Annotated in this window: 41 protein-coding genes, 2 pseudogenes and 3 riboswitches; of the genes and pseudogenes, 33 read left to right on the forward strand and 10 right to left on the reverse strand. The window is 30.4% G+C overall.

Translation table 11 applies throughout. The annotated features are described in order from the left end of the window. Positions 1-184: 184 nt before the first annotated feature. Positions 185-841, reverse strand: a complete 657-nt coding sequence (locus tag KPL37_RS11220; protein WP_216149356.1) for a superoxide dismutase — start codon at positions 839-841, stop codon at positions 185-187. A 150-nt stretch (positions 842-991) separates the two neighbouring features. Between KPL37_RS11220 and cwlD the strand changes: the two genes are divergently transcribed. The 4 genes from cwlD (at position 992) to KPL37_RS11240 (ending at position 5191) form a co-directional block, all read left to right on the forward strand. After that, positions 992-1708 carry an N-acetylmuramoyl-L-alanine amidase CwlD gene (cwlD, locus tag KPL37_RS11225; protein WP_216149358.1) on the forward strand — a complete coding sequence of 239 codons (717 nt, stop codon included), beginning with the start codon at positions 992-994 and terminating at the stop codon, positions 1706-1708. 582 nt (positions 1709-2290) lie between these two features. Next, on the forward strand, positions 2291-3541 hold the full coding sequence (locus tag KPL37_RS11230; RefSeq protein WP_216149360.1) for a tetratricopeptide repeat protein: 1251 nt from the start codon (positions 2291-2293) through the stop codon (positions 3539-3541). 235 nt (positions 3542-3776) lie between these two features. After that, positions 3777-4094, forward strand: a complete 318-nt coding sequence (gene trxA / locus KPL37_RS11235; protein ID WP_216149362.1) for a thioredoxin — start codon at positions 3777-3779, stop codon at positions 4092-4094. A gap of 227 nt (positions 4095-4321) precedes the next feature. After that, entirely contained in the window at positions 4322-5191 is an 870-nt protein-coding gene (locus KPL37_RS11240; protein ID WP_216149364.1) for an NAD(P)/FAD-dependent oxidoreductase, read from the forward strand. Positions 5192-5298: 107 nt separating this feature from the next. On the opposite strand, the gene KPL37_RS11245 is transcribed toward KPL37_RS11240, so the two are convergent. Together KPL37_RS11245 and KPL37_RS11250 are read right to left on the reverse strand one after the other, a co-directional pair. After that, positions 5299-5856, reverse strand: coding sequence for a cell wall hydrolase (locus tag KPL37_RS11245; RefSeq protein WP_216149366.1), 558 nt, complete (start codon positions 5854-5856; stop codon positions 5299-5301). Between the two features lies 1 nt (position 5857). Then, a riboswitch (cyclic di-AMP (ydaO/yuaA leader) is annotated at positions 5858-5980 on the reverse strand. A gap of 74 nt (positions 5981-6054) precedes the next feature. Then, positions 6055-7080, reverse strand: a complete 1026-nt coding sequence (locus KPL37_RS11250) for a hypothetical protein (RefSeq protein WP_216149368.1) — start codon at positions 7078-7080, stop codon at positions 6055-6057. Between the two features lie 231 nt (positions 7081-7311). Here KPL37_RS11250 and cdaA point away from each other — a divergent pair, with 231 nt between their 5' ends. The 7 genes from cdaA (at position 7312) to glmS (ending at position 17309) form a co-directional block, all read left to right on the forward strand. Beyond that, positions 7312-8157, forward strand: a complete 846-nt coding sequence (gene cdaA, locus KPL37_RS11255; protein ID WP_216149370.1) for a diadenylate cyclase CdaA — start codon at positions 7312-7314, stop codon at positions 8155-8157. Next, on the forward strand, positions 8130-9422 hold the full coding sequence (locus KPL37_RS11260) for a CdaR family protein (RefSeq protein ID WP_216149372.1): 1293 nt from the start codon (positions 8130-8132) through the stop codon (positions 9420-9422). The genes cdaA and KPL37_RS11260 overlap by 28 nt, the downstream gene beginning before the upstream one ends. Further along, positions 9406-11001: an NAD(P)/FAD-dependent oxidoreductase gene (locus KPL37_RS11265; RefSeq protein WP_216149374.1), complete on the forward strand. Its 1596-nt coding sequence runs from the start codon at positions 9406-9408 to the stop codon at positions 10999-11001. Before KPL37_RS11260 ends, KPL37_RS11265 begins: the two co-directional genes overlap by 17 nt. Positions 11002-11162: 161 nt before the next feature. Beyond that, positions 11163-12071 (forward strand): phosphate butyryltransferase, encoded by a 909-nt coding sequence (gene ptb, locus KPL37_RS11270; RefSeq protein WP_216149376.1) that lies wholly within the window; start codon positions 11163-11165, stop codon positions 12069-12071. 89 nt (positions 12072-12160) lie between these two features. After that, the gene (buk, locus tag KPL37_RS11275) at positions 12161-13231 is read left to right on the forward strand and encodes a butyrate kinase (protein WP_216149378.1); all 1071 of its coding nucleotides are present in this window, start codon (positions 12161-12163) and stop codon (positions 13229-13231) included. Positions 13232-13551: 320 nt separating this feature from the next. Beyond that, positions 13552-14901: a phosphoglucosamine mutase gene (gene glmM / locus KPL37_RS11280; protein WP_216149380.1), complete on the forward strand. Its 1350-nt coding sequence runs from the start codon at positions 13552-13554 to the stop codon at positions 14899-14901. Between the two features lie 581 nt (positions 14902-15482). Further along, positions 15483-17309 carry a glutamine--fructose-6-phosphate transaminase (isomerizing) gene (glmS, locus tag KPL37_RS11285; protein ID WP_216149382.1) on the forward strand — a complete coding sequence of 609 codons (1827 nt, stop codon included), beginning with the start codon at positions 15483-15485 and terminating at the stop codon, positions 17307-17309. Between the two features lie 299 nt (positions 17310-17608). Here glmS and KPL37_RS11290 read toward each other — a convergent pair whose 3' ends face one another. Continuing rightward, positions 17609-18169, reverse strand: a complete 561-nt coding sequence (locus KPL37_RS11290) for a hemerythrin domain-containing protein (protein WP_216149384.1) — start codon at positions 18167-18169, stop codon at positions 17609-17611. Between the two features lie 194 nt (positions 18170-18363). Then, positions 18364-19074 (reverse strand): Crp/Fnr family transcriptional regulator, encoded by a 711-nt coding sequence (locus KPL37_RS11295; protein WP_216149386.1) that lies wholly within the window; start codon positions 19072-19074, stop codon positions 18364-18366. 219 nt (positions 19075-19293) lie between these two features. Here KPL37_RS11295 and KPL37_RS11300 point away from each other — a divergent pair. From KPL37_RS11300 to cbiM, 4 genes and pseudogenes are all read left to right on the forward strand, one after another. Further along, positions 19294-20525: pseudogene (locus KPL37_RS11300) on the forward strand (FprA family A-type flavoprotein). A 448-nt stretch (positions 20526-20973) separates the two neighbouring features. Further along, on the forward strand, positions 20974-21927 hold the full coding sequence (gene cbiQ / locus KPL37_RS11305; RefSeq protein ID WP_216149388.1) for a cobalt ECF transporter T component CbiQ: 954 nt from the start codon (positions 20974-20976) through the stop codon (positions 21925-21927). After that, positions 21920-22735, forward strand: coding sequence for an energy-coupling factor ABC transporter ATP-binding protein (locus KPL37_RS11310; protein ID WP_246578239.1), 816 nt, complete (start codon positions 21920-21922; stop codon positions 22733-22735). The genes cbiQ and KPL37_RS11310 overlap by 8 nt, the downstream gene beginning before the upstream one ends. A gap of 18 nt (positions 22736-22753) precedes the next feature. Next, positions 22754-23794 carry a cobalt transporter CbiM gene (gene cbiM, locus KPL37_RS11315; protein ID WP_216149390.1) on the forward strand — a complete coding sequence of 347 codons (1041 nt, stop codon included), beginning with the start codon at positions 22754-22756 and terminating at the stop codon, positions 23792-23794. A gap of 100 nt (positions 23795-23894) precedes the next feature. Here the strand turns inward: cbiM and KPL37_RS11320 are convergent, their stop codons facing one another. Beyond that, positions 23895-26321 (reverse strand): transglycosylase domain-containing protein, encoded by a 2427-nt coding sequence (locus KPL37_RS11320; protein WP_216149392.1) that lies wholly within the window; start codon positions 26319-26321, stop codon positions 23895-23897. A gap of 931 nt (positions 26322-27252) precedes the next feature. Between KPL37_RS11320 and rd the strand changes: the two genes are divergently transcribed. From rd to rbr, 7 genes are all read left to right on the forward strand, one after another. Continuing rightward, on the forward strand, positions 27253-27414 hold the full coding sequence (gene rd / locus KPL37_RS11325; RefSeq protein WP_216149421.1) for a rubredoxin: 162 nt from the start codon (positions 27253-27255) through the stop codon (positions 27412-27414). A gap of 247 nt (positions 27415-27661) precedes the next feature. Continuing rightward, on the forward strand, positions 27662-27997 hold the full coding sequence (locus KPL37_RS11330) for a YnfA family protein (RefSeq protein ID WP_216149394.1): 336 nt from the start codon (positions 27662-27664) through the stop codon (positions 27995-27997). A gap of 100 nt (positions 27998-28097) precedes the next feature. After that, positions 28098-28218: riboswitch (SAM riboswitch) on the forward strand. A gap of 82 nt (positions 28219-28300) precedes the next feature. Further along, positions 28301-28401, forward strand: a riboswitch (SAM riboswitch). Between the two features lie 119 nt (positions 28402-28520). Beyond that, on the forward strand, positions 28521-29516 hold the full coding sequence (locus tag KPL37_RS11335) for a methionine ABC transporter ATP-binding protein (RefSeq protein WP_216149396.1): 996 nt from the start codon (positions 28521-28523) through the stop codon (positions 29514-29516). Next, the gene (locus KPL37_RS11340; RefSeq protein ID WP_246578240.1) at positions 29517-30173 is read left to right on the forward strand and encodes a methionine ABC transporter permease; all 657 of its coding nucleotides are present in this window, start codon (positions 29517-29519) and stop codon (positions 30171-30173) included. It abuts the gene before it with no gap. 81 nt (positions 30174-30254) lie between these two features. Beyond that, a complete protein-coding gene (locus KPL37_RS11345; RefSeq protein ID WP_216149398.1) occupies positions 30255-31055 on the forward strand; it encodes a MetQ/NlpA family ABC transporter substrate-binding protein in 801 nt (266 codons plus the stop codon). A 116-nt stretch (positions 31056-31171) separates the two neighbouring features. Further along, complete coding sequence (locus KPL37_RS11350; RefSeq protein WP_216149400.1) at positions 31172-32356, forward strand: MalY/PatB family protein; 1185 nt, start codon at positions 31172-31174, stop codon at positions 32354-32356. 95 nt (positions 32357-32451) lie between these two features. Continuing rightward, a complete protein-coding gene (gene rbr / locus KPL37_RS11355) occupies positions 32452-33036 on the forward strand; it encodes a rubrerythrin (RefSeq protein ID WP_216149402.1) in 585 nt (194 codons plus the stop codon). A 79-nt stretch (positions 33037-33115) separates the two neighbouring features. Here rbr and KPL37_RS11360 read toward each other — a convergent pair whose 3' ends face one another. Then, entirely contained in the window at positions 33116-33835 is a 720-nt protein-coding gene (locus KPL37_RS11360; protein WP_216149403.1) for an EcsC family protein, read from the reverse strand. Positions 33836-34126: 291 nt separating this feature from the next. Between KPL37_RS11360 and KPL37_RS11365 the strand changes: the two genes are divergently transcribed. From KPL37_RS11365 to KPL37_RS19770, 10 genes are all read left to right on the forward strand, one after another. After that, on the forward strand, positions 34127-34819 hold the full coding sequence (locus KPL37_RS11365) for an iron-sulfur cluster assembly scaffold protein (RefSeq protein ID WP_216149405.1): 693 nt from the start codon (positions 34127-34129) through the stop codon (positions 34817-34819). A gap of 22 nt (positions 34820-34841) precedes the next feature. After that, positions 34842-35843 (forward strand): GGGtGRT protein, encoded by a 1002-nt coding sequence (locus tag KPL37_RS11370; protein WP_216149407.1) that lies wholly within the window; start codon positions 34842-34844, stop codon positions 35841-35843. Between the two features lie 292 nt (positions 35844-36135). Next, the gene (locus KPL37_RS11375) at positions 36136-37512 is read left to right on the forward strand and encodes a hypothetical protein (RefSeq protein WP_216149409.1); all 1377 of its coding nucleotides are present in this window, start codon (positions 36136-36138) and stop codon (positions 37510-37512) included. Further along, positions 37505-37984, forward strand: a complete 480-nt coding sequence (locus KPL37_RS11380; protein ID WP_216149411.1) for a sortase — start codon at positions 37505-37507, stop codon at positions 37982-37984. Before KPL37_RS11375 ends, KPL37_RS11380 begins: the two co-directional genes overlap by 8 nt. A 213-nt stretch (positions 37985-38197) precedes the next feature. After that, positions 38198-38461, forward strand: a complete 264-nt coding sequence (locus KPL37_RS11385; RefSeq protein ID WP_216149413.1) for a hypothetical protein — start codon at positions 38198-38200, stop codon at positions 38459-38461. A gap of 916 nt (positions 38462-39377) precedes the next feature. Beyond that, the gene (locus KPL37_RS11390) at positions 39378-41060 is read left to right on the forward strand and encodes a ribonuclease J (RefSeq protein WP_425514036.1); all 1683 of its coding nucleotides are present in this window, start codon (positions 39378-39380) and stop codon (positions 41058-41060) included. 276 nt (positions 41061-41336) lie between these two features. Continuing rightward, positions 41337-42266, forward strand: coding sequence for a metal ABC transporter substrate-binding protein (locus KPL37_RS11395; RefSeq protein WP_343216255.1), 930 nt, complete (start codon positions 41337-41339; stop codon positions 42264-42266). Positions 42267-42478: 212 nt separating this feature from the next. After that, positions 42479-42805 carry a YuxH family protein gene (locus KPL37_RS19760; RefSeq protein ID WP_246578241.1) on the forward strand — a complete coding sequence of 109 codons (327 nt, stop codon included), beginning with the start codon at positions 42479-42481 and terminating at the stop codon, positions 42803-42805. Positions 42806-42820: 15 nt separating this feature from the next. Next, positions 42821-43213, forward strand: coding sequence for a YuxH family protein (locus KPL37_RS19765; protein WP_246578242.1), 393 nt, complete (start codon positions 42821-42823; stop codon positions 43211-43213). Continuing rightward, entirely contained in the window at positions 43200-43574 is a 375-nt protein-coding gene (locus KPL37_RS19770; protein WP_246578243.1) for a YuxH family protein, read from the forward strand. The genes KPL37_RS19765 and KPL37_RS19770 overlap by 14 nt, the downstream gene beginning before the upstream one ends. Positions 43575-43727: 153 nt before the next feature. Here KPL37_RS19770 and KPL37_RS11405 read toward each other — a convergent pair whose 3' ends face one another. The 3 genes and pseudogenes from KPL37_RS11405 to KPL37_RS11415 all read right to left on the reverse strand — a co-directional run bounded on the left by KPL37_RS11405 (position 43728) and on the right by KPL37_RS11415 (position 47469). Then, the gene (locus KPL37_RS11405; protein WP_216149415.1) at positions 43728-43991 is read right to left on the reverse strand and encodes an HPr family phosphocarrier protein; all 264 of its coding nucleotides are present in this window, start codon (positions 43989-43991) and stop codon (positions 43728-43730) included. Positions 43992-44332: 341 nt separating this feature from the next. Next, complete coding sequence (locus tag KPL37_RS11410) at positions 44333-45172, reverse strand: [formate-C-acetyltransferase]-activating enzyme (protein WP_343216256.1); 840 nt, start codon at positions 45170-45172, stop codon at positions 44333-44335. Next, a pseudogene (locus tag KPL37_RS11415) lies at positions 45169-47469 on the reverse strand (formate C-acetyltransferase). The gene KPL37_RS11410 and the pseudogene KPL37_RS11415 overlap by 4 nt, the downstream one beginning before the upstream one ends. A 461-nt stretch (positions 47470-47930) precedes the next feature. Here KPL37_RS11415 and KPL37_RS11420 point away from each other — a divergent pair. After that, the gene (locus tag KPL37_RS11420) at positions 47931-48692 is read left to right on the forward strand and encodes a DeoR/GlpR family DNA-binding transcription regulator (protein WP_216149417.1); all 762 of its coding nucleotides are present in this window, start codon (positions 47931-47933) and stop codon (positions 48690-48692) included. The last annotated feature ends 281 nt before the right edge of the window (positions 48693-48973 follow it).

Raw genomic sequence — 48973 nt, forward strand, 5'->3', positions numbered from 1 at the left:
GAAACATATTTATTAAAACATTAATTTCTATTGAACCGCCGTGTACCGAACGGTACGCACGGTGGTGTGAGAGGTCGCTAAATAAACTAATTATTTAGCTCCTACTCGATTTTGTTAAAAATACATAAAAAATATAAAGCAAAAGTATAACTAAAAAATAATTAGTATATATTTGGATATTTTTTTAGTAAGGATAATGATAATATCTGCTTCTGTTAATAGTCTTAGATGCCATATCCATAGACTTAAGGGGAGAAATGTATTTCTCGAACCTTTCATTTAAAATATTCCAATTTATATTATCAATAAATGTGGAAATATATTTTTTTCTATTTATTCCAAAATCCATAAAGTATGCATGCTCGTAAATATCCATTATTAGTATCGGACAAGAAAGCCATACTGAGCCATTATCATGTGAATCGCTTCCTATTATGTGTAAACTGTTATCAAGTAGATCAAGGGTAAGTACAGCCCAACCTCTCATTGATAAGCCGACATTTGTAAGGTAAGATATAAAATTATCATAGGTAAAAAACTGATTTATTATAGCATTAAATATTGGACCATAAGGGATATTATTACCTCCAGTAATGTTTTCAAAATAAAGGTTATGGAGTTTTATGCCGTTCAAGGAGTATGTTTCACCAAGTTTTAAAGAACGCATTTTAGAATAAGTGGGGTTGCTATCGGTATAATCATCAGGTGTGTATGGAGTATTCCAAATTTCATTTAATTTGCTTACATAACCTGTATACAATTTGTAATGTTCATCTAGTTGTTTTTTAGAAATCCCTTGTACTGATTCAAAATTAAATATTTTAGGTTTTAAATTATACATTAAATCACCTCTAAAAATAAAATAATATATTATATAATATGCAATAAAACTCGCGTGGTGTATTTATTATTTTTAGAATATTTAAATAATAATAAATCATTGATAAGTTGAATAAAATTACACATAGCAATAAATAAAAGGATGGGTGAATTGAAGTACAGAAATAATAAGCTGATAGCTATTGTCATGGTAATTGCTATAGGAATAGTAAGTCTTATAGGTATAAATTTAGGCATTGCAAAGGAGACTATGAATTCTAATCAAGCGGGTAATAAAAAAATACTTATTGACTCTGGGCATGGTGGAATGGATGGTGGAGCTAGTTCGAAGAACGGGACTGTAGAAAAAAACATTAATTTAATTATAGCAACAAAACTTAAAGTTAGTTTGCAAAAGGCAGGATATGAGGTATTTATGACAAGAGAAGATGATACAGGGCTTTATTCAAATAAGGGTACTATAAGACAGAAGTATCGTGAAGATTTAAGAAGGCGGTGTGATTTAAAAGAATCTAGCAGTTGTGATATGTTTGTTAGTATTCATTTGAATTACTTTACCGAGAGTAAATATTATGGAGCACAAGTATGGTACTCAAATTATAAAGATAGTTCTATACTAGCGAGTGCAATACAGAGAAACTTTAAGATGGATTTAGATCCTAATAATAAAAGAGTACCTAAAGCGGCTAAAAGTTCTTATAAAATATTAAGGGAGAATGATACTATGCCTAGTGTCATAGTGGAATGTGGATTTTTATCAAATTATGAGGAAGAACAAAAATTAAAATCTGATGAGTATCAAGGAAAAATTGTAGGATCTATAAGTAAATCAATAGGGGAGTTTTATAAAAGTAATTTGCAGGAGTGAATAATTATAATGAGGCACGTTTAGATTGATATTAAATGAAAACTAAAAAATATGTATTTTTAGTTTTCGTTTTTTAGAATATTATTAGGTATGAATTAATTATTAATGGCTTTAATGAATCAGGATTTGAAGTTTCATCATATGAATATTTTGTTATGGTAATTTGATATAACAAATATGAGTAATAATTACATATATAAATATTGAAAGAATTAATACAAGAATAGCACTTAAAAGATATATATAAAGAGAAAATTTTTGTTTGATCATGTGCGCCTCCTAGTATCTATATATAATATTTTAATAATATTAGTGTTGAATTATAACCAAAAAGTTGAAAAATTATTGGTAATAAAATTAAAATTTATTTAGATAATAAGATGTAATTGCAACAAATAGTAGAAGTACTAATAAAATAATTATTGTTGCAGATTCATCCTCATGGTATCATAATAATTAATTAAAGAAATAAATGTGGCTAAAATAACGAAGACTATAAAAGATTATGAATAGATGCTAAAGACTATCTTTCCTATGATATAATTGGAGTAATTATAAATATATAGAATAAAAGGTGAATACATGGATAAATCAGGGAAAATATATGTAAAAGCAATGAATAAGTACAATGATGGATATATAGACAAGGCATTAGATCTTTGTGAAAAAAGTATTTCTTTAAAAAGTACGAATGCTGCTGCATTGAATTTAAAAGGTATTTTATATTATCTAAAAGGTGATTTAGAGAATGCTAAGAAAATGTGGGACATAAATTATAAAAGAAATAATGATAAAGTATCAAAAAAGTACCTAACCGATAGTATCAGGGATAAGAAAAGATTACAATTGTATGTAAGTGCGTTGGAGCTAATAAAGCAATTAAATATATGTGAGGCTTTAAAGATTTTAGAGCGGTGCCAAGACAGTGACTTTAATTTTATAAATGTGAATAACAATATAAGTCTTTGTTATATAAAGCAAGGTGAATATGATAAAGCGATACAATATATAAATAAGGTTATAAAAGTAGATAAAAAGAATGCTCAAGCAATTATTAATAAAAAAACATTAATAAAATATGGAAGCCTAAAGAGAACAATAAATTTTAAGGAAATTGCTGCAGTTACTGTTAGCACATTTTTAATTATAATAGTGATTTTCATAGGTTATAAAAATATTTATAATATAAAACATATTTCAATACTAGGTGCTCAAAAATTACAAAATGATAAGTTAGTAGAAAACAATAAGAGTACTAAGGTGGATAAAACAGGCGCAAGTGCAGGCAAAGCAGTAGTAAACAAAGCACAAGAAATTAATGGATTTCCACGTGAACAATTTAAGGTAAGTATAAAGGAAAATAATATGGAGCAAATAATTACATATGTGAATAGATGGAAAAATACTGATTTAGAGATGAATGATAAGTTACTTATGGTAAAAGGTGAAGAAATTATTAAAAGCAAGGGAGTACTTTATTTTTATGATAAAGGTGTAAGTAGTATACGTGATAAAGAATACAATAAGGCTCAAAAGTGTTTTTTATACGCATTACCATATTCGCAAGGGAATTATTTACAAGAACATATTATTTATATGTTAGCAGTAAGTTATAAATCGAGTTCTGACTTTCAAAATGCTGTTAAATACTATGAGCTTATTATAAAACAATTTCCCAGGGGAAGTTATACCGAGGAAGTCTTATATAATTTAATTTTAATAAATAAAGATATAGATTCAAATAAAGCAAAGATTTATGCAGAAAAACTAGTGAAACAATTTCCAAATTCGTTATATAAGAACTCGATAGTAAAGAAAATATTAGGTACATAAAATAAATAATATAGCAAAGGTGTAATAGACATTTTAAAGTTTTTATTTGGGTATACTAATTACAAAAGGTGTAGCAGAAATTCTTAAATTATGTTACACATTAAAATAGCAATATAGAAAAAGTCGGTATGTTGTATTATTGACTAGTAATATTATTGACTAGTAATATTATAAGGTATACAATAATAGCAATATATACATACCCTTATGGGGTATAATAAACGGAGGTAATAATATGATTAAAGAAGTTAATGATATAAATTTTAATGAAGAAATAGCGAATTCAGATAATATAGTTGTAGTTGATTTTTGGGCACCTTGGTGTGGACCTTGTAAAATGTTAAGTCCAGTAATTGAAGAGTTAGCAAATGAAATGGGTAAGAACGTTAAATTTGCGAAAATAAATGTGGATGAAAGTCCTATAATAGCATCGACATATAAAATTTCAAGTATTCCAACAGTTATGGTATTTAATAAGGATTCTGTTAAAGAGACTTTAGTAGGATTTAGACCTAAAGCAGAGCTTAAGAAAGTAATAGAGAAAAATTTATAAAATTTTAAGTAACATTAAAGTTATAAAAGCACTTACAAAATGAATGAAAAAATAAAATAACATAAGAGTTAATAAAATGTTTTGGAGATAGATTATTTGAATTTTTATAATTTAAATAGATATCTCCATTTTTAAAGTGATATAACATTTCGTAAATTTAAAATAAACCATTATAAATAAAAATGTTAATTTTTGTTCATACAATAAGAATATGAGGAGGAAAAATTATGAATGCAAGGTACGATATAGCTATAATTGGAACAGGACCAGCAGGATTAGAGGCAGCAATTAATGCTAAAATCAGAAATAAAAATATAATAATTTTTGGAAGTGAGGATTTAAGTTCGAAAATATCAAAAGCGGCAAAGGTAAATAATTTTTTAGGACTATATAACATTACAGGTATCCAACTTAAAAATAGTTTTGCAGAACATATTGCGGCAATGGGTATAGGCATTGTAAATGAGAAAATAAACAATGTTTATGCTATGGGAGATTATTTTGCTCTGATGGTAAATGAAAAGAGCTATGAGGCTAAAGCCATAATCTTAGCTACAGGGATAGAATATACTAAGCCATTAATAGGAGAAGAAGAATTTTTAGGCAAGGGAGTAGGCTATTGTGCTACATGTGATGCTCCGTTATATAAGGGGAAAACAGTTGTTATAGTTGGCTATAATAAAAAAAGCGTAGAGGAAACTAATTATGTAAGTGAGTTAAGCGAGAAAACATATTTTATTCCTATGTATAAAGGTGAATATAATTTAAATCAAAATGTAGAAATTGTAAATCACAAGCCTTTAAAAATAGTTGGTAATGATGTAGTTACTAAGATAATATTAGATCAAGGTGAAATAGTGACAGATGGTGTTTTCATGTTAAGAGACAGCGTATCACCGAGTCAGTTAGTGCCAGGTATTGAGATAGAGAATGGGCATATAAAAGTCAATAGAGATATGAAAACAAATATAGAAGGCTGTTATGCAGCAGGAGATTGTACAGGTACACCATATCAGTATATGAAATCTGCAGGGGAAGGGCTAGTAGCAGCATTATCTGCGGTTTCTTATGTGGATAAGTTGCATGATAATAAATAGAACCATAAATCCATTTTTAATTATTTTAATTTATCTAATATAATTAATAAAACCAGGTAGTTAACGAAAGTTAACTGTCTGGTTTTAAGTTTAGAGACAATACTTTTTTATTTAACTACAAAGAAAACATGATTTCCTATTGTCTTTATATTAGTTTTGTTGATACTTTTCATCCATCCTGAAGTAGCTATTTCAGGATTATAATAGAAAACAGCATTATAAGTGGGATCGTTACCCTTCAATGCAGCGAGTACTGCGTTGTAACAGGCTGAATTAGGGATAACATTTGATTTGCCATTGTGAATTACCTTTCCATTTTTAACACATGAGAAAGCGTTCTTTTGATTAATAACACCAGAAATAGACTTTGGGAAATGACCATCGCTAGCACGATTTAATATAACAGATGCTACTGCAAGTTTGCCGTTATCAGACTCACCACAACTCTCAGCATATACAACTTGAGACATTAAATAAATATCATTATTGGTAATATAAATTGAATTATTAGACTGATTAAATACTGCTACTGCCTCTACTTGCTCATTATATAAATCTTTACTCTCTGATCCAAATGAATACAAATGTTCACCACTTACGTTTAAACTAGGAAATACTAAAAACAATATTAGCACCATACATGATAAAAAAGTAAGTTTTTTCATATTTTTCTCTCCTTTTGCCTACGGAGTTAGCTGACGGGTTCGGGAAAGGTTTAACCTACACAATAGTGATTCACCCCAGATGCTTGGTTCCTCCGCGTATTTTTTACTTCGGCTAATATAGTGTGACCTAGAGTTTGAAAATAATACATTAATATTTTACTATATATCATAAAGTAGTGTAAATAGTATAATATACACTTATTTATTCTTTAGCTTAGCACAAGTTTTAATATAATTAGCATATGAAATTTCTATGTCATTAAATAGTGTATCGGATGAAGTATATAAAGCATTCAATACTTTTGGAGTCATCGATGTATTTGAAGTTTTAGAATGTTCACTTGTCATTGCAAGTTTGAAATCACTTAAGTAACTTTCATATTTATCTAATACAATTTTAAAGGATTCATAAGTGGGAATTGCAGACGTAGGCACTGTTATAATTTCAAAGGTACTTTGAAGATTATTTAGTTTTGAGAAATTATCATCAACTAGTTTTGAGAGAGTATCATAGGATATCTCTTTTTTTCTCACTTTTATTACATTTGAGTAAAGATTAGTTTTAGTATTTAAGAAATCGGTGGATAGGCCATCAATATCACTAATAAATTCCTGATTTTGACGTGACTTAATATCAGTTTCCTTTTTTATCATTACAGCGGTATCACTGAAATCAAGCACATTATCAATGAAAGTTAAAGATATTTTTGGTAGTGATATTGAAGTATTATGAATATCTATTAATGAATAAAAATTTATGCAGTCATTTCTAAAAGTTTTAAGATTATCCATAGATGTTTCTACATCATTTCCAGAAGGATTATTTAAAATTGCTAAAGTTTGCCTATATATTAATAAATTTTTATCTAGGCCAGACTTTAAATTATCGCTATCTTTTTTGTATTTACTAGTAGGTTCTGAATTTAATAAATTATCTCTATAAATGGATAGATTGTTAATAATTTTAGGCAATTGTTTTTTTGCATAGTCAATATCTATTGTTTGATTGCTATTAAATTGTGATACATTTTTATTAGCATCATTGATACCATTAATGTTGGTTATTAATGTAGTTTTATAGGAATTATATACCTTAGTTATAGATGAATAGTAACTAATTAAGAAAACACCTGTGGAGAGCATAACAATCGATAAAAAAAGTATTAATTTAAAGTTTTTTCTTTCATTGCCATTATATATATTATTTTTATTCGCACCCAACATAATTCACTCCCTCATTAATTTTATTATATTCGTATATTAATATGATACATATATTATTCTAGTTAAATTACAGAATTATACCATTTTAAATTAAAAGTAACATATGTTTAATAGAATGATTTTTAGCATAAGCTTAATTGTTATAATAAAAATAACTTATAATATATACTAATAAACCAAAGCATAGTGTATAATTGGAAGTAGGAGTTTTAGTAGAGGGGTGTGAGCTTTATGGAAGTATATAAGTTGATTATGAATACAATCAAGAATATAAGTATATCTTCAATTCTAGATATACTAGTGGTAGCTTTTATATTTTACAAAAGTTATATGCTAATGAGAGAAACAAGAGCTATACAGTTATTAAAAGGAATTATTTTTATTTTTGTACTTATTCCAATAAGTCAGTTACTTAATTTAACAGTCTTAAACTGGATATTAAACAAAACAATAACAATAGGTGTTTTGACAATTGTTATAATCTTTCAACCAGAGATAAGAAGAGCCTTAGAGCATATTGGAAGAACGGCTTTTGCTGATAAGCACATATTTGAAGATGAAGAGGTAATGGAGAAGGTTATAATTGAAATTGTTAATGCTGTTGAGATATTATCAAAAAGTAAAACAGGAGCATTAATAGTAATAGAACAAAGAACAGGAATTGGAGAAATAATTAAAACTGGAAATACTTTAGATGCTGTAATATCTGCTGCTTTGTTAGAGAATATATTTGTAGTTAACACCCCCCTTCATGATGGAGCTACGGTAATTAGAAATGATAGAATAATTGCTGCAGGATGTTTTTTGCCTTTAACAAATAATGACAAAATAAGCAAAAAACTAGGAACAAGACATAGAGCGGCCATTGGGATAACAGAAACATCAGATGCTCTAACAATAATAGTATCAGAAGAAACAGGAGTTATATCTCTTGCAATGAATGGGAGATTAATGAGAAACTATGACAAGGATAAACTTAAAAATGTACTTGTTCAAATAATAAAGAGAAGACAAACTAAAAAAGTAACATTAAAGGAGAGAGTAAAGGCATGGATAAAGAACGGAAAGAACAATTAATAATTAAAATTTGCTGCGTAATAGCTGCCTTTGCGTTATGGCTTTTCATAACAGGAACAGAAAACCCATTGACTGCTTATAAAATTAGAAATATTCCTGTGAAGATTTTAAATACAGAGGTATTAACTAAGTCGAATCTTGTTTTAGCTCCAGGACAAGATTTAACAACATCACTAAACATTAAAGGAGCTAATACTAGTTTACTCCTAAATAAGAAAGCGTCAGATTTCACAGTTGTGGCGGACTTAGGCCCGTATGCACTTAAAAGTGGGGAATATAAGATACCTATTGAAATAAAAAAAAGTCCAGATAATATAAATGTGGTAAATAGTGATAGTCTTTTTATAACAATACAGCTAGATGAACTTACTAAGAAGAAGTTGCCTATAAATGTAAACATAAGCGGAAAACCTAAAGAGGGTTATTACGCATCAACTCCAGCATTATCTTCGGATTATGCTACGGTATCAGGAGCTTCAAAGTTAATAAATACAGTTAAAAAAATAGTGATAAACGAAAATATACAAGGCTTGGAAGCGGATATATCAAGAAAATATAAGCTTAAAGCGGTAGATGAATCGGGAAAAGAAATAAAAAATGTAGTTGTAAGTCCAGCGTATATTAATGTTAAGATTCCTGTTAAAAAGACAAAATCTGTAGGGATTACTGTGAAAACCACAGGAAGTTTAGATTCTAAGTATACACTAGAAAGTATAAAAGCTGTACCTGAGGCGTTGGATATAACAGGAAGCTTAACTGAACTTAATAATCTGAAATATTTAAATACAGAAGCAGTTGATTTAAGTAAAATAAATAAGAGCACAACAATAAATACAAAGATTATAGTACCAAATGGTTTAAATTTGGCTGGTGGTAGTAATGTGGTTAAGGTCCAAGTTAATTTGAATAATCAAAATGTGGCAAATGGTGCAGATAAGGCAGAAAAGGTAGATAAGACAGTCCAAAAGGATTTAAGCTTAGATATCAAGGCCAATAATTTGAATGCAAACTATGAAGCGACGTTAGATAACAATAAGACATCATTATCGGTTTCCGGAGTAGAATCAGTTATTAATTATTTAGATTTAAATAAGGTTTCGGCACAAGTGGATTTAGCAGGTTTAACAGAGGGTAAGAACAGTGTAAAGGTAATTGTGTCTGTGCCAAAAGGGGTAACCTTGATATCGCATAACCCAGATAAAGTAGGGGTAACTATTACGAAAAAACAAACGGAGGTACCAACAACTAATGATAAGAGTAAATAATATAACTTTGAATATAGATGAACCAATAGATGATTTAAAGACAAAAGTTGCAAAGATAATGAGAGTTTCGGGTACCGAAATAAAAGAGTTTAGAATAGCTAAAGAATCTATAGACGCTAGGAAAAAAAACAATATTAAGTTTAATTATGCAGTTGATATTACAATGGATAACGAAATGAAGGTAGTATCGAGAGCGAATAATAAAGATGTTAAACTTGAAGAAGACAGATATAAGGCTGAATTTGAATTTGGAACTAAAAAAATGAATCATAGACCAGTAATAGTAGGAATGGGACCAGCAGGTATGTTTGCAGGTATTCTTATGGCACAAAAAGGATACAATCCTTTAATTATCGAAAGAGGAGAAAAGGTAGAAAATAGAACAAAAACAATAAATAAATTTTGGACAAGAGCAGTATTAAATACAGAATCTAATGTGCAATTTGGCGAAGGTGGAGCAGGAACTTTTTCAGATGGAAAGCTAACCACAAGAATAAAGGACACTCGATGTGATTACATATTAGAAGAATTTGTAAAGGCTGGTGCGCCAGAAGAAATAGTATATACTGGAAAGCCTCATATAGGTACAGATGTATTAAAAGATGTTGTGAAAAATATTCGTGAGACTATTATTAATTTAGGTGGAGAAGTAAAATTTAATAGTAAACTTGAAGATATTAGGATTAAAGATGGAAAATTGCAGAGTATAATAGTAAATGGAGAAGAAATACCTTGTGATAATTTAATTTTAGCACCAGGTCATAGTTCTAGGGATACTTATGAGATGTTATACAAAAATGGTGTATCTATGTCTAGTAAACCGTTTGCAGTAGGGGTTCGAATAGAGCATCCACAAGATATGATTAATGAGAACCAATATGGGAAATATGCGTGTCACCCCAGACTAAAAGCTGCAGATTACAAGCTTACTTATAAAAGCAACAAGTTGGATAGAGCAGTATACAGTTTTTGTATGTGTCCAGGAGGGGAAGTAGTGTCCGCAGCATCGGAAAAAGGAAAACTTGTAATAAATGGTATGAGCGAGTATAGTAGAGATAAAAAAAATTCAAACTCGGCAATAGTGGTATCTGTAGGACCTAAGGACTTCGCCTCAGATAATCCGCTTGTTGGTATTGAGTTTCAAAGGTATTATGAGGAACTAGCTTATAAGATAGGGGGAGAGAACTATAATGCACCAGTGCAATTAGTTGGTGATTTCCTTAAAGGCAATGTTAGTGATAAAATAGGCAGTATAAAACCAAGTTATACACCAGGCTATAAATTTGCCAATCTTACTAACTGTTTACCTAGCTATGTAACAGATGCAATAAAAGAAGCTTTACCTAAGTTTGAACATAAAATAAATGGTTTTGCAAGAAATGATGCAATACTTACAGGTATAGAAACAAGAACATCAGCACCAGTAAGAATTGATAGAAATGAACAATTTCAAAGTATATCTTTAGAAGGGCTATATCCAGCAGGAGAAGGAGCTGGATATGCAGGTGGGATAATTTCTGCAGCAGTTGATGGACTTAAAATTGCCGAAAGTGTAATGAAAAGTTGGAAGGCTATATAATAATTTTTATAAACTATTGATTTTTCTTTATAAAGTTTGTTAAAATGGTACAGAAGATAAAAAACATAAAACAGAAAACAGAATGATAAATATATATCAGGTAAGGATCAAAATTAATACAAAAGTATAAACAAAATATAAAATTTAAGGAGTGTAATTGAATGAGTAAAACTTTTGATAAAATTTTAGACACAGCAAAAGCACAAGGAATGAAAACTGTAGTAGTAGCTGTAGCACAGGATGAACCAGTGCTTGAGGCAGTGCGTGATGCTAAGAAAAATGGTATAGCAAATGCAATATTAGTAGGAGATAAAGAAAAAATATTGTTTATTGCTAAAAACATAGGTATGGATGTTAGTGAATTTGAAATTATAGACGAAAAAAGTGTTTCTAAAGCATCATTAACTGCAGTTCAGATTGTATCTTCAGGAAAAGCGGATATGCTTATGAAAGGGTTAGTAGATACGGCCACATTCTTAAGAGCTGTTTTAAATAAAGAAGTGGGGTTAAGAACCGGCAAACAAATGTCCCATGTAGCAGTATTTGAAATACCAGGTTATGATAGGTTAATATTTATAACAGATGTTGCATTTAATATGTATCCAGAATTAAAAGAAAAAATCGCTATAATAAAAAACTCAGTAGCAGTAGCAAGAGCTTGTGGTGTAGAGCTTCCTAAAGTTGCAGTAGTTTGTGCAGTAGAGGTAGTAAATCCAGGAATGCCTGCAACACTTGATGCAGCAATGCTTTCAAAAATGGGAGATAGAGGTCAAATAAAGGACTGTATTATTGATGGACCTTTAGCATTAGATATAGCAATATCAGAAGGGGCTACAAAACATAAAAAGATACAAAGTCCAGTAGCAGGGAAAGCAGATATTCTTTTGATGCCTAATATTGAGGCAGGAAACATTATGTACAAAACTTTGACTTATGGTACTCCTTCTAAGAACGGTGGATTACTAGTAGGTACTTCTGCTCCAGTTATATTAACTTCTAGAGCTGATTCTCCAGAGACAAAATTACATTCTATAGCTCTTGCGGCATTAGTTGCAGAATATAACAAATAAAAGTACTGATTATTTAGAAATTAGAAAACATATTAGTATATATATTTGAAATTTATTTAGTGAACTGTATAGCATAAAGGAGGAACAATATGTCATATAAATTATTAATCATCAATCCAGGTTCAACTTCTACTAAAATAGGTGTATATGAGGATGAAAAGGAGATATTAGAAGAAACCTTAAGACATTCATCAAAAGAAATAGATGCCTTTAATAGTATATTTGAACAGTTAGAATTTAGAAAAAGCGTTATATTAAACGTTCTTAAGGAAAAGAATTTTGATATTAATACGTTAGATGCTATTGTAGGTAGAGGCGGTTTCTTAAAATCGATTGAAGGTGGTACTTATGCAGTAAATGAAGCTATGCTTCGTGATTTGAAAATTGGAGTTCAAGGTCAACATGCTGCGAACTTAGGTGGAATAATTGCAAATGAAATAGGGGAATCATTAAATATACCATCATTTATTGTAGATCCAGTAGTAGTAGATGAAATGAAAGATGTTGCTAGATTATCAGGAATACCAGATATAGATAGAAAAAGTATTTTCCATGCATTAAATCAAAAAGCAGTAGCTAAAAGGTATGCAAAAGAAAATGGTAAGAAATATGAAGAAGTTAATTTAATAGTTGCACATATGGGTGGAGGAGTTACGGTAGGAGCTCATCAGAATGGAAAAGTTATAGATGTTAATAACGGACTTGATGGAGATGGCCCATTTTCACCAGAAAGATCTGGAGGATTACCATCAGGTGATTTGGCTAAATTGTGCTTTAGCGGAAAATACACTTTAGCTGAAATACAAAAAAAGATAAACGGAAAAGGTGGCTTTGTCGCTTATCTTAATACCAATGATGTACGTGATGCACTTAAAATGTCACAAGCTGGTGACAAAAAGGCTAAATTAATAATTCAAGCTATGGGATATCAAGTAGCTAAGGAAATCGGAAGTTGCGCAGCTGTTTTATCAGGAAAAGTTGATGCTATAATTTTAACTGGTGGAATTGCTTACGGAGAAGCTGTATGTAATTATATAACTTCAAGAGTTAAATTTATAGCTGATGTGGTTATTTACCCAGGTGAAGATGAATTATTAGCACTAGCACAAGGCGGTATAGGAGTTTTAAGTGGTAAAGAGCAGGCAAAAGTTTATAAATAAATAATAAACATGTATATGAATAACATGACAAAAGTATGTATTACTAAAGGCTGTTTAAAACAGGTTAAGTAATATGTACTTTTTTTATTAACATATTGTAAGAGGATAGGATGTTTTTACAAATATCTGGTATTGTAGTATAATGCAAATTATGATATACATATTATAAAGTGTTTTTGTTGAATTATGAAATTAAATTAATATTTATAAAAGAATGACAAAGTTGGGCTTTGGGAATAAAATACTAACATATTGATTAGTGTTTTTGTTTAAGATGCCCTATAGTAAACCTATAGAATATTTGGAAAGAGGTAGAAAATATGAGTAGAATGTTTGGAACAGATGGAGTAAGAGGTATAGCAAATACAGAATTAACAGGAGAGGTTGCATATAAGTTAGGAAGAGCAGGAGCTTTTGTTCTAACAGACGGAGCACACAAACCTAAAATTATAGTTGGAATGGACACAAGGGTTTCAGGAGACATGTTAGAATCTGCCTTAGTTGCAGGAATTTTATCAGTAGGAGCAGAGGCTATATGCCTTGGAGTGGTACCAACGCCAGCAGTAGCGTATTTAACAAGAAAATATGGAGCAGATGCAGGAATTGTTATTTCGGCTTCTCACAACCCGGTAGAATATAATGGAATAAAGTTCTTTGATAAAAATGGATTCAAATTATCTGATGAATTAGAGGATACAATACAAGCAGTTATAGAAAGTGATTTTAAAGAAGTGCCATCACCAATAGCGGGAGATTTAGGCAAGAAAACAGTTAATGATAATGCAGTGGTGGATTATATGGAATTTGCTAAGTCTACTATCTCAGGGGATTTAAAAGGACTTAAAATAGCATTAGATTGTGCAAATGGTGCTTCATACATCACATCAGTAAAGGCTATTAGATCACTTGGAGCAGAGGTTTTAGTTATTAACAATGATCCAGATGGCATAAATATAAACAAAGACTGTGGATCAACTCATCCTGAGCACTTAATGGCATTTGTTAAAGAAAATCATTGTGATTTGGGATTAGCTTTTGATGGCGATGCAGATAGATGTTTGGCAGTTGATCAAAAGGGAAATCTTATAAATGGAGATTTTATTATTGCTATTTGTGCAAAACATCTAAAAAGTATTGGGAAATTAACTAAAGATACAGTAGTAGTAACAGTTATGAGTAATTTAGGGCTTGATATTGCAATGAAGCAGGAAAACATAGCTACAGTTAAAACAAAAGTAGGAGATAGGTACGTTCTTGAGTTAATGCAGCAGGAAGGTTATAGCCTTGGTGGAGAGCAATCAGGACATGTGATTTTCCTCGATTTTAATACTACAGGAGATGGACTTGTATCAGGTCTTCAACTAGCAACTGTAATTAAAGAAACAGGGAAACCATTATCAGAACTTGCATCAATGATGGTAGAACTTCCACAAGTGTTAGTTAATGCAACAGTACCTAATGATAAAAAAAACATTCATGAAACTGATAGTGAAATAATAGAAGAAATAAAGAAAATGGAAGAAAAATTAGATGGTTGTGGTAGAGTACTTATAAGGCCATCAGGCACAGAGCCATTAGTAAGAGTAATGCTCGAGGGCAAAGTTCAAAGTGAATTAGATAAAATGGCACATTCTCTTGCAAAGCTTATTGAACAAAAAGCGAACGTTTAGAATTAATTAAAATTTAGTGAATTTGTTATCAAAAGTATTGACGTTTAGACCATAGAACGAATATAATAGACTGAAAGCTTATGCAAAAGGTTCATAAGCTTTCAGTCTATTATTTAATTAATACAGTGAGATGCTGAATATTTTGATAGAGGAGGATAGAGAGATATAAATTATTAACAAGCGCCAGGACTCATAAGGAGAATAAGTATTATAAATTATGAGTTGACGAGGATGGGGAGTATCGAATCTTCGGCGGATGCCCCGCGGTAGCGCACTACCGTTAATGATTGGTAAAAGCGAGAAGTGATTTTCGTGACAAGATCAATCTGGTGTTAAAACCTTTATAAATATTACGATGCCTTTAGATAATATGAATCATCTTCGGGTGATAAACATTATTTAAAGGTGATGAATTAATTAAGTATGATATTCGTCTATGATTATAATTATGTAGTGTGAGTTTTTTCATATAATAATATTATGTGGAGGAAGCGGTAGTACTATTTTAATAATTATGAATAAAATGGATGAGAACTGTGCTTACTTAGTTTGCAAAAAATAAATTTAAGGGGAAGATGTATATGTGCGGAATAGTTGGATATTTTGGAAATAAAGAGGCTCAACAAATATTGGTGGAGGGTCTTAGAAAATTAGAATATAGAGGATACGATTCAGCAGGAGTCGCAATTATAGAAAATGGAGTTTTAAATGTTACTAAGTGTAAAGGAAGACTTGCAAATTTAGAAGCTGAACTTGTGGAAACTCCACTTAAAGGACATGTTGGAATAGGACATACAAGATGGGCTACTCATGGTAAGCCATCAGATGAAAATTCTCACCCACATACTAATGAGAAAGGAACTATTAGTGTAGTTCATAATGGGATTATTGAAAATTATATCCATTTAAGAGAATGGCTAATGGCAAAAGGATATAAATTTGTATCTGAAACTGATACAGAAGTTATACCACACCTTATAGATTTTTATTATAAAGGAAACATTGTTGAAGCTGTAAAGAAGGCTACTACAAAAATGGAAGGTAGTTATGCAATAGCAGTATTATGCAGTGATGAACCAGATAAATTGATAGCTGTAAGAAAAGATAGTCCATTAATAGTTGGACTTGGAAAAAATGAATTTTATGTAGCTTCTGATATACCAGCAGTGCTTAATCATACAAGAGAAATATATTTATTGGAAGACAATGAATTTGTTGTTATCTCAAATGATGGAATAAAGCTTGAAGATATAGAAGGCGACGTTATAAATAAAGAAGTTTTCCATGTAACTTGGGATGCTGCTGCTGCTGAAAAAGGTGGATATGAGCATTTTATGTTAAAAGAAATCCATGAACAACCAAAGGCAATTAGAGATACAATGACTTCAAGAATAGTTTTAGGTGAGCTAATTACACTTGATGATATATATATAACTAAAGAACAAATACAAAAATTAGATAAAATATATATTGTAGCTTGTGGAACTGCATATCATGCAGGCGTTGTAGGTAAATATGTTATAGAAAAACTTGCAAGAATACCAGTAGAACTAGATATAGCATCAGAATTTAAATATAGAGATCCAATAATTGACAAAAACACATTAATGATAGTTATTAGTCAATCAGGAGAAACTGCAGATACTATGTCAGCATTAAGACTTGCAAAGGAAAAAGGAGCAAGAGTAATAGCTGTAACAAATGTTGTTGGTAGTGCTGCTTCAAGAGAAGCTGATGATGTACTATACACATGGGCAGGACCAGAAATAGCAGTTGCATCTACAAAAGCTTATGCAACTCAACTTATAGCAATGTATATAATAGCATTGTTCTTTGCTCAGAATAAAGAAACTATGAGCATGGATAAAATTGAAGAAGTTAAAGCAGCAATGCTTGAACTTCCAGAAAAAGCTGAGGAAATGTTAAAAGATAAAGAGACTATACAAAAGTTCACATCAAAAACTTATATGCATAAAGATATGTTCTTTATAGGACGTGGACTTGATTATGCAGTAGCACTCGAAGGTTCATTAAAACTTAAAGAAGTATCTTATATCCATTCTGATGCATATGCAGCAGGAGAACTTAAACATGGTGCAATAGCACTTATGGAAGAAGGAACTATTGTTATAGCAATGGCAACTCAAGAGGCTCTATTTGGTAAAATGGTAAGTAATATACGTGAACTTTCTACTAGAGGGGCAAAAGTATATGCTTTCGCACCTGCTGGTCACACTGAAATTGAAAAGTCAGTTCATTCTGTAACTTATATACCAAAAGTATTGGATATATTATCACCAGTAATATCAGTAATTCCACTACAATTATTAGCATATTACATGGCAATTCAAAAGGGTTGCGACGTTGATAAGCCAAGAAATCTTGCAAAATCAGTAACTGTGGAATAGGGTAAGAGGATAGAAAATTAATTTTATACAAAGAATGAAAATTGTTATAAAAAATGAAGGTATACAGAGTAATCTATTGTATACCTTCATTTTTTAATTCCTAAGTTTTAAGCACCCATAAATATATCTATATAGTCATCTACATTTTTATTCCACCAATAGTTGCTGCTTTGTCATCAAATGATTTTAAGTCATTAGTAAGTCGTGAGTCTTTACGAGGCTTTCAGTCTTACCACAAACTAACTGTTTATTATCTTCAAGTGTAAAGTCACAATAACCTATTGTATCGCATCTTCTCTTCATATTAGCCCATACTTCATTTCAAGCATTTCTAAAGCATCTATATATTTCTTTTGTAATTGCTTTTCAGTTGCCAGAGATTCAAGATTTTCACAACTTATATTTATATCTTCAATGTCAGCCTTACTTAAAACTCTTCTAGCAAAGGTATATATCAATTTATCTTCTTTATCAATATGTCTTGTTAATAAATCACTATAACATATAGAATTTGCTATTATATCAACTTGTGAATCTAAGTCACCGTTCTTTACTCGTACAAGAGCTTCCTCTAAAAGTGTTATGTGTTGTCTTCCCAAATCATGTTCTATATACATTCCAGACAAGGGGCCTTTCACCATCTTTTCGCCTAATTGAGTTTCCATCTTTTTGAATAAAACAACTTCTTCCTTATTGTGATGATGTTTATCGGCGTAATTTCTAACAAATAAAATCATCTTTTCATAAGATGCAAAATCAACAGTATTAGTATTCAATATATCTATGCTTAATTTCCTAAATACTTTTAACCCTCGTGATATATATTTGTGTTCCTCCATCATTAAATCTATTGCATCCATAATTAAACCTCCTAATTTTTTTAATTTAATATCGAAGCGACCCTTGAGATGATTAACCTATAATCGATATTATTAACTTCTTTAATAATAGAATACTAGTTTTTACAATATAAAACGGTAACTTATGTTACAAAATTTTAAAATAAAAAATAAACCTAAAAGCTTTTAATTGCATTTAGGTTTATTTGAAATTATTATTCTACATATGATCTCAACATATCTATTTGTTTTATAATTAGTACTTTGTTGCCCTTAAGACTAATAATACCTAGTTCTTCAAATATACTGAGTTTTCTACTTATGGTTTCTCTTATGACTCCAACATAATTCGCCATCTCTTCTCTATTAATAGGTAAGTTGATCTTAAGACCTTGATTAACAGGGGCACCATACTTTTCTCCAAATTCTAAAAGCATAAATGCAATTCTTATTTCTGCATCATTAGTAGCCAGATTTTGAGCAAGATTTTCAGTTTGAGTTAGACGTTTTGAAATAACTTGTAATAACTTTAAGGATATTTTCGGGTTACTCATGATAATTCTATCCATATCTTGTTTGGTTAATGTACATATCTTAACATTTGATATAGCATAAGCATCAAAATTATATATTTCATCATTACTAAATAGGCTTAATTCTCCAAAGAAATCACCACTAGTGAAGATATGAACTATTTGCTGCTTGCCTTCTTTTGTTAACTTAGATATTTTTACTTGACCTTCATTAATAATAAACAAGGTATCTGATTTTGCGCCAAGACTACAGAGCATGTCTCCTTTTTTATAGACTTTATGTCCTGTCATGTCAACAATTTTTGCAAGTTCATCGTCAGATAGAAATGAAAAAATCGGCACTTTTTTAGCACACAGGCTATGATTACAATTTCCACAACTACAATCTTCCATATATATCACCTACCGTTTATTATAATAACATTTTTAATTTATTGTGGTCAAATAATAATAAATATATTCTCTTAATATTTTCATTTTGTGATTTGAATCATATTTTTAAAATCAAAACAATTATAGAATGAGGTTATAGGAAAGCGACAACGTGTGAGAATAAATTAAAATATAAAATAAATAAAAATATAAAATAAATTAATTTAGGAGGAATACATTATGAGTAAAAAAGTTATGCTAGGTGAAGATATCTATTGGGTTGGTAAGGTCGATGATAGGGATGTACCTTTTCATAGATTAACATTAACTAAAGGGACAACTTATAATAGTTATTTATTAATGACGCAGAAACCTACAGTAATAGATACTGTTGATATGAGCTTTGGACGTGAATTTGTAGAAAATTTAAAAAGTATAGTTGAACTTGAAAAGATTGAATATATTGTAATTAATCATACTGAACCTGATCATTCTGGTGCACTAGGAAGCTTGGCGGCTAAAGCAAAAATGCTGTAATTGTATGTACAGGGCTGGCTGTAGATCAACTCAAGGAAATGTATAAACTTCATAACAGAGAATTCCTAATTGTAGGGGATGGAGATACTCTTGATATAGGAGGTAAAACACTAAAATTTATAGAAACACCTTATCTTCATACAGCGGAGACAATGATAACTTATTGCATCGATGACAAAATTTTATTTCCTTGTGATATATTTAGTACTCACGTAGCAAATTATGAGTATTTTAATGATATGGCAAAAGAGGACATAAATGCTGATTATATTGGATATTATAAATTGATAATGCACCCTCATAGAAGATATGTTCAAAATATGATTGAGAAAATCAGAAATTTAGATATAAAGATGATAGCACCATCTCATGGATTTATAATTAGGGATAAGGTTCAGAGTTTTATAGATATTTATGATGACATGAGTAAAAATATAGAGATAGATAAAAAAGCATTAGTTCTTTATTCTACTATGACAGGTAGGACAAAAAAGATTGCTACTATTATTAAGGAAGAATTTGAAAATCAAAATATACACTCTGAAATTATGGATGTAAATAAAATACCAAAAGAAGAAGTAATGAAAGCTATAGATGAAGCAGACGTAATTTTCTTTGGAAGTTCTACAAAGTATGCAGACATTATTGGAAATATGGAAGAGATACTAAAAAGTCTTAGTGATTTAAACCTAGGAAACAAGATAGGGGCAGCATTTGGTTCTTATGGTTGGAGTGGAGAAGCTATAGAAGTAGTTCAGGATTATTTGAAGAGGACTGATATTAAAGTTTTAAGTACCTCGGATGTGATTAAGTCTACTGGTATGATCGATATAGAGTTCCCGATAAGAATTAAGTTTTCACCAAGTATTAACAATATAAAGAGTATTGAAAGTGCAGTTATTTATACCGCTGATTTATTACTTAGTATAATATAAAATTATTAGGAAGTTAAAGAAATACTTGTGGGATTTAGATATATTGCAACTTTGAATCATGCTGAAATAATAGTTAATGTAGGCAAAATTAGACACTTATTATTAATCCAAGGATGCTATGGTGCAAGAGCAGGAAGGCTGTTTCTAAATGTATTTAAATATATTTAGAAATAGCTTTATTTTTGTATACTTTAGTATCACTATACGATAAAATAAGGTGTGTAGTATTTTACCAAAACATAGATTTAGCGTTTGATAAAATACTAGAGTATAAGTGCTTTTATTATTATAAATTTGTATGTTACGAGAGTATACGATTGCTTAAAAATCAAATAAATATATAATTTTATTAACGACCACGAAGGTTGATTTCTGTATATCAGTTATTAATTTTTGTGCTTTTATTTTTTGAGGATTTTAAAGAAGGCTAATTTGAAGGAGAAACCAAATGGATTCGAAAAATCAAGTGCCGGATTGGCTGTTGAATAGTGGAGAGATAGGCATGTGCCCATGTGCGTGTATTGGTAAAAGGAAGAAAGGTAGTTTTTTAGAAAAGACTATTAATGGTATTGCTAAACTTTTAAAGGAAGTTATCTTTTTTGAAGATATAGCCTTTCAAAAGGGATTTTTACAAAAGTTAGATCCAAGAATAAAAGTAATATCTTTAGTTGTATTAATATTAACATCTACTTTAATTCATAATGTACTGATATTAACCATTCTTTATTTAATATCATGTATTTTAGCTAAAATCTCACATGTCTCATTAAGATTATATTTTAAACGAATATGGTTAATTACGCCACTTTTTACGGGAGTTGCTGTATTGCCATCAATTTTTAATTTTGTAAGACCCGGAACTACTTTAATTTCACTTATAGATTTTGGTCATCAAGTACATTTGGGTCCATTAATATTTCCGTCTGTTCTGACGATTACATCACAAGGGGTATCAGGTGCTATTTTGCTAATAGTCAGGGTTGGGGTTACGGTTTCTTTAGCTTTTTTATTTACGACTACAACAAGGTGGGCTAATTTGCTAAAGGCATTAAGAATTTTGCTTTTACCAAAAATATTTATTACAACACTTGAGATGTGTTATAGATATATATTTATATTATTAAATATTACAACAGATATGTTTGTTGCGAGAAAGAGTAGAACGTTTAGTAAAACATCCTCAAAAGAGGGGCGTCATTTCGTATCTAATGCCATAGGAAGTCTCTTTGGCAAAAGTTATGCTTTAAGTGAAGAAATATATGGAGCTATGCTATCGAGGGGGTATAAAGGCGAGCCTGTTATTATGAACAGATTTCGTTTTACTTTACTTGATTTCCAATGGCTTTTAGGTGTCATAATTTGTGTCTTAGTAGCTTTTGGAGGTGAAATTATTCTTGGATAGGGAAAAAGTAATGGAACTTCGCGATGTATCATTTGAATATATGCCTAGTGAAATGGTACTTAAGGATATAAATTTAGATATTTATAGTGGTGAAAAGGTAGTTATTTTAGGGGCTAATGGGTCAGGTAAATCTTCACTTTTAAAGATTCTTAATGGCTTAATATTCCCAAGTAAAGGGAAATATAGCGCTTTTGGTCAACTTGTTACGGAAGAAACATTAAATGATGAACAGTTTGCACAGGCTTTTCGTCAAAGAATTGGGTTTATATTTCAAAATTCCGATGCACAATTATTTTCTACAAATGTATGGGAAGAAATAGCTTTTGGTCCTTTACAAATGAAGTTTAACGTTAAGGAAGTAGAAGAGAGGGTTAATGAAGTTATTAGAATGCTTGAACTAGAATCGTTGAAAGATAGGCCGCCTTATAGATTAAGTGGTGGTGAGAAAAAGAAGGTAGCTATTGCATCTGTATTATCAATAAATCCAAAAATTTTGATATTGGATGAACCTACCAATGGCTTGGATCCACGAAGTCAAAGGTGGCTAATAAATCTATTAGTAGAGCTTAATAATGCAGGTAAAACTTTAATTACATGTACTCATAATCTGGACATTGTTTACGAAATAGCAGATAGGGTGATAGTTTTTAATGAAGATCATAAAATTGTTGCTAGTGGTACGCCGAAAGATATATTATCCAATAAAGAATTATTACTTTCTGTAAATCTTATAGATGAGCATTATCATAGTCATCTTCATGTAAGTGATAAAAGTATGCAGCATGATCATTATCACAGTCATGAATAATTTTAAGGAGGAGATATTATGCACATACCTGATGGATATTTAAGTCCTCAAACATGTCTGGTACTCGGAACTGTAGCAGTTCCAATAATAGGAATAGCGGCTATAAAGTTAAAGAAGACATTAAAGGATAAGCAAGTTCCACTACTGGCAGTTGGAGCAGCTTTTTCGTTTACAATTATGATGTACAATGTACCAATACCAGATGGGACTACAGCGCATGCGGTAGGAGCTTCACTACTTGCCATAATTTTAGGCCCTTGGGCTGCCGTAGTTGGAGTGAGTATTGCACTTATAATTCAAGCGTTTTTCTTTGGAGATGGTGGAATTCTTACATTAGGGGCTAATATTTTCAACATGGCATTTGTGATGCCGTTTGTAAGTTATTATATATATAAGTTAATATCAGGTAAATCTGAGATTTCATCAAAACGTAGATTTATTGGTTCAATTATAGCAGGATATTTAGCAATTAATATTGGAGCTTTGTTTACTGGAATTGAACTTGGGCTTCAGCCATTATTATTTCATAAACTCGATGGTACTCCATTGTATGCACCATACACTTTGATGCAAACACTTCCAGCTATGATGTTTGCACATCTTGCAATAGCAGGACCTGTTGAAGGAGTAGTAACAGGACTTGTAGTAAAATATATGCAAAAATCGAATCCTGCCATGCTTATGATTTATCCACCTAAAAAAATTTTAACTGAAAAATCGCAGACGATAGGTAGTTTAAAGAACTATTGGTATATTTTGATAACTTTAATTGTTTTTACGCCGCTTGGATTATTAGCTAAGGGGACTGCTTTTGGTGAATGGTCTATTGTTGATTTAAAATCAACACTTGGATTTATACCAGAGGGAATGGCAAAACTTTCTGATAAATGGAATTTTATGTTGCCGGATTATTCTGTGCCAGGATTTGGTGATAATTTCTTTAAGTCATCTTTAGGGTACATATTTTGTGCAATTGTTGCTTTAATAATAATATTAGCTATAACTGGAATTATAAGCTTTCTGCAAAAAAGAAAAAATGCTGCTGATAATGTTAATTAATCATATTATTTAATAAAGGAAAGGGTAAATGTTAAAATAAACATTTACCCTTTCCTTTTAATGAAATATTGCTAATTAGCACTTGTTTTAGATTCGTATTTTATTTAGGTTTATTTATGGTAGTTCCATTACCGGTACCAGTATCAGTACCGGTGTCAGTACCAGTACCAGTACCAGTATCAGTACCGGTTCCATTTCCAGTACCGGTTCCATTTCCAGTACTGGTTCCATTTCCAGTACCGGTTCCGGTACCAGTACCAGTTCCAGTTTCAGTACCAGTACTGGTTACAGTACCAGTACCAGTACCATTGCCGGTGTCAGTTCCATTATTTTTGGTAGGTGTATTTCCTTTTAAAGGTTTTTCTAAATTAGATTTTTTAGTAGTATTTTTCTGATTGTCATTTAGATTATTTTTAGTTGTATTATTTGATTGATAGTTATCGTCGCTTTTTAAGTTGCTACCATTTGGGTTTAGATCAATATATAACGTATCCATTAATACTCCATTTCTATTAACTACTGTACTAGGGCGAGTGAAATCTTTTTGAACTAAACCTTGATGTAGATATTCCATATATTCTTTCCATATATGCCCTGGTTCATTAGCGCCAAACATGTTCTGCGCAGCTGGTGTATCATCTCCTACCCATACAGAGGTTGTATAGTAGGGAGTATATCCTATAAACCAACAGTCTTTAGATTGATCAGTAGTTCCTGTTTTGCCTGCGGCATAAGGATAGTTACTAAGGGATAAACCATTTCCGGTTGAATAACTTTCAGTTAATACACTCTTTAAAGTATCAGTCATAAGGTAAGAGGCACCGCTATCATACACTTTAGTTTGCTTATATTTATTAACAAATAATACTTGATTAGTTACTGTGTTAGTTATTTTACGCACGTTAGTTGGTTCTATGAAAGTGCCATTTCTTGAAAGGGTTGAATATCCCGAAGCCATTTCAACAGAAGTAACGCCCTTTGTAAAACCACCTATTGCAACTACAGGATATTCCTCTGGGGTTATATATTTGAAATCCATATTTTGCAAATATTTAAGCGATTTCTTTACACCATAGTCTTTTACTAGTCTAACTGGAATGGTGTTTATAGATATATCAAGCGCATATTTTAAAGATACAGAGCCACGGAATATAAAATCATCATTATTTACTTTATCTATTGGTTCATCTATATATGCACTTGCTGGGATATATCCTCTTTCAAATGCAGGAGTATATGCTATTAATGGTTTTATAGAAGAACCTGGCTGTCTTACCCCTAAAAATGCTCTATTAAAAGTATTACCATTTTGACTTCTGCCTCCAACTATAGCTACAACTTCTCCTGTATTATTGTCTATTGTGACACTTGCACCTTGCTTTTTATATAAACCAGTGGTCTGATTTAATTGTGTATAATTTGCGAGTTTATTATCAACTACACTTTGTAATTTTTCTTGCTTTGAAGTATCAATAGATGTATCTATTCTATATCTACCACTAAGAAGAATTATTTCTTTTTTATTATATTCATCTTGATACTTATCAAAATAAGTTTTGCTATCATTATCATTACTAAAAGAATATCTTAAAACAAAACCATCTTGCTCCATTAATTTTAGTGTTGCATTGTAAACGGCATATTGAACACTGTAATCCATAGGTGTTGTTTTTACATAAGGTTTTACATTTAATTTAATTACCTCTGCTTTTGCATTATTAAATTCAATTTGTGATATTTTACCCAAGCTTAACATTTTATCTAAAACTAAATCTCTTCGATTTATTGCATTGCCCATGTGTTTAATAGGGTTATAGTAAGATGGATTGTTAGGTATTGACGCAAGCATAGCTATTTGTGAAACATCTAAGTCTCTGTTGTTTTTTTGAAAGTAAAATTGTGACGCACTTTCAATGCTATAACAGCCATTACCGTAGTTTACGTTGTTTACATAGAATTCTAATATTTGTGCTTTGGAATATTTTTTTTCTAAATCTAGTGATATAACAGATTCTTCTAATTTTCTCCATATAGTTACATCAAATGTAAGAAATACATTTCTTGCTAATTGTTGCGTTATTGTAGAACCACCTTGAAGTACTGCTCCTTTGGATTTTATATATACCCAGATGGATCTTCTTATACCTTTATAATCTATTCCATTATGTTCATAAAACCTCTCATCTTCAATTGAAGTAACAGCTTGGCTTATATATGGATTTAAGTCTGCATCTTTTGTGTAATAATATGAGTTAGTTTTAAATTCTTTTAATAGAAGACCATTATTATCGTAAACTTGTGTTGGTTTTCTGGTATTAAAAGCAGTTTCGTTTATATTTTGGGCTATGTTGTTACCGGCTACAATTGTTGATTTTATTTTGGCATTATATTTAAGGTAAATATATCCTGAGGCTGCTGTAGCTGATATGAATATTACAATGAAAAATATCAATAAAACTTTAACAATTCTTTTCCAAAGTTTCTTTTTAGTCGTTGTTGTTTCTATGATTTCTGCATTATCATTCATTAATATTTCCTCCTTTTTTTTATTCTACAAAAAAGAAATTGTCCAGGGGAAGGCCTTGGACGACTATAATTTTCGTATACACAATGGAGGTAGCATTTTGTGTAATGTGTTTTTGACCGAGTAGCAAAGGATATTTAGTCGTCGCAAATAATTTTCTGTTTTAAAATTTTAAAGTAAGTATGAAAAAATATGTATTAATGAAACATCATAAGTCTCTATTATACTATTAATAAACGTTTTAGTTTATGTATTTATAATATAATTATTTTACATTTTTGTCAATAAAATGGTATAAGGCAATTTGTATTCTTTAATTGTTAATGATAATAAAAGAAAAAAATCAATAAAGTCATTTTATTATGAGAATAAAAGATTATACTTTATATATAATAGATACCATAATAATACATTATATTATTATTTATATACTAATAATACATAATATGATAAAGTATTTCAACAATAAACCAAATATATTGTATATGTAAACAAGTTTTAAAGATAGTTGTTTTAAGGAAGCTATAAAATCAGGAATTTTAAATGAAAAACAATTAGATTTAAAAAGTTTCATTAATTGTCATTGCTTTAAAATCATATTTAATATAGTTGTTAAAATTTGTATTAATAAGTTCGCTTTGTTCATATTTTATCTCCAGTAATTTGATGCAAATACTTGATTATAATAAGAATAAATGTAAGGAGTTATATGCTGAATTATTATAATATATTGTAACATAAATAGTTAAAAAATTACAAAGGATTAAAAAAATTTGGAAATTAATCAAGAGATATTGACATTATAAAAAACATATATTATGATGAAATGGAATTAGGTTTATAGGTATATTATTAAAAGAGTGTGGGAAAATAAGTTTGAGAAAAATCAATGAAAAAAATCATTGAAAAAAATCAATTCGGAGGAGATGTTTTTATGGATAAATATGTTTGTTTGGTATGCGGGTATGAATATGATCCAGAGGTAGGAGATCCAGATGGCGGAATAGCACCAGGCACTAAGTTTGCAGATATTCCGGAAGATTGGGTTTGCCCACTATGTGGAGTTTCAAAATCAGAGTTTGAAAAAGTAGAATAAAAATAAAATATAACCAATATAATGTAATCTAATGGACAGGTATATTTAATAAATTATTAAATATACCTGTTTTTTGTAGTTCACAAAAGAGAACTAGGGTTTGAAATTTTAAATAATGTTATGTGTTATTAGTAGATTTAATTCGAAATTAAGTATGAGTATGGTTATCAAATGACATTGAAATTGAGAATCATTTATGATATAGTAAATTGAATTATATATGGTTTTGAGCATTAAGGAGATATATATGGAATTAATTAAGTCGGTATTTTATTTTATAGTAGCGGGAATATTTGAAATAGGAGGGGGCTACCTTATATGGATATGCTTACGAGATGGGAAAAGTCTTTGGTACGGAATTTTTGGAGGGGTAGCACTTATTGTATATGGTGTAATTCCAACATTGCAACCTCCAAGCGCTAATTTTGGTAGAGTATATGCAACATATGGTGGTATCTTTATTGTATTATCAATATTATGGGGCTGGAAGATAGAGAATATAATTCCTGATAAATTTGATTTGATCGGTGGTATTATAGCAGTAATCGGAGCTCTTATTATTATGTATGCTCCAAGAGGGTAAAATTTAATAAAGAATAAAAATTTCTAAAAAAGAATTAGGGTTACTTCTTTACATATTAAACATATAATGATACTATAGATATAATTTAATAAATTAGTTATTCTCATCAAGAGAGATAGAGGGACCGGCCCGATGACATCTCGGCAACCATCAGACAGTAAATGTCTGGATAGGTGCTAATTCCTGCGTTAAGTTAATAGTAACTTAGCGGAAGATGAGAGAGGTGTCATTGAATATTTATACCTCTTTCATCATTAACGGTGAAAGAGGTTTTTGATTTTTTATAAATTAAAATTTAATAATGTCTTATCAAGAGAGGTGGAGGGACTGGCCCTATGAAACCCGACAACCAGTATCGAAGGATACATGGTGTTAAATCCTGCAGTATTGCTGCAAGATAAGAATAAGTTTGGAAGTAGTGCCCAAGTTTATTCTTGGGTGCTATTTTTTAGAATTATAAATATCATGGCAATAATAAAATTTTAAAAATGAATTTTTAGAAATTAAGAGGAGCGGAGATATTATGATTAAGGTTAGTGGCATAAGTAAAAGTTTTTCAGATGTAAAAGTATTAAGTAATGTTTCCTTTACAGTAGATAAAGGCGATATTTACGGTGTTATTGGTCATAGTGGTGCTGGAAAATCCACTTTGCTTAGATGTTTTAATGGGCTTGAGACATATGATGAAGGCACTATTAACATAATGGGCAAAGTGGTTAATGAATTAAGCCGTAAAGAGCTTCGTGAGTTTAGAAAAGATGTAGGAATTATATTTCAAAGTTTTAACCTTATTAACAGTAAAAATGTTTTTGACAATATAGCATTTCCACTTGAAGTATGGGGGCATGATAAAAGCTACATTAAAGAAAGGGTAGATAGCTTAATAGATCTAGTAGGTCTTAATGATAAAGTAAAAACAAACGTAAAGCAGTTAAGTGGAGGGCAAAAGCAAAGAGTTGGAATAGCAAGGGCACTCGCGCTTAACCCTAAAATATTACTTTGTGATGAGGCGACTTCTGCACTAGATCCTAAAACTACAAAATCTATATTACAGCTTTTAAGAGATATAAATAATAAATTCAATATAACAATCGTTGTAGTTACTCATCAGATGGAAGTGGTAAAAGAAATTTGTAATAAATTTATTCTTCTAGAAGGTGGTAAAATTAAAAGTCACGGATTTACGGATGAATTATTTATTAAACCAACAAAAGAGATGAAAATACTTATTGGTGAGGAAGAATTATTGCCTAGCACCGGTTATAATATTAAAATATTTTTTACAAAGGAAATTACTCAAAGCTGCTTAATAACATCTTTAGCAAGGGAACTTGATATTGATTTCTCAATAGTATGGGGAAGGCTTGAAAAATTTCGAGATAGCGTAATGGGGAGCCTTATTATAAACACAAATGAGGAAAATAAAATGAAAATATTAAAATATTTAGATGAGAGATCTATAGAATGGGAAATTGATTTTGAATTAGAACAAGGCCAATTAAATAAGGAGGGAGTATAAATGACATTTGAAGAGATTTTAATACAAATTTTACTGCCTGCGCTATTAGATACGCTATATATGGTGATATTATCCACGATTTTCACAGTTATTTTAGGGTTTATTGCAGCGGTTGGGTTAATTATAACTGGGCCTAAAGGGCTAAGACCAAATAGCTTAGTTTATAAAAGTTTAGATTTAGTAGTTAATATACTTCGTTCGTTTCCATTTATAATACTTATGATATCTATATTCCCTTTAACAAAGTTAATTGTTGGAACTACTATAGGGTCAACTGCAGCGATAGTTCCACTAACTCTTGGAGCAGCTCCGTTTGCTGCAAGAATAATAGAATCTGCACTACTCGAGGTGGATTATGGGATTATTGAAGCAGCTAAATCTTTTGGTGCAAAAACTCATCAAATCATATTTAATGTTATGTTAAAAGAGGCACTGCCATCTATAGTTCTTGGGATTACATTAACAGTTATAAATATTATAGGATATTCAGCTATGGCTGGAGCAGTTGGTGGTGGAGGTCTTGGAGATGTAGCACAAAAATATGGATATTATAGATTTCAGACGGATATAATGATATATACGGTAATAATATTAATTATAATTGTGCAAGTCATACAAGCATTAGGAAATTTATTATATAGAAAAATGATTAAATAAGATATTAATGATATTTAACATCAAATATGATGATTGAATTATAGATTATAAGAAAAGAAAGATTAAGAGGGGGGCATTAAAATGAAAAAAATATTAAGCATATTATTATCAGTAGTTGTAATTTTTACATTAGCTGGCTGTGCTGCGAAGAAAGAGGCAGTTACAACTGATAAAAAAATTATCAAAGTGGGTGCTTCACCAATTCCTCATAAAGAGATATTAGAAGTTGTAAAACCTATACTTGCAAAAGAGGGATATACTCTTCAAATAGTTGAATTTACCGATTATGTAACACCAAATACAGCATTAGCTGAGAAACAACTTGATGCGAATTTCTTTCAACACGTACCTTATTTGACAGAATTCAGTAAGTCAAAAGGTTTAGATCTGACTTGGGCTGTAAAGGTTCATATAGAACCAATGGCTTTATACTCTGCTAAATATAAAAAGCTTAGTGATATAAAAGAGGGAGCAAGTATCGCTATTCCAAATGATCCTACAAATGGTGCAAGAGCGCTTAGAGTGCTTGAGAAAGCAGGTCTAATAAAATTAAAAACGGGAGACCTTATTTCAAAAATTGATATTACAGAAAATAAAAAGAATTTAAAAATAACTGAATTAGAAGCACCTCAACTTCCAAGGGTTCTAAATGATGTAGATGCAGCAGTTATAAATTCTAATTATGCAATGACAGCTAAATTAAAATTAACAGATGCGTTAGCAGTTGAAGCAAAGGACTCACCTTATGCAAATGTACTTGCTGTTAGAAACGAGGATAAAGATAAACCTTATATAAAAGCACTTTCAAAGGCTTTGACTTCTCCGGAAGTTAAGAAATTCATTTTAAGTAAATATAAAGGTGCTGTAATTCCTGCCTTTTAAAGGTAAAAATAAATGAATGTAATACTTTAAAAAAATAAAATCACTTTGCTTTGAGCGTAAAGCTAAAAGCGAAGTTTTTTTTGTGATATTAGTACAAAGGAAAAGGAGATTTTAATATGGAAATAAGGCAATTTTGCACAAAGTATGCAATGGATAGAGTGGGCACAAATTCGTTGAAATGGGATGCTTTAGATAAACGGTATGGTGATAAAGATTTAATACCTATGTGGGTGGCAGATATGGAATTTAAAGCTCCAGATGTAGTAGTAAATGCAATGAAGCAAAGAATAGAACACGGTATATTCGGATATTCTTATGTGCCTGACTCCTACTATAATTCTTTCATTAACTGGGAAAGAAACCGGCATAACTATAAAGTGGATAAAAAGTGGATACGGTTTTCAACTGGTGTAGTTGTATCTTTATACTGGTTTGTTAATGCATTTACAAAGTTTGGTGACTCAGTACTTATTATTACTCCTGTGTATTATCCGTTCCACGATGCGGTAAAAGATACAGGTAGAAAATTAATTACATCTGAATTAATTAATACAAGTGGGGTATATACCATTGATTTTGAAGATTTCGAGAGAAATATTATAGAAAATGATGTTAAATTATTTATCCAGTGCTCTCCACATAATCCAGTTGGTAGGGTTTGGACAGAAGAAGAACTTGATAAAGTGTTATCTATATGTAAAAAATATAATGTACTTGTTGTTTCAGACGAAATACATCAAGATATTATAATTGGAGAAAATGTGCAAATACCTGCAGCCATAGTAAGTGGGGCAAAGTATGCAGACAATATAATAACGGTTACAGCACCGTCAAAAACTTTTAACCTAGCTGGACTATTAAATTGTAATATAATTATATCTAATAAGAAGGTAATGGCAAGATACGATGCGTATTCAAAAACCGTTAATAAAACAGAAGTTAACATTATGGGACTAACTGCAGCAGAGGCTGCTTATAATTATGGAAAAGAGTGGCTAAACTCTCTACTTGATGTGATAAAGCATAACTACAACCATGTAAAAGAAAGACTGGGAGATAAAGCACCAAAAATAATTATTAGTCCGTTAGAAGGAACTTATCTTATTTGGATGGATTTGAGGGGGTATATAAAACCTAATGAAACCAAAGCATTTATACAGGGTAAGTGTAGACTTGCTGTTGATTATGGAGAATGGTTTGGTGAAAATTGCAAGGGATTTATTAGATTAAATATGGCTACCAATCCTAAGTATGTTGAAAAGGCTGTGGATAATATAATAAAGAATATCAATTGTTTGTAAAATGTAATGATTTAAAAGAGGAAAGTTATCGTATTTATAGAATACCTTAATATACGATTATTTTCTCTTCGGAGAAAAACAAGGAGGGATTTTTTATGAAAACATTAAAAGGAACAGAAACTGCTCAAAATCTTATGAAATCATTTGCGGGTGAGTCACAAGCTAGAAATAGATATACTTATTATTCATCTGTAGCAAAAAAAGAAGGGTACATACAAATATCTAATATATTTACAGAAACGGCAGCGAATGAGAAAGAGCATGCTGAAAGATTCTTTAAGTTTTTAAATAGAGATTTATGCGGAGAAGTGGTAGAAATTAATGCAACATATCCTGTAGCGCTTGGAGATACGAAGGTGAATTTATTAGCTGGGGCTAATGGAGAAAATGAAGAATGGACAGATCTTTACCCAACATTCGCAAAAGTTGCTGACAAAGAAGGTTTTCCAGAAATAGCTGTAATTTATAGGAAAATTGCTGAGGTCGAAAAACATCATGAAGAAAGATATAGACAATTACTAAGCAATGTAGAAAATAATACAGTGTTTAATAAAGAAGAAATAGTTATGTGGAAATGTGGCAATTGTGGTTATATTTTTGAGGGAAAAAGTGCTCCTAAATTATGTCCAGCATGTGCACATCCTCAAGGATATTTTGAAATATTATCAGAAAAATTCTAATTATACTTTAAAAATTTAGAATAAAAAAAGCCCTCATTTTAATTAAATTAATTTGAGGGTTATTTTTAGTGTGCATAGGTTATTTTTTAAAAATCCTTAATCTATATGCATTAAGTGCAGTATCGTATAATTTATTCATAAGTTTATAATTAGCATATGCACCAACAACTAATCCAATACCAGGAACAAGCTGTAACATTTTTGCCAGATCTATGTAATCTCTATATTCTTGTTGAAAAGTTTTCCAATCAAAAGAATTTACATCCTCAGGTAAATTTTTCACGTGATTATCCCAATTTGATACTTGGGTGTAAATTTCAATTCTTCTTTTATCACTTGAAAAAGCTAATTGAAAAACATATAGAATATATAATCTTTCTTTATAATCTTGAACATCGAAACCATATATACTAGCTATTTCATACAAAAATTTGATTTTTAAACTTAGAAGAATAGGGAAGTCTGCAAGGCCGACTAAAAGTCCGGCACCACCAGTGCCAGCACCGCTTACAGTTGCAGCCTTTCTATAAAAATCAATACTACTTTGGGCCATTGCTTCACGGTCTTCAAGGGAGGTATTAGTAATTGGCGATTTCGCCGTATATTCAGAGCCTGTGAGTACAAGTTTTGTCATATTTTCAATTGAACTATTAATAAGATCTTGAATTTTATCAGGAAGTAAGTTATTCATCTTATTTTGTATACCCTTAGCAAAATCGCTTGAAAAAGAAGGTTCCTTTTTCATCTTTTCTTGCCATAAAAACATTTCTTTTAGTGAGTTTTCTTCATAATTATTCATAATTGCCTCCTTATAAAATTAATATTAGGATGTAATTCTAATTTGTCGCCTTATATAATTATAATTATTTTAGAGGCAATATTCAATTAATTATTTAAAAAATAAGAGTTAGTGCATTAAATAAGTTTGTAACTAAATTATCAACTTCTATTAATACTATTGTTAAATTAGATTATGTTTGCTAAAATAGACTTGTTAAGATATTTCAATATTGACCCAGTGGGATTTTTTAGTGCCCACTAATTATAAAGTTTATTAAATTACCATCTACATAAGGAAGGAGATAATATTATGATTTATTCATCAGAAGTTTCAGAAATGATTTGTGTTGCTAAAGGACCTAATCATGGTTCAGCACCAATTCCTGAAGAAGGAAAATGGGTACAAAGTAAAGAAATTAAAGACATCTCAGGTTTAACACACGGAATTGGTTGGTGTGCTCCTCAACAAGGTGCCTGTAAGCTAACATTAAACGTAAAAGACGGAATAATACAAGAAGCATTAGTTGAGGTAATAGGATGCTCAGGTAGTACTCATTCAGCTGCAATGGCATCTGAAATACTTCCAGGAAAAACTATTTTAGAAGCATTAAATACAGATTTAGTATGCGATGCAATAAATACAGCTATGAGAGAATTATTCCTTCAAATAGTATACGGAAGAACTCAAACTGCATTCTCAGAAGGTGGACTACCTATCGGTGCTGGACTTGAAGACTTAGGCAAAGGCCTTAGAAGTCAAGTTGGTACTATGTATGGAACACTTGCTAAGGGACCAAGATACCTAGAAATGGCTGAAGGATATGTATCTAATATTGCACTTGATAAAAATAGTGAAATAATTGGTTATAAATTCGTTCAACTTGGAAAAATGATGGATATGGTTAAAAAGGGTATGGATGCTAACGAAGCTATGGAAAAAGCTACTGGAACTTACGGTAGATTTGACGAAGCAGTAACAGTAATCGACCCAAGACAAAAATAATATAAAAAGGAGGAATAATAAAATGGCTTTATTTGAGAGTTATGAAAGAAGAATAGATCAGATACTACCCGTATTAAAAAAACACGGAATAAATTCACTAGAAGAAGCAAGAAAAATATGTGAAGATAAAGGTATTGATGTTTTTGGAATAGTTAAAGGAATTCAACCAATAGCATTTGAAAATGCTTGTTGGGCATATTCTGTAGGAGCAGCTATTGCAATTAAAAATGGTTGTACTAAGGCTGCAGATGCTGCAGTTTATATAGGCGAAGGACTTCAATCATTTTGTATACCAGGTTCTGTTGCAGATGATAGAAAAGTTGGAACTGGTCATGGTAACTTAGCAGCTATGCTACTAAGAGAAGAGACTAAATGTTTTGCATTCCTAGCTGGACATGAATCATTTGCAGCTGCTGAAGGTGCAATTGGTCTTGCAAGAGCTGCTAATAAAGTAAGAACTAAACCATTGAAAGTAATATTAAACGGTCTTGGAAAAGATGCAGCTTATATAATTTCAAGAGTTAATGGATTTACTTATGTTCAAACAAAATTTGATTACTATACTAGTGAATTAAAAGTAGTTAAAGAAACAGCTTATTCTGATGGAGAAAAAGCTAAAGTTAGATGTTATGGCGCAGATGATGTACGTGAAGGCGTTGCAATAATGCATTCAGAAGACGTAGATGTATCAATCACAGGAAATTCTACAAACCCAACAAGATTCCAACATCCAGTTGCTGGAACTTATAAGAAAGAAAGATTAGAAGCAGGTAAGAAATACTTCTCAGTAGCATCAGGTGGTGGTACAGGAAGAACACTTCACCCAGATAATATGGGAGCAGGTCCAGCTTCATACGGAATGACTGATACTATGGGAAGAATGCATTCAGATGCACAATTCGCAGGTTCTTCATCTGTTCCAGCTCATGTTGAAATGATGGGATTAATAGGAATGGGAAATAATCCTATGGTTGGTGCTTCAGTTGCAGTTGCAGTTGCAGTACAAGAAGCAATGAGCAAATAAATTTTTTATTGAATGTTAATAAAAAAGTCCCTCATCTTGGTTTCTTATGTTCACAGAAAAGCTTAGGTTAAACTAGATAGGGACAAGCCTCACATTAAGTCATAATAGGCTAAATGTGAGGCTTTTTTTTATTTGTGTAAGCGATCAAAGAAACTTATTATTTTAAATATTATAAACATATATATGTAATAATAAAAATTGACCAAAAGTGGGTTTTAAATCTTGTTTACGATTTGTTAACATTATGATATAGTTTTACAGCTATGAAAAATATTATACGGAGGTAGATGATATGACAAAATTTGAATTAAGAGGATGTTCCTTTATAATTGCTATAGCTATGTTGTTTTTGGTATTGCCAATGTCTATAGTAAATGCGCAAACGAAAACGCTCTCAGATGCCATATTAAAGACAAATGCAGTAACATCGATGGAAAGTAACGGTAAATTAAGCTTGATATTTAAGTCTAAAGGGCTTTCGAAACAAGATCAAGAAGATTTCGGGATGATAAGTGATATGTTAAACAACTTACAGGTAAGTTTTAATGCTAAAACATCTGGGAATATTGATGGAACAATTGTAAAACAATATGTTAAAATGACAGCAATTGTAGGCGGAAGCCCATATGCTGGAGAATTGTGGAGTGACATAAATCTTACAGGTAAAGCCCCTATAGTTAAAGAAATTATAAAATCACCACAATTATTTGAAATGATGTCATCACCTGAGAATGTTAATAAATATATGTTAATAGATTTTAATGAGATGAATAAAACATCAGGAATTCAATCGGAACTAGGCAACATGGATTTTGGAAAAATGATTAGTGAAAATAAAGAACTACAGGAGTTAATTATAACTTTATTTAAAAAATATTCGACGCAATTAGGTATGGATTATAATTATATATTTAAAGATGGGAATGTGTATAGGGTTAAAATTGATGATACACAATTCAAAAATATTATAAGAAAAGTAGTTAATTTAACTGCTGAAAATGAAGAAGTACAAAATCTTATAAGAGATTTAATAATCACAGAAATGAAAAATACGGGAGCATCAACCGTTGAAGTTAATAGTATGAAAGCAGATATGGATAAGATATTTACTACACTTGAATCACAAGGTTTTTTGGATGGATTTAACCAAATGATGGACAAGCTTAAAGATATAAAGATACTAGGAGATAAAGGAATTGATATTAGCTATACAATAGATGAAAATGGATACGTAATAGGTACGAAAGGCGATATAGAACTTGTTTTAGATATGGCGAAGTTAGATAAAGCTTTTACGCAAAGTGCAAGTAAAAGTGTATCGGACGATGCAACTGAAATTATGAAAGCGGGCACATATACAGTGGGTTTGCATTATGAAATGAATAACAAGAACATTAACGGGAATGTAAATATTATAATACCAACGCTTACCTCATCAAATTCATTTAGTTTTGCAAATATGTTTGACGAACCAACTGATACGGATACAAATAATCCTAATTTTAATAATGGTAACAATTCAGGAGGACAACAAGGAAGCGTTACACATACAGTTAATGGAGGTACACTTCCGAACACTTCCACTCATTTGTACCAGTTACTCCTTATTGGTATAGCTATAACATGTATAGGATCTTTAGGATTAAAAGGCAGAAAACGCTATGAATAAATTGAAAACATTATTGAGTAAAATTACTATCATTAAGGTTCTGTCTACTGTGTTTATGGGCTTTGGGATAGGAATTATTGCTTTTGCAGCATATAGTATATGGTCACAGTCTAATTACTCTGTTAAGGCAGTTCCAAGCCATATTTCTAAACCAATAACAAAAGGCGTAGGTCACTTTACGCAAAGCGTACTTCCTGGCGAAAAAGATAATTGCGTTCTTTCTGGGCATCGTGATACTGTCTTTGGTAAAATAGGAAATCTTAAGATAGGAGACCAATTGATTGTGCAAACATCAGCAGGTATATTCACATATAAGGTAAAAAGCACGCGAATTGTTCATAAAGATGATAAGACAGTTATTGTACACACAAGCAAGGCAAATCTAACACTAACAACCTGTTACCCATTCAATTTTATTGGGGATGCTCCAGATCGTTATATTGTCTTCGCAAATTTAATTAATTCAAAATAAATAAGTTATAATTGTTTTATTTTCTAAAAAGTGGCAATAACTATAAAGGAGTAGAATAAATTCTAGTGTTTAAGAGCAAATCTATTAAAATATATCATCCGTATCTATAATGTAAGTTGATTATCTATAATGAATTATATATAATAGGAATGTACAAGAAAAAATATGAAGTAAATATAGGAATATTACTTATATTATACAAGGAGGAAATAAATGAATATAGATGTAAACTCACCACTTGATGAACTATTAGAAACTTGGGCTATGTATTCACAAAAGCTTGTCTATACTATGCTAACTGAAAAAGCTGAACTTGATGAATTTAATAAAGTGAAATTAGTCCTAAAAACAAAAGGAATAGTAAAATTAGAAATACATAATGTTTATGATAATGAATATGTTTTGCATTACCTTAAGCAAGGTGGACTATTTACAAAAAGAATTATTTTAAATAAGGAAGCAGCTAATTTAGAATAGTACTAAATTTCATAAAGTATTTTCTAAAATAACTAGTGATTATGCTAGTTATTTTTTTATAAAACAAGTAACGTTTGTATATGCTTGTTATTCTTGTATAGTCTAAATATGGAAATAAAACTATGATTTATGTTTGAATAATGTGATATTTTAATATATTGCAATTATTCTTAACTTTTTTCATATTATAATCAAATATAATATGGTATAATTAAATTGGATTAGTATAATGCATTGTTATAGAATGTAGGTATTATGAAATTATAAAAATCTCATATAGTGAGCAATCTTAAAATATGAATAATAGTATAAAAATATATATGTAAAGAGAGTGATGTTTTAAAAAGACAACACTTTAAAATATAAATCTATTAAGAAACATTAAAAAAATATTATAAGAAAGGAGAAAAATTATCAGTTAATTGGTAAAATATAGCGGAATATTTTTTTAAAATTAAAAAACATTATAAAGTAAATTGATATAGCTGAGTTTATTGAATTGTTACGGCAAGGTAAAAGGGTATAGTAGAGATAGGTTAGCTAGATTTGGATATCGGCAATACAAACTATTCTCTCACAAAAATAAATACTTATAAAGTAATTGTAATAAAAATATAAAAAAAAGGTAGGTGAAAACCTGATTTATGGTTAGTTAATAGAAAAAAACACTTGGAATAGTAAATTAATGAAATCTCATAAGGACGTATCTCATTTTATGGGTGGAAATCTAAAACTCCTTATGAAATTGTTAATGCATCTTTAAAAAAGATGAGCGGCTCCGTAACTGATAAATGTTAAATAGAGTAAGCGGCGCTGACCTAAGCAATTGTATTCTGTGATACTACCATTTTGTTTAGTCGACAGAACGAAAATATTGGATGAATAGAATGCCTAATATTTAGAAATCGGGGAAATAGTGAATAATAATTATAGAAGTAAGGGTAAAAACAAAATTAGAGTTATCCCAATAGGTGGACTTGGAGAAATTGGGAAAAATATTACTGCAATAGAATATAAAGAAGAAATTATTGTTATAGATTGTGGAATTTCATTTCCGGATGTAGACATGTATGGAGTAGATTTGGTAATTCCTGATATAACATACCTTTTGGAAAATAAAGATAGAGTAAAAGGGATTTTCCTAACACATGGTCATGAAGATCATATAGGAGCATTACCTTATGTTTTAAAACAGTTGAATGTGCCAGTTTATGGAACGTGTCTAACACTAGGACTTGTAGAAAACAAGTTACAAGAACATGGTATACTAGCAGATTGTACACTAAATATAGTAAAAGCTGGAGAAATAGTTAAGCTTGATAAAATTAGTGTAGAATTTATAAGAGTTAGTCATAGTATTGCAGACGCATGCTCGCTTTGTATACACACTCCTATTGGAAGAATTATACACACGGGAGATTTCAAAATAGATTATACTCCAATAGACGGAGAAGTTATAGATTTAGAGAGATTTGCAAAATTAGGTGGTCAAGGGGTTTTACTACTTATGGCTGATAGTACTAATGTAGAGCGTCCTGGTTTTACTATATCCGAGAAAGTAATTGGAGAAAATTTGAAGAAAATTTTCTATAAAGCTGAAGGTAGAATTATAGTAGCATCATTCGCATCAAATATCCATAGAATACAGCAAATTGCAAATGCTTCAATTTTCTACGGAAGAAAAATAGCATTTAGTGGAAGAAGTATGGAAAGAATATCTGAAATAGCTATGAATCTAGGATATTTGCATATACCAGCTGAAGCTATAGTTACTGTAGCAGATCTTCATAACTATCCTGATGATAAGGTAACAATAGTAACTACAGGTAGCCAAGGTGAGCCATTAGCTGCATTAACTAGGATGGCATCAGCTACGCATAGAAGCATTCAGATACAAAAGGGAGATTTGATTATTTTATCTGCATCTCCTATCCCAGGGAACGAAAAGTTCATATATAATGTTATAAATGAACTATTTAAAAAGGGAGCTAATGTAATATATAATACTACAGAAGAGATTCATGTTTCAGGGCATGCGTGTCAAGAAGAATTAAAATTAATGCATGCATTAGTACGTCCTAAATACTTTATGCCAGTGCATGGTGAATATAGACATCTTAAACAACACGCGTTACTTGCAGAAAAATTAGGAATGAGTCCAGATAATATTTTTATAGCAGAAACTGGACAAATATTAGAAGTATCTCCAAGCGAATGTAGAATAGCTGGAAGAGTTCAAACTGGAGCTATAATGGTAGATGGACTTGGAGTTGGAGATGTTGGAAACATTGTACTTCGTGATAGAAAGCACTTAGCTGAAGAAGGTATACTTACTGTAGTAGTTACTATAGAAAGAGAAACTTATAGCATTGTAGCAGGGCCAGACATAATAACTAGAGGATTCGTATATATGAAAGAATCCAATGAACTTATTAATGAGGCTAGAGACATAGTACGAAAAGAATTAGAACAGTGCTTAAATAATAAAATTAAAGAATGGGCAGTAATAAAATCTAGTATTAGAAATGCTTTAGGCCAATTCTTATATATAAAAACTAAGAGAAGACCTATAATTATACCTATAATAATGGAAATATAATAAGGTTAAGTTTTTATGATTTATGTTTAGTTATGGAAAAGAGTGTGTATTGTAATGATACATACTTTTTTGTATGTTAAATAAGATTAAGAGTCATAAGGTAGAAACTTGAATTATGGCAATAATTAAAGTATTGACAAGTTGCAAATATTTGAGTATATTATAAGAGGTAATGCAAATGATTTGCAACAAACGATAAGAGCCTTTTAGGGGCTTTTAATATTTATAAGTAATATTTGTAAGTAATTTGAAGGAAATGACTTAAGGAGTGAAAAAATATTGAAAAAAATTATTAGCATGATGTTTTTGACATGTATTATATTTACATTAGTTGGATGTTCAAAGTCTACACTTAATATGAACGAGGAAGCTACAAGTAACGTTAAAAATGATAAATCGAAGCTACAGGTAGTAGTGTCTTTTAATCCATTGAAGGAGTTTGCAGAGGCTGTGGGTAAAGATAAGATACAGGTAACAACAGTAATACCAGAAGGTGTTGAACCCCATGATTTTGAGCCGAAAATAAAGGATATGAAAAGTATAAGTGATGCCGATTTATTTGTCTATTCCGGATTTGGAATGGAAACCTGGGTTGACAAAACTCTAACTTCTATAGATAATAAAAATTTGGTTGTCGTTAATTCCTCGCTTGGAATAAGTCCAATAAAAAGTGGAGTGGATGAAGTTAAGGAGCATGGACAATTCGATCCACATATATGGCTTAGCTTAAAAGATGCTAAAATTCAAACTAAAAACATAAAAAACGCAATGGTTAAAGCAGACAAGAAAAATGAAGTGTATTATGAAAAAAATTATGAAGAGTTTTCAAAGAAACTTGATAAGCTTTATAGTGAATACAATACAAAATTCGCAGGGGTAAAAAACAAGAATTTTGTTACTGGTCATGCTGCCTTTGGTTATTTGTGCAGAGATTTTGGGTTAATACAAAATAGTGTAGAAGATGTATTTGCAGGAGGAGAGCCTACCCCTCAAAAACTAAAAAAAATAGTTGAGTTATCTAAAAAATATGAAGTGAAAGTGATTTTTATGGAGGAGCTTGCAAGTCCTAGAGTGTCTGAAACTCTTGCAAAAGAGGTAGGAGCTAAAGTACAAAAAATATATACAATAGAAAGTAATGAAGATAATAAAGGCTATATAGAGAGTATGGAAGATAATTTATCTAAGATATATGATAGTTTAAAATAATAGTTAACCCTCGTCTTAATTTAAAGCGGGGGTTAATTGTTATTTTATACATTTATAATAGTAAAAAATGTTTATATTGGTTTGCGATCCGGTTATATTATTAATAATACAAACAAAATATAGTGCATGATATATGTGATATTGTAAATACGTGTAATATTATGTATAATAAATATAATACATTATAAATGGATTTTAATAAGGAGGTAGTTATGAATGTTTTTTTAGCAAGACAGCCAATTCTTAATAAATTCAATAAATTATTTGGATATGAATTGTTATTTAGAGATAGTGAAAAAAACATATACCAGAATGAAGATGGAGATAAGGCAACTATTGAGGTTATAAAAAACAGCTTTGTAAATATAGGAATTGATAAAGTGGTAGGAGGTAAAAAAGCTTTTATTAATTTTACTGAAAATATTTTAAAATCTGATATCTTTATGGTTTTACCACCAGAAGTAGTGATAATTGAAATATTAGAGGATATAGAACCTACTGATAAAATAATAGAGCTGTGTAAAGGTTTAAAAAAATAGGGGTATCTAATAGCCTTGGATGATTTTGTTTATTCAAGCAAGTACATAAAGCTTATAGAACTCGCAGATATAATTAAAGTGGATTTTAAAATAACTAAAGGTTATGAAAGAAGAAAAGTAATTGAAAAGGTGAACTCTCCAAATATAAAGTTTATTGCAGAAAAAGTTGAAACTATGGAAGAATTCCATGAAGCAGTTTCATTTGGGTATTCATACTTCCAAGGCTATTATTTTAGTAGACCGCTAATAGTTTCAGGAAAAAGAATATCAGAAAATAAGATTGTTTATATGAAATTATTGAAGGAAATTAATAGTGGAAGTTTCGATATAGATAGAATAGAAGAGTTAATAAAAAGAAATAAAAAAGTGGTTATATTTAATAGTTTTCAAAACTATGGGGGAGGATAAACCAGAAATTATAGTGATAGAATCGTTAACAAGAGCAAGGTTTGCAGAATTAATATCGTGTAAAATTAGAAAAGGTGCTAATTCATTTAATGCTTATATAGTAGGTCTATTTTCTATGGTTGATTTACTTTTGGAGGTACCACTAGAACAAATACTTCAGGAACTATTGCTACCAATTGAAGTAAAGGGTGCTTTAGATGGGAATAGTAGTAATAATGATTATAGAAGATTACTCGATTTAATTATAAATTATGAAAAAGGCCAATGGGATGAGGTAACAAAAATTTCTAAACAATTAAAATTAGATGAAAAGTGGTTGCCTAATGCATACTATGAGGCAATTTTTTATGCAAATGAGTAGTTGTCATGAACATGTCAATCTTTTTTTAATTTTAATTATCTAATAAAAAGTAGAATAAATCCAAAAAAAATTACTACTCAGATATTAATTATATAAAATATCCGAGTAGTAATAAATGCTTAGTTACTACAGCATTTTAAATTATAATTTTGACTATTCTTCGCCAAATTTATTTTCTACAAGGCTTAGTAAAGCAGCCATAGCTTCTTTTTCATCTGCACCTTCTGTAACAATTTTAATTTCTTCATCTTTTTTTAAACCTAAACTCATTATGTTTATTATAGATTTTGCATTTGCAACTCCAGTACCATGTACAATACTAACAGTAGACTTAAATTTGCTTGCAGTTTTTACAAAGATAGAAGCTGGTCTTGCGTGTAACCCTTGTTCATTTAATATTTTAACTGTTTTTTCCATTAATATAGCCTCCTAAAATTAAATACTTACTCATCACCTATAATTTCCCTTATATCTAAAATATAAGGAAGATTCTGATTTTATAAGAATTGACTGTTAAAGTTATAGCAACTGCGCCTATAATGTAAAATATGTAAATGTTTTCTATACATCATAAAATGCAGTATATAATTATTATAACATATTTATCTGTCATTTATTATAACTTTAATTTGAATTCTTGTAAACATTTTTTTATACCATCGGGTTAAACAGAAAAATTTATATTATAATCCTTGATTTTATCTGTACATAACGTTATATCATGTGAATGAGTTTTATATTTTATGAATTATTAATAATTAACCACCAATAACTACTTTTAGACCGTTATTTAACATTTCATTCCTTATTTTTTCTATATCTTCATTAGAAGGGACAGACATGTTTATAAGTTTATATTCTCTATCTAATAATTTATATTTATTGCTTCCATACTGATGAAATGGTAGAATATGAATTTCGGTAAGGTTTAAACTTTTAACAAAAATTATTATTGCCTTTATATTTTCATCATTTAATGTAAAACCTGGTATTAAAGGTACTCTAGGTATTACTTTTTTATGCATTTTTACTAGTGTTTCAATATTTAATTTTATTAAATCTATATCTGCACCGAGTAATAATTTTGACTTTTTTTCATCCATTATTTTAAGATCAAATAATATTAGATCCAAATATGGTGCTAGATTAATAAGATCCTTAGTATTTCCTTGTCCACTAGTTTCAATAGCAGTATTTATACCTAGGTTTTTAAGTTTTTTAAGTAACTCTTTTGCAAAAACACTTTGAGATAACACTTCACCACCAGATAGAGTTACACCACCGGTAGATGTACGGTAGAAAATCATATCCTTTTGTACCTCGCACATAATCTCCTCCACAGTCATATATTTACCAAACTCAGTAATTGCACCTGTTGGGCATTCATCCACATCAAATGCGCAATGATTGCAATGTATACACTTATTAGAGATTCTTACCTTTTGAATATCGAATCTTGTGGATTCAGGGTTGCAACACCAAGGGCATTTAAGTGGACAACCTTTAAAGAATACAATTGTTCTAATTCCAGAGCCATCATGTAGGGAGTATCTTTGAATATTAAAAATTAATGCTTTCAGATAATCACTTCCTATTATAAAATATGTTCAGTTCTTCTTATAATATCATCTTGAATCTCACGGCTGAGTTCTATAAAAAATGCACTGTAACCTGCAACCCTTACTACTAGACCCTTATAGTCATTTGGACTTGCTTGAGCGTTTTTAAGAGTGATTGCGGAAACAATGTTAAACTGTACATGCTGTATTTTTAGTTTCATAAAGGCAAATAGAAAATCAGATAATTTATTAACACCACTTACGCCCTCTAGAGTTTTAGGGTTAAACTTAACATTAAGTAAGCTTCCATTTGTTGTTAAGTAGTTATCTAGTTTGCTTACGCTTTTAAGCACTGCAGTAGGACCAAGAATATCTCGGCCGATCATAGGGGACAAGCCACCATCAGCAAGCTGCTCACCAGATTTACGTCCATCAGGCGTAGCTCCTACAGATTTCCCAAGGGGAATGTGGGCTGATACTGTATAGGATCCAGGTACAAAGGTTCCACCTCTTGGAGTTACGTGTTTTTCAACAGATTTTGCGTAATATCTAAGAATATCTGAACTGATATTATCTACTTCGTCATTATCATTACCGTATTTGTCATATTTATTAATTAAGCGAAGTCTGAGTTTTTCATTCTCAAAACCTTCAAAATTACACTCTAAAACCTTTATTAGCTCACTAAAGGAAATTCTTTTCTCGCCAAATACAATCTTTTTTAGAGCGTAGAGTGAATCACTTAAGTTTGCTATACCGATACCTTGTACACCAGAGAAATTATATTTTGCACCGCCATATGTTATATCTTTTCCATTTTGAAGGCAATTATCAATAAAACATGACAAGAGTGGAACGGGTGCAAATTCCTTATGTGATATATCAACTATATTGCAACCATCAACCATTATTTTTACGTATATATCAATCTTATTTTTGATGGCAATTATAATTTTATCAAAAGTAATGTCCTTATCATTTTGATTTTCAGTTAAAGTTAATTGCATTACTTTTAATAAATTAAAGAGTGCGATATCATGTAGGCCATAGGTTTTTCCAGGGATTGAAAGTTCTACGCAACCAACTACAGAATAATCTCTTGCATCCTCTAAACTTACATTTCTATTTAAAAATCCTGGGACTATTACTTCATCATTAAATATCTGAGGTATACCTGTACCAAACCTTATCGTTTCAGCAGTTTTTCTTAAGAAAGCTGGTTCTATAAGTTCATTAACCCTCACACCCAAATTTGGTTGTGGAAGGCGGATATCTTGATAAGCATCTAATGAAGCATAAGATAATGCATTAACGGCTGAGCGCCCCCTTGATGTAAGTCCACCAAGGGTTATAGTATAACCAGTTGGAAAACCTGCAAAGTATTTAGCACTATCACTACTTCTAATTAAAACTACATCATTAGTTTTAATCCATAAACAAGTTAGAATTTCTTTTAGATGATTGATGTTAACACCTGATACTAGGTCATTATTATAAAAGGGATACATGTACTTATCAAAACCACCTAAAGATATTGAGCTAGCATTTGATTCATACTGGAAAATCACGCATAAAAACCATAATAACTGACATGCTTCATAAAAAGTTTCAGGCTTTTCAATAGAGACTTTTGTTGAAACTCTAGCTATTTCTAAAAGTTCTAATTTTCGTTCCTTATTATCCTCATGCTTAGCATTTAATTTTGCGAGAGTTGCATATCTTAAAATATGAGCACTAGATGCTTTAAGAACAATAGTTGATGATTTATAGAAATCATTATCTGGGTGATCCTCAGACAAAGTGGTTGCGGTTTTAATTATATTGCCAAGGCCGAAATTTATTAACTTCTCAAAATTTGGTATTATATGTCCTTGACCCTTATCAGTTTAATTAATTTTAAAAATATCTAGATGTATGGGAGAACGAACTTCGGAGGTAAGCCTTTTATTAATAAAATCCTTTAGAGAGATACCTGACCAATAAGGATAAAGAACCTCTTTATAAGTCTTTTTATCCTCATTTGATATAAAAAATGGATCTTGTGGCCTGGTGCCCAGCGTATCAAGTTCATCATTAATCCAGTAAGGGTCCATTTCGGGAGAGATAATTCCGCTCCTTGGTTTTATTGTTCTATTACCAACTATAAGCTCTTCATCTCTTATAGATATTTTTACATTGTTTAGTATATGAGCAGTTGCCTTTGCCCGTCTTATAATTGTTTTTTGACCTTCGGTTTCTTTATAACTCTCTGTATATAGTAAGGCTCGTTCAATAGATACTTCGCGTTTGTTCTCAAAAAGACCAGTTTTTAGTTTTTGAATTCTATCACTTATCATAACTTACCTCCTGATTATATTTATATTTTAAACTATATTTAAAATTGTATTCTTAAAAGTACGGCAAGTATAATTAATTATCTTGTTGTAATTTATTGTTTGTTATTATTGTTTATTGTTTAATCCTATTGTATAATGAAATTAAGAAAAATTCAATATGTAATTATAAATATAATATTTGCTAGTTTAGGAGCTAAAATAACATTGAAAATTATGGATAGATTTAATATTGAGGATAAATATTATTAAAAATGATAAATAAAATTAAATATGATAGTTAACGTAAAAAGTTAAGAGGGGAGAAAGGCTAAAGGAGATAAAAAAATAAGAGGCAATGTTAACTTATAGATAAAACAATTGATGAAAAGTATTAAGTAAGGTTACGGTAAGTTTATTTTTAAGGTCTAGAAAAGTTTATACTAAATAATTAATGAATTATTAATAGGGTAAGGTGGGATACTATGTTTGCAGAGGAGAGGTTCGAGAAAATCATCCAGCTGTTAAATGAAAATCAAAAAGTAGTTGTAAAGGAACTAAGTAAGAAGTTTGATGTAACAGAGGATTGTATAAGAAAAGATTTAAAAACTTTGGAGAAACAGGGGATTATTAAACGAACTTATGGTGGCGGGGTACTAAATAGGCAGTTAGCACCACATGATGATATTTTGAGACGAGTAAATATTAATTCAGAAGGTAAAATAAAAATTGCTGAAAAGGCGTTTGAACTTATAAAGTCTGGAGAAACAATTTTTTTAGATATATCATCCATAAATATATTAATTGCAGAGAAAATTGCAAAAGGCAATAAAAAGCTCTTAGTTATAACTAACATGATTGATATTATTAGAACATTTTCAAAATCGGATCATGTGGACGTAATAGGCACTGGTGGAGTCTTTAATAAAGAAGTAAATGGTTTTGTAGGATCGTCAGCTATAGAGTGTATATTAAAGCACAAGGTAAACAGAGCCTTTATAGGTAGTTGTGGAGTTAATATGTTCGATAAAAGTATTACAACCTATGATATTGAAGATGGAAACACAAAAAAAGCTATTATTAGTTCAGGGAAAAAAGTGTATTTAGTGATAGAAAACAAGAAATTTTATTATGATGCAACTTATAAATTTGCAGAAATCTCAGATGTAGATGTTATCATTGTAGATGAGGTTCCAGATGAGAAAATTTGCTCGCAATTAGAAAATATGAATGTAGAGTTAATCTAAAATTATAGTAACTAAACACGTTTAGTGGTAATCTTTCTTTAATGACATTTCAGAAGGAGAGCCTCCCACTTGAGTAGTCACGGAAACTAATATGTAAAACTTGAATTTGTATGAAGTAATATCGAACTATAATTTTTGTGTTAAGAGAGCAGTTAGTAATAAAAATAGGTATAGCAAACAAGCCTACACGATGCAGGAATTTTCAGAGAAAAGCATTTAATTGTTAAATAGTTACACTAATAAATTTAAAATACTAAAATCTGAAACTTTAAGTCTTGCAT

This window comes from Clostridium frigoris (assembly GCF_018861865.1).
GTDB lineage: Bacteria > Bacillota > Clostridia > Clostridiales > Clostridiaceae > Clostridium_AD > Clostridium_AD frigoris.

Bases quoted from the DNA above. Each gene is read 5' to 3' on its own strand.
- KPL37_RS11220 (WP_216149356.1), bottom strand. From the start codon at position 841: ATGTATAATTTAAAACCTAAAATATTTAATTTTGAATCAGTACAAGGG.
- KPL37_RS11230 (WP_216149360.1), top strand. From the start codon at position 2,291: ATGGATAAATCAGGGAAAATATATGTAAAAGCAATGAATAAGTACAAT.
- trxA (WP_216149362.1), top strand. From the start codon at position 3,777: ATGATTAAAGAAGTTAATGATATAAATTTTAATGAAGAAATAGCGAAT.
- KPL37_RS11240 (WP_216149364.1), top strand. From the start codon at position 4,322: ATGAATGCAAGGTACGATATAGCTATAATTGGAACAGGACCAGCAGGA.
- KPL37_RS11245 (WP_216149366.1), bottom strand. From the start codon at position 5,856: ATGAAAAAACTTACTTTTTTATCATGTATGGTGCTAATATTGTTTTTA.
- KPL37_RS11250 (WP_216149368.1), bottom strand. From the start codon at position 7,080: ATGTTGGGTGCGAATAAAAATAATATATATAATGGCAATGAAAGAAAA.
- cdaA (WP_216149370.1), top strand. From the start codon at position 7,312: ATGGAAGTATATAAGTTGATTATGAATACAATCAAGAATATAAGTATA.
- KPL37_RS11260 (WP_216149372.1), top strand. From the start codon at position 8,130: ATGGATAAAGAACGGAAAGAACAATTAATAATTAAAATTTGCTGCGTA.
- KPL37_RS11265 (WP_216149374.1), top strand. From the start codon at position 9,406: ATGATAAGAGTAAATAATATAACTTTGAATATAGATGAACCAATAGAT.
- ptb (WP_216149376.1), top strand. From the start codon at position 11,163: ATGAGTAAAACTTTTGATAAAATTTTAGACACAGCAAAAGCACAAGGA.
- buk (WP_216149378.1), top strand. From the start codon at position 12,161: ATGTCATATAAATTATTAATCATCAATCCAGGTTCAACTTCTACTAAA.
- glmM (WP_216149380.1), top strand. From the start codon at position 13,552: ATGAGTAGAATGTTTGGAACAGATGGAGTAAGAGGTATAGCAAATACA.
- glmS (WP_216149382.1), top strand. From the start codon at position 15,483: ATGTGCGGAATAGTTGGATATTTTGGAAATAAAGAGGCTCAACAAATA.
- KPL37_RS11290 (WP_216149384.1), bottom strand. From the start codon at position 18,169: ATGGATGCAATAGATTTAATGATGGAGGAACACAAATATATATCACGA.
- KPL37_RS11295 (WP_216149386.1), bottom strand. From the start codon at position 19,074: ATGGAAGATTGTAGTTGTGGAAATTGTAATCATAGCCTGTGTGCTAAA.
- cbiQ (WP_216149388.1), top strand. From the start codon at position 20,974: ATGGATTCGAAAAATCAAGTGCCGGATTGGCTGTTGAATAGTGGAGAG.
- cbiM (WP_216149390.1), top strand. From the start codon at position 22,754: ATGCACATACCTGATGGATATTTAAGTCCTCAAACATGTCTGGTACTC.
- KPL37_RS11320 (WP_216149392.1), bottom strand. From the start codon at position 26,321: ATGAATGATAATGCAGAAATCATAGAAACAACAACGACTAAAAAGAAA.
- rd (WP_216149421.1), top strand. From the start codon at position 27,253: ATGGATAAATATGTTTGTTTGGTATGCGGGTATGAATATGATCCAGAG.
- KPL37_RS11330 (WP_216149394.1), top strand. From the start codon at position 27,662: ATGGAATTAATTAAGTCGGTATTTTATTTTATAGTAGCGGGAATATTT.
- KPL37_RS11335 (WP_216149396.1), top strand. From the start codon at position 28,521: ATGATTAAGGTTAGTGGCATAAGTAAAAGTTTTTCAGATGTAAAAGTA.
- KPL37_RS11340 (WP_246578240.1), top strand. From the start codon at position 29,517: ATGACATTTGAAGAGATTTTAATACAAATTTTACTGCCTGCGCTATTA.
- KPL37_RS11345 (WP_216149398.1), top strand. From the start codon at position 30,255: ATGAAAAAAATATTAAGCATATTATTATCAGTAGTTGTAATTTTTACA.
- KPL37_RS11350 (WP_216149400.1), top strand. From the start codon at position 31,172: ATGGAAATAAGGCAATTTTGCACAAAGTATGCAATGGATAGAGTGGGC.
- rbr (WP_216149402.1), top strand. From the start codon at position 32,452: ATGAAAACATTAAAAGGAACAGAAACTGCTCAAAATCTTATGAAATCA.
- KPL37_RS11360 (WP_216149403.1), bottom strand. From the start codon at position 33,835: ATGAATAATTATGAAGAAAACTCACTAAAAGAAATGTTTTTATGGCAA.
- KPL37_RS11365 (WP_216149405.1), top strand. From the start codon at position 34,127: ATGATTTATTCATCAGAAGTTTCAGAAATGATTTGTGTTGCTAAAGGA.
- KPL37_RS11370 (WP_216149407.1), top strand. From the start codon at position 34,842: ATGGCTTTATTTGAGAGTTATGAAAGAAGAATAGATCAGATACTACCC.
- KPL37_RS11375 (WP_216149409.1), top strand. From the start codon at position 36,136: ATGACAAAATTTGAATTAAGAGGATGTTCCTTTATAATTGCTATAGCT.
- KPL37_RS11380 (WP_216149411.1), top strand. From the start codon at position 37,505: ATGAATAAATTGAAAACATTATTGAGTAAAATTACTATCATTAAGGTT.
- KPL37_RS11385 (WP_216149413.1), top strand. From the start codon at position 38,198: ATGAATATAGATGTAAACTCACCACTTGATGAACTATTAGAAACTTGG.
- KPL37_RS19760 (WP_246578241.1), top strand. From the start codon at position 42,479: ATGAATGTTTTTTTAGCAAGACAGCCAATTCTTAATAAATTCAATAAA.
- KPL37_RS19770 (WP_246578243.1), top strand. From the start codon at position 43,200: ATGGGGGAGGATAAACCAGAAATTATAGTGATAGAATCGTTAACAAGA.
- KPL37_RS11405 (WP_216149415.1), bottom strand. From the start codon at position 43,991: ATGGAAAAAACAGTTAAAATATTAAATGAACAAGGGTTACACGCAAGA.
- KPL37_RS11420 (WP_216149417.1), top strand. From the start codon at position 47,931: ATGTTTGCAGAGGAGAGGTTCGAGAAAATCATCCAGCTGTTAAATGAA.